Origin of the sequence: Aeromonas sp. QDB11 (genome assembly GCF_027705265.1) — a bacterium.
Taxonomy (GTDB): Bacteria; Pseudomonadota; Gammaproteobacteria; order Enterobacterales; family Aeromonadaceae; genus Aeromonas; species Aeromonas allosaccharophila.
Genome location: NZ_JAPDBM010000041.1, coordinates 1 through 44,672, shown reverse-complemented (window position 1 = coordinate 44,672; position 44,672 = coordinate 1). Strand labels below are relative to the sequence as shown.

Annotated in this window: 43 protein-coding genes; 30 read left to right on the top strand and 13 right to left on the bottom strand. The window is 57.9% G+C overall.

All coding sequences use genetic code 11. The features are described from left to right. The first annotated feature begins 198 nt into the window (after positions 1–198). A complete protein-coding gene (locus OKC40_RS14490) occupies positions 199–708 on the top strand; it encodes a VC2046/SO_2500 family protein (RefSeq protein ID WP_042657154.1) in 510 nt (169 codons plus the stop codon). 111 nt (positions 709–819) lie between these two features. Here OKC40_RS14490 and hpf read toward each other — a convergent pair whose 3' ends face one another. After that, positions 820–1,158, bottom strand: a complete 339-nt coding sequence (gene hpf / locus OKC40_RS14485) for a ribosome hibernation-promoting factor, HPF/YfiA family (protein WP_005334257.1) — start codon at positions 1,156–1,158, stop codon at positions 820–822. A 368-nt stretch (positions 1,159–1,526) separates the two neighbouring features. Between hpf and OKC40_RS14480 the strand changes: the two genes are divergently transcribed. The 3 genes from OKC40_RS14480 (at position 1,527) to OKC40_RS14470 (ending at position 7,208) form a co-directional block, all read left to right on the top strand. Further along, positions 1,527–4,031: a putative bifunctional diguanylate cyclase/phosphodiesterase gene (locus OKC40_RS14480; RefSeq protein WP_234605692.1), complete on the top strand. Its 2,505-nt coding sequence runs from the start codon at positions 1,527–1,529 to the stop codon at positions 4,029–4,031. 99 nt (positions 4,032–4,130) lie between these two features. Then, entirely contained in the window at positions 4,131–6,032 is a 1,902-nt protein-coding gene (locus OKC40_RS14475) for a transglycosylase SLT domain-containing protein (RefSeq protein WP_270795670.1), read from the top strand. Between the two features lie 177 nt (positions 6,033–6,209). Continuing rightward, on the top strand, positions 6,210–7,208 hold the full coding sequence (locus OKC40_RS14470; RefSeq protein ID WP_042057459.1) for a LacI family DNA-binding transcriptional regulator: 999 nt from the start codon (positions 6,210–6,212) through the stop codon (positions 7,206–7,208). A gap of 79 nt (positions 7,209–7,287) precedes the next feature. On the opposite strand, the gene OKC40_RS14465 is transcribed toward OKC40_RS14470, so the two are convergent. After that, the gene (locus tag OKC40_RS14465) at positions 7,288–9,240 is read right to left on the bottom strand and encodes a TonB-dependent receptor domain-containing protein (protein WP_234605695.1); all 1,953 of its coding nucleotides are present in this window, start codon (positions 9,238–9,240) and stop codon (positions 7,288–7,290) included. A gap of 270 nt (positions 9,241–9,510) precedes the next feature. Here OKC40_RS14465 and OKC40_RS14460 point away from each other — a divergent pair, with 270 nt between their 5' ends. The 6 genes from OKC40_RS14460 (at position 9,511) to OKC40_RS22955 (ending at position 14,641) form a co-directional block, all read left to right on the top strand. Next, entirely contained in the window at positions 9,511–10,395 is an 885-nt protein-coding gene (locus tag OKC40_RS14460; RefSeq protein ID WP_234605696.1) for a hypothetical protein, read from the top strand. A 268-nt stretch (positions 10,396–10,663) separates the two neighbouring features. Further along, positions 10,664–11,752: a pyruvate dehydrogenase (acetyl-transferring) E1 component subunit alpha gene (gene pdhA / locus OKC40_RS14455; RefSeq protein WP_182970754.1), complete on the top strand. Its 1,089-nt coding sequence runs from the start codon at positions 10,664–10,666 to the stop codon at positions 11,750–11,752. After that, entirely contained in the window at positions 11,745–12,731 is a 987-nt protein-coding gene (locus OKC40_RS14450; RefSeq protein WP_182970755.1) for an alpha-ketoacid dehydrogenase subunit beta, read from the top strand. The genes pdhA and OKC40_RS14450 overlap by 8 nt, the downstream gene beginning before the upstream one ends. After that, on the top strand, positions 12,728–13,828 hold the full coding sequence (locus OKC40_RS14445; protein WP_139709148.1) for a dihydrolipoamide acetyltransferase family protein: 1,101 nt from the start codon (positions 12,728–12,730) through the stop codon (positions 13,826–13,828). Before OKC40_RS14450 ends, OKC40_RS14445 begins: the two co-directional genes overlap by 4 nt. 207 nt (positions 13,829–14,035) lie before the next feature. Continuing rightward, a complete protein-coding gene (locus OKC40_RS14440) occupies positions 14,036–14,245 on the top strand; it encodes a cold-shock protein (protein WP_075112094.1) in 210 nt (69 codons plus the stop codon). Between the two features lie 90 nt (positions 14,246–14,335). Continuing rightward, positions 14,336–14,641, top strand: a complete 306-nt coding sequence (locus OKC40_RS22955) for a hypothetical protein (RefSeq protein ID WP_320657502.1) — start codon at positions 14,336–14,338, stop codon at positions 14,639–14,641. On the opposite strand, the gene OKC40_RS14435 is transcribed toward OKC40_RS22955, so the two are convergent. Continuing rightward, positions 14,628–14,876 carry a TIGR02647 family protein gene (locus OKC40_RS14435; protein ID WP_033136857.1) on the bottom strand — a complete coding sequence of 83 codons (249 nt, stop codon included), beginning with the start codon at positions 14,874–14,876 and terminating at the stop codon, positions 14,628–14,630. The genes OKC40_RS22955 and OKC40_RS14435 overlap by 14 nt on opposite strands. 245 nt (positions 14,877–15,121) lie before the next feature. Here OKC40_RS14435 and OKC40_RS14430 point away from each other — a divergent pair, with 245 nt between their 5' ends. Together OKC40_RS14430 and OKC40_RS14425 are read left to right on the top strand one after the other, a co-directional pair. Further along, positions 15,122–15,670, top strand: coding sequence for a hypothetical protein (locus OKC40_RS14430; RefSeq protein WP_182939302.1), 549 nt, complete (start codon positions 15,122–15,124; stop codon positions 15,668–15,670). A gap of 159 nt (positions 15,671–15,829) precedes the next feature. After that, positions 15,830–16,222, top strand: a complete 393-nt coding sequence (locus tag OKC40_RS14425) for a DUF2750 domain-containing protein (RefSeq protein WP_182939303.1) — start codon at positions 15,830–15,832, stop codon at positions 16,220–16,222. A 117-nt stretch (positions 16,223–16,339) separates the two neighbouring features. Here OKC40_RS14425 and OKC40_RS14420 read toward each other — a convergent pair whose 3' ends face one another. From OKC40_RS14420 to OKC40_RS14400, 5 genes are all read right to left on the bottom strand, one after another. Continuing rightward, positions 16,340–18,190: an extracellular solute-binding protein gene (locus tag OKC40_RS14420; RefSeq protein WP_182939304.1), complete on the bottom strand. Its 1,851-nt coding sequence runs from the start codon at positions 18,188–18,190 to the stop codon at positions 16,340–16,342. A gap of 129 nt (positions 18,191–18,319) precedes the next feature. Beyond that, a complete protein-coding gene (locus OKC40_RS14415; protein ID WP_182939305.1) occupies positions 18,320–19,213 on the bottom strand; it encodes an EamA family transporter in 894 nt (297 codons plus the stop codon). Positions 19,214–19,385: 172 nt separating this feature from the next. Beyond that, complete coding sequence (locus OKC40_RS14410) at positions 19,386–20,132, bottom strand: DeoR/GlpR family DNA-binding transcription regulator (protein WP_182939306.1); 747 nt, start codon at positions 20,130–20,132, stop codon at positions 19,386–19,388. A 93-nt stretch (positions 20,133–20,225) separates the two neighbouring features. Further along, entirely contained in the window at positions 20,226–22,670 is a 2,445-nt protein-coding gene (locus OKC40_RS14405; protein WP_182939307.1) for a formate C-acetyltransferase/glycerol dehydratase family glycyl radical enzyme, read from the bottom strand. A 4-nt stretch (positions 22,671–22,674) separates the two neighbouring features. Further along, entirely contained in the window at positions 22,675–23,571 is an 897-nt protein-coding gene (locus tag OKC40_RS14400; RefSeq protein WP_182939308.1) for a glycyl-radical enzyme activating protein, read from the bottom strand. Between the two features lie 128 nt (positions 23,572–23,699). On the opposite strand from OKC40_RS14400, the gene fsa reads away from it, so the two are divergent. Both fsa and OKC40_RS14390 read left to right on the top strand, forming a co-directional pair. After that, positions 23,700–24,353: a fructose-6-phosphate aldolase gene (gene fsa, locus OKC40_RS14395; protein WP_182939309.1), complete on the top strand. Its 654-nt coding sequence runs from the start codon at positions 23,700–23,702 to the stop codon at positions 24,351–24,353. A gap of 128 nt (positions 24,354–24,481) precedes the next feature. Then, positions 24,482–24,661 (top strand): hypothetical protein, encoded by a 180-nt coding sequence (locus tag OKC40_RS14390; protein ID WP_042657126.1) that lies wholly within the window; start codon positions 24,482–24,484, stop codon positions 24,659–24,661. A 17-nt stretch (positions 24,662–24,678) separates the two neighbouring features. On the opposite strand, the gene OKC40_RS14385 is transcribed toward OKC40_RS14390, so the two are convergent. Further along, positions 24,679–25,878 (bottom strand): HD-GYP domain-containing protein, encoded by a 1,200-nt coding sequence (locus tag OKC40_RS14385; RefSeq protein ID WP_182939310.1) that lies wholly within the window; start codon positions 25,876–25,878, stop codon positions 24,679–24,681. Positions 25,879–26,046: 168 nt separating this feature from the next. On the opposite strand from OKC40_RS14385, the gene rsuA reads away from it, so the two are divergent. Continuing rightward, positions 26,047–26,739: a 16S rRNA pseudouridine(516) synthase RsuA gene (gene rsuA, locus OKC40_RS14380; protein WP_270795665.1), complete on the top strand. Its 693-nt coding sequence runs from the start codon at positions 26,047–26,049 to the stop codon at positions 26,737–26,739. A 19-nt stretch (positions 26,740–26,758) separates the two neighbouring features. On the opposite strand, the gene OKC40_RS14375 is transcribed toward rsuA, so the two are convergent. Further along, on the bottom strand, positions 26,759–27,658 hold the full coding sequence (locus OKC40_RS14375) for a DMT family transporter (protein WP_182939311.1): 900 nt from the start codon (positions 27,656–27,658) through the stop codon (positions 26,759–26,761). Positions 27,659–27,814: 156 nt separating this feature from the next. On the opposite strand from OKC40_RS14375, the gene OKC40_RS14370 reads away from it, so the two are divergent. Both OKC40_RS14370 and yfcE read left to right on the top strand, forming a co-directional pair. After that, complete coding sequence (locus tag OKC40_RS14370) at positions 27,815–29,452, top strand: peptide ABC transporter substrate-binding protein (protein ID WP_270795664.1); 1,638 nt, start codon at positions 27,815–27,817, stop codon at positions 29,450–29,452. A 10-nt stretch (positions 29,453–29,462) separates the two neighbouring features. After that, a complete protein-coding gene (gene yfcE / locus OKC40_RS14365) occupies positions 29,463–30,005 on the top strand; it encodes a phosphodiesterase (RefSeq protein WP_182939313.1) in 543 nt (180 codons plus the stop codon). Positions 30,006–30,041: 36 nt separating this feature from the next. Here yfcE and OKC40_RS14360 read toward each other — a convergent pair whose 3' ends face one another. From OKC40_RS14360 to flgA, 3 genes are all read right to left on the bottom strand, one after another. Continuing rightward, positions 30,042–30,458: a flagella synthesis protein FlgN gene (locus OKC40_RS14360; protein WP_042657130.1), complete on the bottom strand. Its 417-nt coding sequence runs from the start codon at positions 30,456–30,458 to the stop codon at positions 30,042–30,044. Next, on the bottom strand, positions 30,455–30,775 hold the full coding sequence (gene flgM / locus OKC40_RS14355; protein WP_139734022.1) for a flagellar biosynthesis anti-sigma factor FlgM: 321 nt from the start codon (positions 30,773–30,775) through the stop codon (positions 30,455–30,457). Before flgM ends, OKC40_RS14360 begins: the two co-directional genes overlap by 4 nt. A 91-nt stretch (positions 30,776–30,866) precedes the next feature. Beyond that, complete coding sequence (gene flgA, locus OKC40_RS14350; RefSeq protein ID WP_139709299.1) at positions 30,867–31,550, bottom strand: flagellar basal body P-ring formation chaperone FlgA; 684 nt, start codon at positions 31,548–31,550, stop codon at positions 30,867–30,869. A gap of 144 nt (positions 31,551–31,694) precedes the next feature. On the opposite strand from flgA, the gene OKC40_RS14345 reads away from it, so the two are divergent. The 13 genes from OKC40_RS14345 to flgL all read left to right on the top strand — a co-directional run bounded on the left by OKC40_RS14345 (position 31,695) and on the right by flgL (position 44,492). Further along, a complete protein-coding gene (locus tag OKC40_RS14345; protein ID WP_058053723.1) occupies positions 31,695–32,606 on the top strand; it encodes a chemotaxis protein CheV in 912 nt (303 codons plus the stop codon). Positions 32,607–32,623: 17 nt separating this feature from the next. Further along, the gene (locus OKC40_RS14340; RefSeq protein ID WP_042657132.1) at positions 32,624–33,448 is read left to right on the top strand and encodes a CheR family methyltransferase; all 825 of its coding nucleotides are present in this window, start codon (positions 32,624–32,626) and stop codon (positions 33,446–33,448) included. Positions 33,449–33,732: 284 nt separating this feature from the next. Further along, positions 33,733–34,131, top strand: a complete 399-nt coding sequence (flgB, locus tag OKC40_RS14335) for a flagellar basal body rod protein FlgB (RefSeq protein WP_005334169.1) — start codon at positions 33,733–33,735, stop codon at positions 34,129–34,131. Beyond that, complete coding sequence (gene flgC, locus OKC40_RS14330; RefSeq protein WP_005350658.1) at positions 34,131–34,550, top strand: flagellar basal body rod protein FlgC; 420 nt, start codon at positions 34,131–34,133, stop codon at positions 34,548–34,550. Before flgB ends, flgC begins: the two co-directional genes overlap by 1 nt. A 15-nt stretch (positions 34,551–34,565) precedes the next feature. Then, positions 34,566–35,306 (top strand): flagellar hook assembly protein FlgD, encoded by a 741-nt coding sequence (locus tag OKC40_RS14325; protein ID WP_058053724.1) that lies wholly within the window; start codon positions 34,566–34,568, stop codon positions 35,304–35,306. Between the two features lie 10 nt (positions 35,307–35,316). Further along, positions 35,317–36,672, top strand: coding sequence for a flagellar hook protein FlgE (gene flgE / locus OKC40_RS14320; RefSeq protein WP_182939314.1), 1,356 nt, complete (start codon positions 35,317–35,319; stop codon positions 36,670–36,672). A 144-nt stretch (positions 36,673–36,816) separates the two neighbouring features. Continuing rightward, positions 36,817–37,563: a flagellar basal-body rod protein FlgF gene (gene flgF, locus OKC40_RS14315; RefSeq protein ID WP_042012589.1), complete on the top strand. Its 747-nt coding sequence runs from the start codon at positions 36,817–36,819 to the stop codon at positions 37,561–37,563. 14 nt (positions 37,564–37,577) lie between these two features. Further along, complete coding sequence (flgG, locus tag OKC40_RS14310; protein ID WP_042657135.1) at positions 37,578–38,366, top strand: flagellar basal-body rod protein FlgG; 789 nt, start codon at positions 37,578–37,580, stop codon at positions 38,364–38,366. Positions 38,367–38,380: 14 nt separating this feature from the next. Then, on the top strand, positions 38,381–39,052 hold the full coding sequence (gene flgH / locus OKC40_RS14305) for a flagellar basal body L-ring protein FlgH (RefSeq protein WP_042057417.1): 672 nt from the start codon (positions 38,381–38,383) through the stop codon (positions 39,050–39,052). Between the two features lie 8 nt (positions 39,053–39,060). Next, entirely contained in the window at positions 39,061–40,158 is a 1,098-nt protein-coding gene (locus OKC40_RS14300) for a flagellar basal body P-ring protein FlgI (protein ID WP_111806608.1), read from the top strand. 43 nt (positions 40,159–40,201) lie between these two features. After that, positions 40,202–41,275, top strand: a complete 1,074-nt coding sequence (gene flgJ / locus OKC40_RS14295) for a flagellar assembly peptidoglycan hydrolase FlgJ (RefSeq protein WP_182939315.1) — start codon at positions 40,202–40,204, stop codon at positions 41,273–41,275. 3 nt (positions 41,276–41,278) lie between these two features. Beyond that, positions 41,279–43,279 (top strand): FlgK family flagellar hook-associated protein, encoded by a 2,001-nt coding sequence (locus tag OKC40_RS14290; protein WP_270795660.1) that lies wholly within the window; start codon positions 41,279–41,281, stop codon positions 43,277–43,279. 4 nt (positions 43,280–43,283) lie between these two features. Further along, the gene (gene flgL, locus OKC40_RS14285) at positions 43,284–44,492 is read left to right on the top strand and encodes a flagellar hook-associated protein FlgL (protein WP_270795659.1); all 1,209 of its coding nucleotides are present in this window, start codon (positions 43,284–43,286) and stop codon (positions 44,490–44,492) included. Positions 44,493–44,672 lie beyond the last annotated feature (180 nt).

The following is a 44,672-nucleotide window of genomic DNA, read 5'->3' as shown; positions in this document are numbered from 1 at the left end:
GAAGGATTCGAACCTTCGAAGGCAGAGCCGTCAGATTTACAGTCTGATCCCTTTGGCCGCTCGGGAACCCCTCCACAAGTGCGAGGCGCATACTAACAGATCTTCTGGTTTTGTGAACCCCCAAGCAGGATTTTTCCATTAAAAGAATTGGATTTGTGGCCGATAACCAGTGAAATCGCCATTTTCGAGAGTTATCTCATGCTGCCCAGTTCAATCCGTAATCACCTGCTCGTTGATGAGGGCCAGTTGGGGCAGCGCCTCAACCGTGACCTGCAGCATGGCGATCGGGCGGATTTCCGGTTGCATCTGGCCTTGCTCACCGACGCGGTGGAAGAGCAGCCCTGGTTTGATGCCAAACCGGCGGTCAGTTCCCAGAGCCGTGACTGGCGTCCGCACTTTGACTTGAGACCGGCAGAGGTGCTGGTGGCTGAAGGGGCTGGGAGTGACTGCAGTGCCATCAATGAGCGGTTGCAACAGGGGGGAAGCATGGTGGATGTGCGGCTCTGGCTGGCGCTGCAAACGCCGCCGCTGGCGGTCAAGCAACCGCTGCTGGATGAGGCTGTCTACGACAACCTGTCGCCGCTGGCGCGGGAGCGGTTGCAAGGAAAGCTGGCCGATATGCCACGCCAGGAGGATCCGTTGGTACTGTTGCCGATCCTCGACCGTTTGCAACAGGGGGTGGATACCCGGTTGCACTGGCTCAGTTGATGGCGCCTGCTCACTGGTGTAACGCGGTGCTTATCGGGCAAATCACAGGCAACAAAAAGGCGGGTAACCCCGCCTTTATGCTCGCTGAATTTTTAGCCTTGCGGCATGCTATCAAGCGTCGGCTTCATCCGGTTGCGGCTGCTCTTTGAGTGCGGCGTTGGCGCGACGGGCAATCGGCTTCTCGGTGTGACGATTGAGTTGGCGCTCCAGCTTTTGACCCAGTTCGTTGATGGCGGCGTAGAGATCCTCATGCTCTGCCTGGGCAAACAGTTTGCCGTTGGGGATGCCAGCACTGGCTTCGACAGTGAACATCAGACGCTCTTTGGAAACAATCACATGGGGTGTGATGAGAGGCACCTGAAGACGTTCGAGCTTTTCAAAACGGGATTCGATGCGCTCGCGGATAGCCGGGGTGATGTCGATGATTTTGCTGGTAATTTCGATTTTCATATTGGCCCCCTTCGGGTCGTCTTGCTTGTGTCTTCACCTTCAGATTACTCATTGGTAAAGATTGAAATGTGATCTGTATCACATAACCTTCCCTTGGCTATTCAGCAACTTATAAATTGTGATCTTTTCCGGTTTCGTGCCAAAAACAGCTTGAGCTCCATGAAACTGGCAGGCAGTATGACGGGAATAGGATCGTTTCTGTCCCTTCTTGGCAGCACTTCGTGTCGACCTCATGTCCGGTTTCCACTGCTTGATATCGCATGTTTGTACTCTTCCCTCGCAACCTCTGATCTGATGAGTGGATGCCGGGGGCGTTGCTGTGCCCGATGGGACATCAAACGTGGTTGGTTGTTGTGTTGGGGTGGTAAATGAAGCAGCAAGCCACGCAAGTCATGTGGTTTTTCGATCGGCAACATGATCAGTGGAGTCTCTCTGATCAGGGGGCCTACCAGCAGTGGCAAGGGGAGGGCAATCATCCCTGGGCCGCTCGCCTGTTACCGGAAGATGAGGCAGGCTTTGCCGACTTTCTCGTCCGGCTTCATGAATCACATCTGCCAGAGCAGTTCATCGGTCATCTGAAAGATGATCAGGGGCAGCTCAACCATGTGCTCTGGAGCGGTCAGTTTGTGCCCACCCAGCAGATCTGCTGTGGTTGGCTGGCCCCGCTCGATACTGCCAACAGCGCGGTCTCCTCCCTCAACCTCTCTTTGCCGTTGCTGCAAACCACTCTGCTCACCCAGTTGGCGCAGGCGCTCTCTGCCCGCACCGGTCTCGACTTCTTCAATACCCTGGTCAGCCAGCTGGCTCACATCCTCAAGGTGGATGCGGTCTGGGTGGGGGAGCTGTGCGGTGCCGACCGGGTCAGGGTGCTGGCCGCCGACGGGCTGGCGCAGAAGGATTACCCGCTGACGGGCTCCCCCTGTCAGGAGCTCTACAAGCAAGGGGCCATCTGTTTCGAGGTGATCGACGCGTCGCAGGAGTATCAATCCTGGCTGGCGGTCGGGCAGACTTATTATGGTCAGCCGCTGTTTGATGCCAGAGGTCAACTTCTGGGTCATCTGGCGCTGCTCTATTCGGCCCCGGCAGATACCAGCAACCTCACGTCGGTGCTCAATACCTTCTCGGTACGGATGGTGGCCGAGCTGGAGCGGCTGCAATCCGATGCCCAGATGCGCCTATCTGCCGTTGCATTCGAGACCCACGAAGGGATCATCATCACGGATCCGGGGTTCAAGATCCTGCGGGTCAACAACGCCTTCAGCCAGATCACCGGCTTTGACAGCCAGTCGGTACTGGGCCTGCACCTGGAAGAGGATCTCTGGCCCAATCTGGGGGGGCTGGGCTACGAGCTCAACACCCTCAGCCGCTGGCAGGGGGAGACCCAGCGTCGCCACGTCGATGGTCACACCTATCCCCAGTGGGAGATAGTGACGCCGGTGCAGGATGAGAAAGGGGTGATCAGCCACTTTGTCATCTGCTTCGAGGATATCTCAGAGCGCAAGGCGGCCGAGCGGCGCATTCAGGATCTCGCCTATTACGACGAGCTGACCGGATTGCCCAATCGCCGTCAGCTGCACGAAACCCTGGTGCAGACCTTCAATGAGTCGGTCCGCGACGGCCTGATTGGTGCGCTGCTCTTTATCGATCTCGATCACTTCAAGACCATCAACGACTCCCTCGGCCACGCCACCGGTGACTGGCTGCTCAAGGAGGTCGCCGCTCGCCTCAAACGGCTGGTGCGACAGGGGGATTGTCTGGCCCGCCTCGGCGGCGACGAGTTTGTGCTGTTGCTGCCATCGCTCTCGGCCAGCCCGCCCCAGGCGGAGATGCAGGCCGATATTATTGCCGAGCGGCTCATCACCGAGATTGCCGCTCCTTATACCTATGTGGGACAGGTGCTGCACATCGGCGCCAGTGTCGGCATTACCCTGTTCCCGGATCGGGAGCAGGGGGTCGATGATCTGCTCAAGCAGGCAGATACCGCCATGTATCAGGCCAAGTCCGCTGGCCGCAAGACCCGTCGCTTCTTCGATGCCTCGATGCAGCAGCAGGCGGATCGCCGTCTGCTTATTCACAACGAACTGCGCAACGCCCTCAGCCAGCAAGAGCTGACCCTCTATTATCAGCCCCAGCATATGGTCGATGGCGGCGATATCATCGGTGTCGAGGCGCTCATTCGCTGGCAGCCGGCCGGTCGCTCGTTGGTCTCGCCGGCCGAGTTTATTCCCATCGCCGAGGAGACGGACCTGATTGTCGATATCGGCAACTGGGTGCTGCACGAGGCGTGCGCCCAGTATGTGCTGTGGGAGGAGAACGGCATCCACATTCCGCAAATCTCGGTCAACGTCAGTGCCAAGCAGTTCCATGCCACCGACTTTGTCGAGCGGATCCACGATGTGCTGGCGCAAACCGGCATGGATCCGGCCTGCCTCAATCTGGAGATCACCGAATCCGTGGTGCTGGGTCATGCCGAGGACACCATCAGCAAGATGACCGAGCTCAAGGAGCTCGGCATCAGTTTTGCCATCGACGATTTTGGCGCAGGTTACTCCTCTCTGAGCTACCTCAAGCGGCTGCCTGCCGATGAGCTCAAGATCGACCGCTCCTTCATTCAGGACATCCCGAAAGATGGCGACAACATGGCCATCGTCGAGGCGGTGATCGCCATGGCGCGACATATGGGGTTCAACGTCACGGCGGAAGGGGTGGAGTCCCGTCAGCAACTGGAGTTTCTCAAGGCGCAGGGGTGCAGTTTCTATCAGGGCTATCTCGCCTCCAAGCCGCTGCCGGTGCCCTATCTGGAGAAATATGTACAGCGGCTGACCAGACCGGAACCGCTACGCGAAATGCAGTTGAGCAGTGCAGAAAAATAGTCCCTGCTCCCCGCTGTAGCGCTGCCCGGCAACGGGTAGAATGAGAGGCAGTAGACCCACCGCCACCGGGCGGTGTATTGCCCTCAATGGAGATGTTCAGTGAAAGCTGTATGGGGAATTGTTTTGTCGGCGCTGTTCGTGCCGACCCTGATGGCGCAGACTGCCGACCAGACGCTCTACCGTCAGGCGTATGACGCCGTACGGGCCAATGATCAGGCCCGTTTCCAGCAAATTCGTGCCCGGTTGACCCATTATCCGCTGCTGCCCTATCTCGATTACTATCAGCTCGCCTTTCGTCCGGGGGCGGCCGATTACAACGATGTGACCCGCTTTATCCGCCAGCATGGGGATACCCCCCAGTCCAACCGGCTGGAGCGCAGCTATCTGACCTATCTGGCCCAGAGCCAGCAGTGGTCGCAGTTCTTGCGCTTCTATCCGGCCAAGCCGAGCTCCACTGATCTGCTCTGCATGTACTATCAGGCGCTCTATTACACCGGCAAGCCGAAAGAGGCGTTGCAGGGAGCGGGCAAGATCTGGATGAGCGGACAATCCCGCCCCGATGCCTGCTCCCCGCTGTTCCAGCTGTGGCAGGCATCCGGTCAGCGTACCCAGCAGAAGATCTGGCAGCGGATGACGCTGGCGTTTGAAGCGGAAAACCCCAATCTGATCCGCCACCTTGGCGCGACCCTGGGTAGCGGCTTGCAGAGCTATGGCGATCAGATGGTGACCCTGTTCGAGCAACCCGCCAAGGCGATGAACCCGGCCTATTTCAGCAACAACCCCTATTCACGCAAGCTGCTCTCCCTCGGTTTGACTCGCTATGCCAATCAGGAGCCGGAGTCGGTGCTGCGCCAGCTGGCGCTGTTCCGTAGCCGTTTCGGCCTGACCCAGGCCGAGGTGAAACCGGTAGAGCGTGCCATTGCCCGCCGTCTGTTGCTGGATCGCGCCATTGCCCAGCGCAGCTGGGTAGACAGCACGGTGAAAAAGCTGGCGGATCCTGATATCACCGAGCTGCGGGCACGACTGGCCATCTGGGAGCAGGATTGGCGTGGCCTCTCCGGCTGGGTGAAGATGATGCCGATGGCCCGTCAGAAAGAGGATCGCTGGCGCTACTGGATGGCGCGCTCCCTTGAGGTGCAAGGGCAGCAAAAACCGGCGCGAGATCTCTATCTGGAGACGGCCAATTTGCGCGGTTTCTACGGTTTTATGGCAGCCCAGCGCACTGGCGTGCCTTATCGCATCAAGAACCAGAGCGTCAAGCATGTGCCGGACTGGCGCACGGCCAGCCAGCGCTGGCCCTTCCTGTTACGGGTGCGCGAGCTGTTGTCGATGAACGAGATTGCGGCGGCCCGCTCGGAGTGGATCCACAACATGGATCGCAACCCGGTGGCCCAGCGTATCGAGTTTGGCCATATCGCCCTCAATCAGGGCTGGCACGAGCTGGCCATTCTCGCCAGCATTCGCGCCGAAGCATGGGATGCCCTCGATTTGCGCTTCCCGCTGCCGCTCAAACGCACCTTCTCCCAGATGGCGCAAGAGCGCACCATGAACACCAGTCTGCTCTATGCCATCTCCCGTCAGGAGAGTGCCCTCTATCCGCAGGCCCAGTCGCCGGTGGGCGCGCGCGGCCTGATGCAGCTGATGCCAGCCACCGCCAAAGAGACCGCAGGCAAGCTGGGGGTGCCTTATCGCAACGAGCAGCAACTGTTTGATCCTGCGATGAATATTCGCCTCGGTAGCGCCTATCTCAAGCGCTTGCTGGATGTCTATGATGGCAACCGGATCCTGGCGGCGGCCGCCTACAACGCCGGGCCGGGCCGGGTAAAACGCTGGCGTGATCAGAGTGACAACAAGCCGATGGATGTGTGGGTCGAGAGCATTCCGTACAAGGAGACCCGCAACTACGTACAGAATGTGTTGTCGTTCGATCTCATCTATCAGCACAAGTTGCAGCAGCCGCTGCGCTTCATGTCGGAGCGGGAGCTCAATCACGCCTATTGAGTAGAGGGCCGCCCGTCGGCCCCTGTTTTCAAATTTCCCTGCCGCCGGGTATCATCGGGTAAGGTTTTGTTACCAAAGGAAACATGCCCGGTGACCTGGCTCCGGGAATTACATCAGGCCGCAGGGTATACTCAGGCGTCGGCACCGACAGGTTCCCCCACAATAAAGGAATGGATAGTGGCAACGATTAAAGATGTTTCTCAGCTGGCAAATGTGTCTATCTCCACCGTGTCGCGCGTTATCAACAACACGGCACAGGTAGCACCGGAAAAGCGTGAGGCCGTATTGGCGGCCATGAAGGAACTGAATTTTCGACCCAACAGTTTTGCCCAGGCTCTGGTCAGCAAGCGTTCCAACTGCATTGGCGTGCTGGTCGGCGACCTCTGCGGTGGCCCCTTCTTTGCCCAGATGATGCGTGGCATCGAGACCATGGTCGATCAGGCCAACAAGTTCACCATCGTCATGTCTGGCAACCACGATATCGCTCGCGAGCGTCACGCCATTCAGGCGCTGCTGCAGCGCCAGTGCGATGCGCTGATCCTCCACAGCAAGGCGCTGCCGGACGAGGAGCTGAGCGAGCTGGCGGCAGGCTCTACCCCCATTGTCTTTATCAACCGTCAGGTACCCGGGGCCGAAGATCGCTGCGTCTGGCTGGACAATAAGGCCGGGATCACCACCGCGTGCCAGCACTTGCTGGATGCCGGCCATCGCAAAATCGCCTTTATCACCTCCGATGATGAAGAGTTTGTCGATGGCTTGCAGCGGATGGCGGGCTATACCCAGACCCTGGCCAGAGCCGGAATTCCTCTGGAACCCGCATTGATTGGCCGTGGCTTTGCCGACGAGAACGGCGGTTATGTGGCGATGTGCGAACTGATTGCGCGCGGAGTGGAGTTCACTGCCGTGCTCGGATTCAACGATGCCATGGTGGCGGGGGCTATCTCCTGCCTGCTGGAGCGTGGCTACAAGATCCCGCAGCAGGTGTCGGTGGTGGGGTTTGACGATATTCCCTACGCCCGCTACATCTATCCCAAGCTCACTACGGTACGTTACCCCATCGAAGAGATGGGCAGCCGCGCTGCCGAGCTGGCGCTGCGCCTGCTCGATCACAAACCGGTGGACGGCCTGGCGCTCAAGTTTGAAGCCCAGCTGGTGGAGCGTGAGTCAGTCGCCTGACGTGCGTCAAACAGCGAATAACAACGTGGCCCCATCGGGGCCACGTTTGTTTTTGCTTGTTGTCTGCTTGTCGGCCCGTTTAGAAGCGGGCTGAGCCGCTGACGTAGTAGCTGCGACCCGGTTCGACGTTCTGGAAGACGGTGTCTTTCTCTTGCAGGCGCACGTCGGTCAGGTTGTTGATCCCCAGTCGCAGGTCAAAGTTCTCGGTGACCTTGAAGCCGGTGCCGAGATCGAAGGTCTGATAGCTGGGCAGCTTGTGCAGTACCACGGCCTTGTTGACGGTCTGCTCGGCAAACTGGGTGCCGGTGTAGGTGGTGCCGACAAAGGCATTGACCCGCTCGGTGGCCTGCCAGGTGATCTTGGCGTTGGCCTTGTGCTCCGGCCGCTCGGGCAGAGCCTGGCCCTGATCGCCTTCAGCCTTGAGGTAGGTGTAGTTGGCGCCGAGGTTGATATCGTCGGTCAGATCGAGTTTGCCAGTCAGCTCCAGCCCCTTGGTGGTGGCCTTCTCCAGGTTGTACCAGGTGCGGTCAGTGGAGTTCGGCAGCTGTTTGAAGGTGAGCATGTCGTCGATGTCGGAGTAGAACAGAGTGGCGCTGGTTTCCCAGATCCCTTCTCCTGCGATGACTCCCAGCTCGTAGTTGGTGCTGGTTTCCGGCTCGACCTTGTCGCTGCCATAGATGCGGCAGCTGCCGCCGCAGCTCTCGATGCTGTAGCCGTTGGAGTACTGGTGCGGTGCCGGTGCCTTGAAGGCCTGGCTGACACCGCCTTTCACGGTCACCAGCTCGTTCATCTCATAGACCAGATAGCCGCGCGGGGTGAAGTGGCTGCCGTAGATCTCGTGGTGATCGTAACGGCCGCCCAGCGTGAAGGTCAGGCTGTCGGTCAGGCCAATTTCATCCTGAGCAAACAGTGCCTCTTGGGAGTGACTCTCTTTGCCGCCGATATCCTTGTAGCTCACCGCATCCACCAGCTCCCGATCCAGATATTCACCCCCCAGCGTCAGGTAGTGGTTGGCCAGCGCCAGGTTGGTATAGCCCTTGAGGGTCAAGGTGTTCTCTTCCAGCTCCCGCTGCTGCGGGGCTGAGTAGCTGGTGTTGAAGTCGTCGATCTGGGAGGTCTCGTAGTTGGCCATGACGGTGGTGTCACCCCAGCTCCAGTTCCCCTTGTGGGTCAGACCAAACAGGTTGCGATCGTTCTGCTGCTGGCGACTGTGCACCTTGTTGCCGGTTTTGCGGAAGATATCGAGAGGCCGCTCATCCTGGTTGTAGAGGTAATCCAGCTCGAAGCGTTGCTGCTCATCTACCAGCCAGCTCATGGTAGAGGCGAAGTTGCGGGTCTGCTTGGCTTCGATAAGGGGGATGCCGTCAGCGGCTTCGGTGGGCGTCCAGGCTTGACGGTCATACACCTCACCGTTCATCCGGATCAGCAGGTTGTCGGTCAGCGGGCCGGTAAAGCCCAGGTTGGTTCTGTGCTGCTCGCCGCCATCCTTGCCCTCGATGGCCTTGAAGTCGGCATCGGCCGCCCCTTGCCAGGTTTTGCCCGGCTGCTTGGTGATGATATTGATGACACCGCCGATGGCATCGGAGCCGTAAAGTGCCGACATCGGGCCACGGATCACCTCGACCCGCTGGATCATGCCAAGGGGGACCGGGGTGTTGTCGAAGTTGCCGCCGCGCCACAGGGCATTGGAGGAGGAGAGGCGTTTGCCATCCACCAGCACCAGGGTGTACTTGCCCGACATGCCACGAATGCCGATATCGCTGCGGCCATTGGTGTCAGCTTCAGCCTGAATGCCCACTTCGTGGCGCAGCAGGTCGGCAAGGTCATTGACCGGTGCGGCGGCGATCTGTTCTGCCGTGATGACAGAGATGGAGGCTGGTGCCGAGCGGGTATTGTGCGCCGTGGTGGTGACGGTGATCACCTCATCGGCTTGAGGCGCGTTGCTGGCGGCGATCGCTTGCTGGGTCAGCAGGGTGACGATGGTGGTGGCCAGCAGGCTGGGGGCAATAAAACGGGAGGCTGAGAATTTCATTATTTACATCTTCCATAATATTTAAATGATAAGCATTATCATTATCTCGGCTATCTTGTTCCGTTCGCAACACTTTTTTACTGACGAGCTGACGAGGCGGGTGCGGTGTAATGGCAACCAACACCCGTGATCGATGGCTGAGACGGGGGGGGGGGAATGGATCTGGCCGCGATAACTGATGTCATCAATAAATGCGAGAAGCTGGTTGTTATGGTGGGCAAGAGCGAGGAGATAAACCTGATGCCAGGGATAGCGCAGGAAAGTGAAAACGTGGTCAGAGTAGTCGCCATGACTCCGATAGACGCCATCCGGGAAGCCTTGCTGGCGGGTAAGCTGGTGGGGCTGGGGGAGCCGCACTGGCACCCCGCCTTTATTCGGCGTCAGCACGCCTGGCTGTGTGATCCGGCGCTCTGGGGAATAATGACCGACCTGGTGCTGGAGTGCGGCAACCGCCGCCATCAGGGCTTGCTCGATGCCTGGCTGGCGGGTGAGGAGAGCTGGCAGGGGGCGCCGCTGACGCTGGCACGGCTCTATCCGGTCTGGCTCGACTCCTGCGCTTTTCCCGCCTGGATGGCTCCCGAGTTTCCTGCTCTCTTCACCGCTCTGCGCCAGAGCAATCTGGTGCGTCCTGAACATATGCGGCTGCGGGTGCATCTCTGCGAGCCCTTATTCGAGTGGCAAGAGTTGACTCCGGAGCGGTGGCAGCAACACAACAGGGGGCGGGATCAGGCGCTGGCCGACTATCTTCTTGCACTTCCCGCCCGCGGTGTGGTGGTGCTGGCGGGGGCGCGCCATCTGCTCAAAGCCGCAGGGGATCCCCACTTTGCGCAGCCGACCCTGGGCCAGTTGCTGGAAGCGGCACGGCCGGGTTGGCTGCAGGTGCTTCACCCCAGGCCAATGGTTGATGAGATGGGAGATGAGGAGGAGAGGGTGAGCGAACTGGTCGGTATCACGACAGCCGGTCTCTATCCCCACTGGCCGGCGCATCCGCCGCTGGAGACTCTCATCGACAGGTTAGTGCGCGTGGCTGACCGGGGGCGGGAGATGCGAATTTGCCCCACCTTGCTGGCAGAGCCCTGGCGCAGCCGCTTGCTGAGTCGCGTTCACCTGCTACCAGTTGGCATGGCCCGCCAGCTGCAACAGTGGCTGGCGTAGCCGCTGACTGAAGTAACTGCTGACTGAAGTAACTCAAGGGGGAGCAAGGCTCCCCTTTTTCACATTTGGCATCCTGCATTCAGCGCCGCAAAGTTGCACAATTTACGGCATACCGTGCCTCTCATCGCCGAAAATTCAGCTCCTTCATTACTTTAAAGAAGTTTCTACTGGTCTTACCTGAGTAAATCTCTTTGCTTTTTATTTAACAAGGTATTTACATCTAGGTGTCGCCAGCATCGGTGACGCTCACAACGGCAAGGAGCCAGTTATGACCCATGTCGACATCCCTTTCCTTCGTTATCTTGATGCGGAAGGGTGCCCGGTCGCCACCTTACCGACCTGGCTGGACAAGGCGATACTGCACACCTTCTACCGCAACATGGTGATGGTGCGCAGTTATGACAAAAAAGCGATTGCGCTGCAACGAACCGGCAAGCTCGGTACTTTTCCCTCCCATCTCGGCGCAGAAGCCGTGGGGATTGGCATTGGTCTGGCCATGCAGCCGCAGGATGTCTACGTCCCCTACTATCGGGACATGCCCACCCTCTATGCGCGGGGCGTGCCGATGGAGAAGAACCTGCAATATTGGGGCGGTGACGAGCGGGGCAGTTATTTTCTCAAACCCGATGGAACACCCTCTGAAGATCTCCCCATCTGCGTTCCCATCGCCACCCAGATCACCCACGCCTGTGGCATCGCGTCAGCGTTCAAACTGCGTAATCAACCGCGCGTCGCCGTGGTCACCATCGGCGACGGTGGCACCTCCAAGGGGGATTTTCTGGAGGGGCTCAACTGCGCAGGTGTCTGGCACCTGCCGATGGTCATCATCGTCAACAACAACCAGTGGGCTATCTCGGTGCCACGCAAGCTGCAATCGAGCGCCCCAACACTGGCCCAGAAGGGGATTGGCGCCGGTGTGCGCAGCCTGCAGGTGGATGGCAACGATGTGGTGGCGGTCTACGATGCCGCCCGCAGTGCTGTCGGGCGTGCTCGCAGCGGCAAGGGGCCGACCCTGATCGAGGCGATCAGTTATCGCCTTGGCGATCACACCACGGCTGACGATGCCACTCGCTATCGCGACGGGGCCGAGGTCGAGGCCGCCTGGGCGAAAGAGCCGGTCAAGCGGCTGCGCCAGTTTATGCACAGCCAGGGGTGGTGGGATGAGGAGCAGGAGCAGAGCCTGCTGGCGGAAGCCACCCGAGAGGTGGAGCAGGCGGTCGCCCGTTATGAGGCAATTGTGCCCCAGCCGCCGGAGGCGATGCTCGATTATCACTATGCCAGCCTGCCCGCTGAACTCTTACCCCAGCGCGAGCGAGTGATAGCCAAGGGGATGAAGCAGGAGGTTGGCCATGAGTGAAATCAGTTTGCTGGAAGCGGTCAACATGGCCCTTCACTACGAGATGGAGCACGACCCGGATGTGGTGGTACTGGGCGAGGATGTGGGGGTCAACGGCGGGGTGTTTCGTGCCACGGTTGGCCTGCGCGACAAGTTCGGTTTCAAGCGGGTGATCGACACGCCGCTGGCCGAGGGATTGATCGCCGGGGTGGCGGTCGGCATGGCGACCCAGGGGCTCAAGCCGGTGGCGGAGTTCCAGTTTCAGGGCTTCATCTTCCCCGGGATGGAGCAGATCATCTGTCAGGCGGCGCGGATGCGAAACCGCACCCGAGGTCGCCTCTCCTGCCCCCTTGTCTATCGCTCTCCCTATGGCGCAGGCATCCATTCGCCTGAACATCACAGCGAGAGCGTCGAGGCACTGTTTGCCCATATTCCGGGGCTGCGGGTGGTGATCCCCTCCAGCCCGAGACGCGCTTATGGCCTGCTGCTTTCGGCCATCCGCGATCCGGATCCCGTGATGTTTTTCGAACCCGACCGCATTTATCGCTCGATGAAATCCGAGGTGGTGGATGACGGTGTCGGCTTGCCGCTGGATGTCTGTTTCACCCTGCGCCCGGGCCGGGATATCACGGTAGTGGCCTGGGGGGCCTGCATTCAGGAGGTGATGCGGGCGGCGAATCTGCTGGCCGAGCAGGATATCCAGTGCGAGGTGCTGGATCTGGCCACCATCAAGCCACTGGATATGGAGACCATCCTCACCTCGGTGCGCAAGACCGGTCGGTTGCTGGTGGTACACGAGGCGTGTGGCAGCTTCGGGGTCGGGGCCGAAATTGTGGCACGGGTGACCGAGCAGGCACTTCCCTGCCTCAAAGCGCCGCCCAGGCGGCTGACCGGCGTGGATGCCGCCGTCCCTTACTATCGCAACGAGGCGTACTACCTCATCACCGAGCAGGATATCGCCGATGCCGCTCACCAGCTGATGGAGAACCAGTGGCTATGAAATTTTTCAAATTACCGGATCTGGGTGAAGGGTTGGCCGAAGCCGAGATCGTCGAGTGGAAGGTAAGTGCCGGTGATAGCGTTGCGGTCGATCAGGTGCTGTTGTCGGTGGAAACCGCCAAGGCGCTGGTGGATGTGCCCTCTCCGGTGGCCGGGGTGATTGCCCGTCTCTGCGGCGCCGAGGGAGATATCCTCCATATCGGTGCGCCGCTGGTGGAGTTCGAGGGGGGCGAGGATGATGGCACAGTGGTGGGCAAGGTAAGCGCCCATCAGCAGCGTATCGAGGATCACTTCGTGGTGGGGACCATTGCCCCGGTTGGCATGCTGGTACAAGCCATGCCTGCCGTGCGCCTGCTGGCACAAAAACTGGGTCTGGATATCGAGCGGATCAGGGGAAATGGCAGCGGCGGTATGGTGACCGAGCTGGATGTGCAGCAGGCATTCGAGGCTCAGCTAAGCAGTGGCAACGAATTCCTCAAAGGGTCACGGCGGGCAATGGCCAAGGCGATGGAGCTCTCTCATCAGACGGTAGTGCCGGTCAGCATCACCGACGAGGTGGATTTGCGTCACTGGCGGCCTGATGAGGATGTGACGGTGCGCCTTATCAAGGCCATTGGCGTGGCGTGCCGTGCCGAGCCCTCGATGAATGCCTGGTTTGATGGCGAAACCCTGTCACGACGGCTGTTCAACGAGGTCAATGTGGCCATTGCGGTGGATTCCAAACATGGTCTCTATGTGCCGGTGATGGAGAACGTAGCCGAGCGCGAGGGGACTGATATCCGACAGGGGCTGGATCGGATGATCGCCGATGTGAAGGCGCGCGCCGTGCCTCGCGAAATGTTGCAGGGGGCGACCATTACGCTCACCAACTTCGGCGCCATCGCAGGCCGCTACGCCAGCCCCATCGTCACACCGCCGCAGGTGGCCATCATAGGGGCAGGTAAATTGTTCGAGAAAGTGGTGTTCATTCATGGTGAAGCTCGCCCCGTCAGGGCATTGCCACTGTCGATGACATTTGACCACAGGGCATGCACGGGCGGGGAGGCGGCTCGTTTTCTAAGAGCGTTGGTCGATGCGTTGGAAGCGGCCACCTTATAACGGTTTGCGCCCTGTCATTGGCAGGGCACAAATTTGTTTGCGTAATCTACAAAGCCACGTATAATCCAAATCAGCTTGAAAGGGCGATAGTTATGTCAATGAATACGATGTTCTGCATCTTGTCCTGTTGTTCATAAGTTAATCCCGTTTTTTGAGCTTTACCCGCTGAAAAGCATAAGTAATTATTTTGAATACAGGTTTAAAGATATGTCTAACATGATCACCGGTACCGTTAAGTTTTTCAACGAAACCAAAGGTTTTGGCTTCATCCAGCAAGAAAACGGCCCGGACGTTTTCGTTCACTTCAGCGCTATTCAAGGTGCCGGTTTCCGCACCCTGGCTGAAGGTCAGCGCGTACAGTTCTCTGTGACCCAAGGTCAGAAAGGCCCGCAGGCTGAGAACGTAACTGCTCTGTAATTCTTACAGAATTTAAGAAAGCCGTGGTACCTCTGGTGCCACGGCTTTTTGTTTATCTGGCTCCCGCTACTGACTCACATGTGCTGAATCATGCTGCTATCGCTTCTGCTTGTTGCCACCCTTACTCCGATCTCTGACGCGCCGGTACCGGTTCAATCCGCGATGGAAGTGCAGGCTATCTGCCAGCAATTTGTCCAGGTCAGGATGGGGGCTGCTCTACAGCCCTATGAGGTCCATGCACGACTGGTGCCTGAAAGGGAAGGGGAGTGGCTGGTGGATGGCAAAGTAAAAGGACCCGAAGGTCCTTTGCTGTTTGCCTGTCATCTTCGCCAGGGGCCACATTGGGAGCTACTTAATTTTTCACTCTGGGCTCCACAGCCCATCAAAGCGGTTTGAGTGCGACCAGCAGGTGCTGCAGGTGTTCAACCATGGTCATGCCAAACGGGGTGAGATAGCCGCCATCTTCTGCGCTGATCAGTCCCTGCTGATGCAGACGAACCGCAGCTTGGCACAATTCATCAGACATATCGCTGCGTAATTTAATCCCTAGGCTCATGTTGGCCGGATCAAAGCATGCCAGTATTTTCAAATCGTTTACAAAGTCGTTAGAAACCTGGTCGATCCCAATCATGGATTTACTCCTTACGCTAAAGATGTATGCAAACTAGCATCCCCGGATCCACTTTAGTGGGCGCTGGCTCAAATTATTGATCTTTGGCTGGATGCTGCGTTTCAAATGCTGTTTTTTTCGGCGTAATCAGATGGTTGGCTAACAGCTTCGTCAAGGGCCGAGCCGGACCAAACGTGATAGGATAGGGCACTTATTTATATCGGACGGTCTATTGGTGGCTGTTCGCCCTGTTCAAGGTATCGCTCATGGTCAAGATCACTCTGGTATCCCTGCTGCATTCACTTTGTGCCCGCTTTCCTGTTTACCCCGCAGCTTCGTTGACGTCCCTGCTGGATGCCCATCAGGGCGAGGTGTGGTTGCCTGCCCGCAAGGGGGCCGACATTGCGCTGTTGCGCAAGCATGCCAAGGGGACTCATGAGCTGGCGTCACTTGATGCGGGCTGGTGTGATTTTGCCGCCAGCGACAGTGGCGAGACGCCCGAGCTGGATGCGCTTGCCAACTACGACAGCGAGATGATGGATAATCTACTGATGTACTGGCACAGCGCCGCCAAGATCAACAGCCCGATCACCGATAACCTGTTCGAGCTGCGCCGCGAAGTGGTGGATGAGGCCCATGGGGCCAAACTCGCTGCCGCCTGGGAGCAGCAACAACAGCTGCGTTTTGAACAGCTGATGGCGATGGCGGCCAAGGGCCGGGATCTGCTCTGCTTTGTCGAAGTGGAGTCTGCCTATTGGCTGCGGCAAAAGCTCAGCGAGCAGCCTGATGTGGAGCTGATCACACCTGCGTTGTAAACAGGGCAATATGACGGCTGGCGGTCTCGCTATCGAGGAGGCTGCTCTATCCTTATGGGCGTCATTGTCTGCCCCATCCGGTGCCAAGGGGCTACAAGCTGGACAAGCTGCCGACAAGATGTGAACATGGCGCCCTTTATCGAGAGAGAGACTTGGCCAATGAGCTATGAACTGAGCGACACCGAGCGCAATGCCGCGCTGCAACTGAACGCTGATTACCGTTACGAACACTTCATCAGCAAGCTGGTCGAGCATGAAGAGCTGTTTGTGCTGACTGACGAGCATGGCGTCATGATGCTGACCACCGACGATGAAGATTGCATCCCGGTATGGCCGCACCCGGAGTACGCCAAGGCGTGGGCCGAAGGCGAGTGGGCCGATTGCAAGCCACAGTCCATCACCCTGAAGGTATGGCTGGAGCGCTGGGTTGACGGTATGGAGCAGGACGAGCTGTGTGTTGCCGTGTTCCCGACCCCGGATCAGGAAGGCATCGTACTGGAGCCGGCCGACGTGGCTGACGCCATTGCCGAGAAGCAGGCCAAGCGCAGCTAATTGCCTCGTTTGCTTGCAAGCAACCCGGTTGCAAAACAAGACCCCGCCATTGTGCGGGGTCTGTCGTTTTTGGGGCAACCATCCTGTGCTCGCTGGAGCAGAGGAGGGCGGCCAAAATTACGGTTGCCGATAAGTGGTGTCAGTCAGGAGCACGACCGGGAACGTTTTGTCGGCCTTGATGGCCGCTTTGGTCTGTGTCTTTGCCTCTTCATCAATCCACAGCAGTCCACCGTAGCTGTAACCGCTGTTGTCGCCACCGAGGGGCCAGTAGAGCTGCTCGCTCTTGGGGGTTGCGGGCACCTTGGGCAGTTTTATCCAGCGCCATGCCCCTTCCCGGGTGTAGGGCACCTGATAGGCAGGGACGAAGCTGGCCAGCTCGTAGAGCCGCTGCTGGATCTGCCGTGACAGGGCCGCCTTTTTGGCAAAGTCGAACTCCTTGTCGTACTGCTCCACCAGCGCCGTGATGGCGTCATCATCGATGTTCATGATGTTGTTGGTCTGGGGTTTGTTGGCGTTGACCTTGTGGAAGAACTCCCAATAGGCGGGGTAGCGGCCGCCGCTCCAGGCCATCCAGGCGCTCTGATGCTTTTTCTCCAGCATGGATTTGAACCCGGCCGAGGCATCCATCAGGTTGAGCTCCAGATTAAGCCCCGCCTTCTTGGCCTCTTCCCGCAGCAGCGTGAGCCGCTGGGCGTGTTCTGCGGTGGTGTAGGTGATGGCGAGGGTCAGTGACTGCCCCTTGTCGTTTTGCAAAATCCCCTGCGGCCCCACCTTGTTGAAACCGGCCTTGGCAAAGTATTCCCGTGCCAGTTTGGGATCGAACGGACGGGCCTTGATGTCGCTGTTGGTAAACTCCCCCTGACCGGCGCCATAGCTGTTGAGGCGCTGGTAATCCCCCCGCAGCAGGGTGGTGAGCATCTTGTCGAGGTTGAGGGCGTGCTGGATCCCGAGCCGCACATCGAGATTGCTCAGCAGCGGATCGGCGGTGTTGAGATAGAGCCCCATCGGCGATTGCGGGGTCTGGTTGTAGAACCAGATACGCGAGATATAACCCTTTTCGAACTCCGACGTTTTGGTCTTGTCGTGCCACCAGTTGGGCATCACCAGCGGGAAGGTGTCGAGATCGCCGCGCAGGAAGTGCTGCCAGGCGATGTTCAGATCCCTGAGCACCTTGATCTCGATCCGCGCGGGATTGAAGCGATGCTGGAAGTAACGCTCGTCATCCCCCCACCAGTTTTCAATCCGCTTGAAGGTGACCGACTTGCCCTTTTTCACCTGATCGAGCTGATAGGGGCCGGTGACCGGCAACACCTTCCAGTTGTACTCCTTGACCCAGTTGGCGGTGAGCGTGATGGCGTGGCTCGGCTCCGGGCTGATGGGCAGTGATTCGAGCAGATCCTGCCGGCTCTTTTCGGTGCCGCTGGTGATGGCCAGGGTGTGATCATCAAACTTGGTGATGTCGGCTATCTGGGTGCTGTAGTAGTTGTTGTACCAGGGGTCGTTGATCTCCTTGCTGCGCATCATCTTGAGGGTAAAGAGCCAGTCATCGGCGGTGACCGGTTGGCCATCTGACCAGCGCGCCTTGGGATTGATGCGAAAATAGAGGGTCTTGTGGTCGGCGCCGAAGGCCCACTCGTTTGCCAGCATCGGCATGGGATTGCCGGTGACGGGATGAGTACTCAGCAGTGGCAGGTTGGTTTCCCGCACGTAACCGGCAAACCCGCCGTTGGAGTCGGGGCCATATTTGCGCAGGGTCAGGGGGAAGCTGGTCATAAAGGTGCGAAAGGTGCCGCCGCGCTTGGCAGCCGGATCGGCATAGAGAGGGTCCGTGTTGTTGCTCTCCCACTTCAAGCCAGCGGGCAGCGTGGCACTCCAGCCAAACGGGCTCCAGCACAGGGTCAGGGTGATGGCGGTGGCGCGAATGATAGGAGGGAGGCTGCGCCCCCCGGCAGTGATGGTCGATGGCATGTCCTTGCTCTCCTGAAAGTCTGCTTCCTGCAGATCACGCTCTGATGACGTCAGTCCCGATGGGACTGGCTCATCATGAAAATTTTATCCTGTCAGGTCAATGAAATAGCGCAAATTGGCAGGCGCTCATCATGTCGCGCTCTGTGGTTTCAACCCGCGCAGTCGGCCACCGAGCAGATGCACCACAAAGCCGAGCAGCACCAGACCTGAGCCCAGCCACTGCATGGCGGTCGGATGTTCATCGAGCAGCAGGGCGGCCGCCACCATGCCGACACAGGGGATCAGCAGGGAGAGCGGCGCCACCTGCGCGACCGGATAGCGCATCAGCAGTCGCCCCCACAGGCCGTAACCCAGCCAGGTCGCGACATACGAGAGGTAGAGCACGCACAATAATCCCTGCCAGCTGAAGTTGAGCAGGCTGCTGACCATCAGCGCCGGCCCCTCGAACAGCCAGGAGAGGGCGAAAAACGGCAGAATAGGCACCAGACCACCCCAGGCGATCAGGCTGGGCAGCGTGGTTTGGTAGCGCAGACCAATCTGGCGGTTGATGACGTTGCCAAGGCCCCAGCAGGCGGCGGCGCACAGCGTCAGCACGAAGCCGATCAGGGTCAGGTTGCCCTCACCGTGGGTGGCGATGAGATAGAGGCCGAGCCCCGCCAAAGGCAGCGCCACCCAGTGGTGGGGTTGCCAGCGCTCCCCCAGCCAGATCATCGCAAACAGCAGGGTGAACACCACCTGAGATTGCAGCACCAAGGAGGCCATGCCCGCCGGCATGCCGAACTTCATGGCACTGAACAGAAAGGCGAATTGACCGAGGCTGATGGCGCCGCCGTAGGCCAGCAGCCAGCGCCAGGGCATGGCGGGCCTGGGCACCAGCAAGATGGCGGGAAAGACCACGCCGATAAAGCGCAGTGCCCCCAGCAGTAGCGGTGGTATCCCCTCCAGTCCCCACTTGATGGCGATGAAGTTGAGCCCCCAGCAGAGGATGACCAGAGCGGCCAGACACTTGTCCTTGGTTTGCATGGTTGAAATCCCTGTCATCAGCAGTGCGGCGCGCGGGTTTACACTGCCCGGCGCGGTCGGCAAGGGTGGGAGCATACCCTTGAGCCGGTGGTGAGTGTCAAGGACAAAGGCCCGTTTGGATATTTCTGGTTGAGAGGCCCGTAGCTGCTTTTTGTTGCAAGGTCAGGGCAGATCAGGCCGTGACGCAGTGCAGCGCAATACCACGGTCGGTGATAGCCGCACGCATGGGGGCGGGCAGGGCATCGTCGGTGACCAGCACGCTGATCTGGCCCGGTGCGCCAAGCTGGCTCGGGTGAATGGCGCCAAATTTGCTGCTGTCGGTGATCACCACATTGGTCATCCCTTTGGCCAGCACGCTGTTGACCACATCGGCCCGCATCATGTCGCGACCGGTAAAGCCCACCTCGGGGTGAAAACCGTCGACCCCGATAAAGGCCTTGGAGAAGTGCACCTGCTCGATACAGAGGCGCGTCAGCGGCCCCACCACGCTTTCGCTCTGATGCTGGAACAGCCCGCCGAGCAGCACTACCTGAGCCGGGGTGTCTTTGAGCAGATGGGCGATATAGCTGCTGATGGTGATGATGGTGACCCGTTTGTGCAGGGCCAGATGGCGCGCCAGCATGGCGTTGGCGCTGCCCCCTTCGATAAAGACCGTCTCGCCATCTTCCACCAGCTGGGCGGCCCGCTCGGCGAGGCGCTCCTTGAGCAGGTAGTTGATGTTCATCCGGGCATCCGGGTCATCGGTCTCCAGCGCCATGGCCGAGCCGTGTACCCGTCTGAGCAGCCCCTGTTTCTCCAGCGCGGTGAGGTCGTTGCGCACCGTCACCTCCGACACGCCGGTGTGTTGGGCGAGCTCACTCACGCTCATCTTGCGAGCCTGATGGACCAGAGTGAGGATCAGTTGGTGGCGTGGATTCATGGTGCGCTCGCATGCAAGGTGGTGGATAGCGGCAAGCCACCCGAGGGTGGCTTGCCAATCATATGACGTCACAGGCGCCATGGGCGCGCCCCGTCAGAGACTGTGCTCGGTGCGGGCGATGATATCATCTTGCGCATCCGGGGATAAGGCGGTGAAGAAGGCCGAATAGCCCGCCACCCGTACCACCAGATCCCGGTACTGATCCGGATTGGCCTTGGCCGCCAGCAAGGTCTCCCGCGAGACGATGTTGTACTGCACGTGCCACCCCTTGTGCACCTCGAAGAAGGTGCGCAGCAGGCTCATCAGCTTGGTCTTGTCCCGCTCGTTCTCAAGGCTCGCCGGGCTCAGCTTCTGGTTGAGCAGTACCCCGCCGAGGATCGCCGCCGTGGGCAGCTTGCCGATGGAGTTGAACACCGCCGTCGGGCCGAGACGATCCGACCCCGAAGAGGGGCTGGCTCCTTCCGCCAGCGGGGTGCGGGCGTGACGGCCATCCGGGGTGGCCATAGTGGCCGCACCAAACGGCACGTTGGCGGAGATGGAGGAGGTGCCGGCATAGTAGGTGCCGCCAATGGGGCCACGGCCGAAGCGGGTGTTGTGCAGCCCCTTGAGCTCGTCGATGTAGCTCTGGTAAGCCTGCACCAGCAGCAGATCGACCTCGTCCAGATCGTTGCCATATTTGGGGGCGGCGTTGGTGAGGCGCTGACGCAACTGCTCCCCTGCCAGCCCGGCAAAGTCTTGCTCCAGCGCGGCAGCCAGCTCGTGCTGATCCACCACCCCCTGCTCGAACACCAGTTTCTTCAGGGCCGCCAGACTGTTGCCGAGGTTGGCGATCCCCACCTGCAGACCAGAGACCCAGTCATAGACGGCCCCCCCCTCCTTGATGGTCTTGCCGCGCTCGATGCAGTCATCCACCAGGGTGCTGCAGAGGATGTCGTGCGCTTGCGCCTCCAGCACGCTGTCGACCACGCAGTCGATCTCGATGGATTTGCGGGTGAAGTAGCGCACCTGCTCATCCCAGCGGGCCATTACCTCGTCAAAATTGCCAAAGGTTCCTTCCCGCAGTGACTGGGGCTGGGGCAGGAATACCTTGCCGGTGGTGGCATCGCGACCGCCATCGAGGGAGGCCAGCAGGATGCGGGCGAAGTTGATAAAGCTCATGCCGGTGCAGCGGTAGCCCCACTTGCCGGGCACCGCGGTCTCGATGCAGCCGATGGCGGCGTAGTGGTGGGCATCTTCCACGCTCACCCCGAGCTTGATGAACTCGGGGATCACCACCTCGTCGTTGTTGAAGGCGGGCATGCCAAAGCCGCAGCGGATCACCTGAATGCAGGCGTCGAGGAAATCCTCGCTCATCCCGGCGTGGTAGCGCACCGACAGGTTCGGCTGGGTGGATCTCAGCTGGCCGCAGGACTCCAGAATCGCGTAGGAGAGGCCGTTGACCGCGTCATGGGCCGCGCCATCCCGCCAGTTCTGGCCACCGATGGTGACGTTTTGATAGAGCGGGCTGCCGGCGGAGGCCTTGGAGTGGGTGCCGGAGCGGATCTTGTTCACCTCCAGCAATTTCAGCCAGCACCCTTGCAGCAGTTCGATGGCGCGGGAGCGTGACAGGGATTCTGACAGTTCCACCTCGCGGCGATACCAGGGGTAGAGATATTGGTCCATCCGGCCAAACGACACCGAGTGGCCGTTGGATTCGATCTGCAAAATGAGCTGGATAAAGTAGCAGAGCTGCAGCGCCTGCCAGAAGGTCTCGGGGGGCTGGTGGGCGATGTGGGCGCAGTTGAGCGAAATGGTCTCAAGTTCGCTTCGGCGTTCGGGGCACGACTCCTGCGCGGCCATGTCACGGGCCATATTGCTGGCGAGAGTGGCGTAGCGCCCGATATGATCGCTGACCGCCTCCAGGGTGATGGCGACGGCGTGCAGGAACTGCTCGCGCTGCAGATCGGCCCAATCCGCCAGATCCAGCCGACTGCGCCGCTCGGCCACCTTGGCCTTGAAGCCATCGAGACCCAGCGTGAGCAGCTCCTCATAGTTGACCGCGAGGTGAGCATCCCCCGAGGTCATGTTGCCCTCGGCCTTGATGATGCCGCTCTCCAGCAGCGCTTTCTGTTCGTCGGTAAAGAGGCCGAAGCAGCGATCCTGCACCGTCTGGCCGCGCCAGAAGGGGGTGAGGGCGTGGATGATCGCCTTGTCGGTTTCGCTGACTGCAAAACCGGCACCGGGTCTGTCCGCCAGCTCGTCGATCTCCTTCTCAATCCAGCTCACCGTGTATTCGGGAAACAGCGGCGCCGCCCGCACCTGACTGGCCTGATTGCCGACGATCAGCTCGTCGTGCTTGATCCAGATGGTGCGCTGCTTGAGGTGATGAGCCAGTGCCAGCGCGCGGCGCACCGGCAGCGGCCGGGCGAGGTGAGCCTGATAGGCCTCGGTGTAGTGGCGGGCCCGCTCGGTGCAGACCGGTGGCTGAACGATGTGGATCAGGCTCTCTTTGTGGGCGCGGATCCGCGGGCTGAGGGTATTGAGGTCGAGCTGGGTCATGATCTTATCCTCTGGTCACAGGGGTCAGCCCCTGACGTTGGGCGTATGCGTGGGCAAAGCGGAGTAAATCGGGATCGTCGAGCGGCGTGTCCGGTGCCTGATAGGGCAGATCCAGCAGGGCATATTTGCCCATCCCCAGCGTGTGGTAGGGGAGGAAGTGGATCTCCTGCACCGTGCCGAGGCTGGCGGCGGTGTCGGTGATGGCTTCGATCGATGCGCGGTCGGCATTGAAGCCGGGAATGAGCGGCACCCGGATCTGCATCGGCACGCCGTGTTCGGCGAGGCGTTTGAGGTTCGCGATGGGCAGCTCCACCTTGCCGCGGGTCCAGTGGAAGAAACGTTCTTTATCCACGTGTTTGAGATCCGCCAGCACCAGATCCAGTGAGGGGAGGCTTGGCTCAATCTGGTGCCAGGGCACATGCAGGCAGCTCTCGACCGCTGTGTGCAGCCCTTCTGCCTTGCAGCGGGCCAGCAGGGCAGCGGCAAAGCTGGGCTGCATAAAAGGCTCGCCACCGGAGAGGGTGACGCCACCGCCGCTGCGCTCGAAGAAGGGGCGATCCCGCAGTATGGTGTCTATCAGGGTGTCCAGGGTGTCATCCCGACCGCACACCTGCAGCGCTTCGCTGGGGCAGAGGCCGCGCAGCCGTTCCATATCGTCGGCCTTGAGGGCAGAACGGCTGAGCTGGATCCCCTCGCTGTCACGCAAGATTGCCGGACAAGCCTGGCTGCAGAGCTGGCATCCCTCGATGCACTGGCGCCGGTCGAGTAGTATGTCCGGCTTGGGAGAGCGGCTCTCCGGGTTTTGACACCACAGGCAAGCCAGCGAGCACCCCTTGAGAAACACCAGGGTGCGAATGCCGGGGCCATCGTGAGTTGAATATCGTTGCAGGTCGAAAATCATACCGCCTCCTTTTGTTTTTTCATTCTATTTGCTTTCATTCGAAAGTTGATTTGATTTCGATCAAGCAATTTGCAGATGTTTTATCGCTAGAATGGCGACATATTGAACATCCCGTTAAGGAGTTAGAGATGGAGCTGTATCTCGATACCGCCGATGTGGCGGCAGTGCGTCGCTGGTCACGGATCCTGCCGTTGGCCGGTGTCACCACCAATCCTTCCATTACTGCCGCCGGGGGCATGCCGCTCTCCGAGCTGCTGCCCGCCCTGCGCGACGTACTGGGGCCCAAGGCGCGCCTGTTTGCTCAGGTGATGGCTAAAACCGACACCGAGATGGTGCGCGAGGCGTTCGCCCTGCGTGAGCTGGACCCGGATCTGGTGATCAAGATCCCGGTATGCGCGGAGGGGCTGGCTGCCATCAAGAGCCTGACCGCTAACGGGGTGCCGACCTTGGGCACGGCGGTCTATACCCCGCTGCAAGGCTGGTTGGCGGCGGTGGCGGGAGCGGAATATGTCGCTCCCTACGTTAACCGGCTGGATGCTCAGGGGGGCGATGGCATCGCCACCGTGCAGGAGCTGCAACAGCTGCTTGAGCTGCACGCCCCGAACAGCAAGGTGCTGGCGGCGTCATTCCGCACTCCCCGTCAGGCGCTCGACTGCCTGCTGGCCGGTTGCCAGTCCATCACCTTGCCGCTCGATGTGGCGGAGCAGCTGCTAAACGTGCCTGCGGTGGATGCGGCGCTGGTGAAGTTTGATCAGGATTGGCAGTGCGCCTTCGGTCGCTGATTGCAGTGACAAGCGGATTGCTGTGATAAAGGGGGGAGGGTGAAGCGCAGGTTGTGGGGATTGACCGACTAGACTTGAAAGAGGGGGCCACGTTCGCTGGCCGCCCTGCAGTTTACCGGAGGTATCCCATGAGCGACCATTTGCTACTCCCCCATGGTGAAGATTTGCGTCGTGCGGTGCTTTGGCTCAGCGAGCATCACTTGCACGATATCTCTGCCATTGAAGAGGCCAGCCTGCGTTTTGATCTCTCGCCACTGGATGAGGAGTTTCTGATCCAGCACTGGCTCGACAGCCAGCGCCAATCATGAATATCTGAGGTGAGGGATTAGAAGAAGTTGGCGAGTTTGATGCCAAACTCTTTGGGATCGACCGTATTTTCAATGCTCTCCTGCACACCCGATTTGGCCAGATCCAGCCACTGCACCTCGAGGTAGTGACGCTGGGTGGCGTGATAGATCACCTTGACCACCGGCTTGAGCGGTTGCTGCTCGTTGCGCTGCATCACGATGGCCAAGCGCTGGTTCGAGAGTTGCACCAGCGTTCCCACCGGATAGACCCCCATGCACTTGATGAACTTGGTCACCAGTTCGGCATCGAAGTGCTGATTGATCCCCTTGAGCAGGATGCGAAACGCCTGGGTCGGCTGCATGCCCGCTTTGTAGACCCGATCCGCGGTGATGGCATCATAGACATCGACGATGCCGCTCATCCGGGTATAGAGCGAGAGCTGATCGCCTTTGAGCCGTTGCGGGTAGCCGGTGCCATCGAGTCGCTCGTGGTGGTTGGCGGCCACTTCCAGCATGGTGGGGGTGATGCCCGGGGTATTGCTGAGGATCTCGTAACTGTGCACCACATGCTGGCGCATGATGGCGAACTCCTCGTCGGTCAGCTTGCCCGGTTTGTTGAGCACCTCGTCCGGAGTCATGATCTTGCCTACGTCGTGCAGCAGGCCACCCAGGGTCAGCTCCTTTAACACGCTGCGTTCCAGTCCCAGATAGCGACCGAAGTTGGCGAGCAGAATGGCCACGTTCATGGAGTGCTCCATCAGGTAGGCATCCTTGGCACGAATACGGGCCAGACAGAGCATCGCATCGCCGTGGCTGAACATGGTGTCTACCATCTCTTCGGCGACTTCGGCCAGCGGGGTGATGTCGATGGGTTCACCCGCCTTGAGCTGGCGAATGAACTTGCCTTGCAGCTCGCGGGCCTCTTGGTAAAGGCGGCGGATCTTCAGCTCCCGCCCTTCACCGTTGGCACTGGCCCGGCGTCCCGCCTGGGCGCTGTTGGCATTGAGGTCGGGGGAGATAACGGCGTCACTCTCGGCGCTGCCCAGCTTGCTGCGGGCCAGATCGATGCGCACCGTGAGCACCCCCTGGCGTACCAGATTGGCAATTTGTGCCACGCTGGTCACCATGCCCATCTGGGCGATCTCCATCCCACCTGTCTGGCTGGCGATAGCAATCACATACATGCCGGGTTTCAGCTGGTTGACGGGAATGACGGGATAGGATGCTTGAGACTTCATGAGGGCTTCCTGACTTTTATTATTATGAGTATCGTTCGGATGGGTCACACCGGAGAAGTGTAACATTGGATGACCACTTCGTCATAATTGGCAACCCCTTAACAGTGGCGTTGTCGCCCTCGCCCGATATAATGACGCCCCTTTACTTGTTGGACTCCGAGGTTGTGAATGCGGCTTGATAAATTTCTGTGCGATTGTTCCGATTTGACCCGCTCGCTGGCAGGCAAACTGATCCGTCAGGGTGAGGTCATGGTGGATGGCATTGTGGTCAAGCAGCCCGCCTTTCATATCAATGAGCAGAGCCAGATCGAGTTTGACGGCGTGGTGCTGACGCTGGAGCAGCGCAACCGCTATTTCATGCTGCACAAGCCGGAAGGGTATGTCTGCTCCAACGAGGATCCGGATCACCCGACCGTCTTCTTCCTGATGGATGAGCCGGCGATGGGCAAGCTGCACGTGGTGGGTCGCCTCGACCTCGATACCACGGGTCTGGTGCTGGTGACCGACGACGGCCAATGGTCCCACCGCATCACCTCACCGCGCCACGAATGTGCCAAGACCTATCACGTCTGGCTGGCCGATCCGGTGAGCCCGGATGCGATCGAGTTGTTCGCCGAAGGGGTCTACCTGCGTAACGAGACCGATAAAACCCGTACTGCCCAGCTGGAGATCCTCGGTGAGTGCGAGGCCCGCCTGACCATCCATGAAGGCAAGTACCACCAGGTCAAGCGGATGTTTGCCTCCATCGGCAACAAGGTCGTTGGCTTGCATCGCGAGCGGGTGGGCGGCCTGACGCTGGATGAAGAGCTGGCCCCCGGTGAATACCGCGAGCTGACCGCTGAGGAAATCGCTCTGTTCTGATCAGGGATGGTGCCGGGTGTCAGTGAGTGCTGAAACCCAGCACCAGCGCCGTGCCCAAGGTGGCAATCAGTGCCCCAGCCCAGGCGGCAACGGATGGCCGCTCCCCCGAGTGCCACCACAACAGCGGCAGCAGCAATACCGGCGTGGTGGAGGAGAGAATCGCTACCATGCCCACCTCACCCTGCCGCAGTGCCATCAGGATCAGCGTCATGCCCAGCCCCATCGCCAGAAAACCGTTGGTGGCAATCATGGCGAGGATCTGGCGATTGACCGGTTTGAGCGGCATCGCCAGTGGCAAGCGTCCCAGCCGCAGGACGCAGTGGGCCAGCAGGGCACTGCCCATCCGGATACCCGATGCACTCACCGCATCCACCTCACCACTCATCATCACCGGCTTGGCGATGATGGCACCCACGCTCTGACACAGTGCCGCCGTCAGGCCAAGGCCAATCCCCAGCGCCAGATTGCCACGGATCTGCTCCCACTCGTTGCTGCTACTGCGTCTGCCAAACAGGATCGCCAGCATCACGCCGGCAAAGACCAGCATGGCCCCCAGCAGTCGCCAGCCCGTCAGCTGTTCATTAAAGAGCCAGAGCCCAAGCAGGGCGGAAAACAGCGCATGGCAGGAGAAGAGCAGGGCACTGCGTCTTGGCCCCAGCCGGTTCATGCAGGCAAACAGCGCCGTGTCGCCGATGAAGATGCCGACCAGCCCCGAGATGGCGAGCAGGGGCAGGGCGCTTGCGGTGAGGGTTTGCCAGCCGCCAGTGAGCAGACTCATGGTGCCGAGCATCAGGCTGACCAGAAACATGCGCCAGCGACTGTAGGCAAATGCGCCGAGATGACGGGCCGGTTTGACCGAAATTAGCGCTGCAACTGCCCATAAACTGGCCGATGCGAGGGCCAGCCACTCATAACCCATAAAAACTCCTGAAAAAATTAACCCGAAAGACTCCATCTCCCGGGCAAGCCCGATACAATACGGGGCGTTTTCGGGGATAACAAGAGCGGCATCAGGCATTCATCAGGCGCGCCGTCGGCCTTCCCCTCCTGCAGTGGTTTTATTCGAGGTTTTGTCATGAGGTATGGTTTCTTCCCCAAGCTGGCGCAACGCTGGCTCTCCCCGCTATTGCTTGCCGTGCTGACAGGGCCCCTGGCCCATGCCACCACCGTTGAGCAGCAGCCTCTGCTGGCCGATCGGCAAACCCTGGTCAAGGGCAACGGTGCCGAGCCGGAGTCGCTGGATCCGGCGCTAGTGCGATCCGGTTTTCCGGGGGAGGCGGTACTGGTCGATCTGTTTGAAGGGCTGGTCAGCGATGACGGGCAGGGGCATATCGTACCTGCTCAGGCACTGCGCTGGGAGGTGAGTGACGATGGGCTGGAGTGGCGATTTTTCCTGCGCCCCCAACTGAAGTGGTCCAATGGCGAGCCGCTGGTGGCCGCTGATTTCGTCTATGCCTGGCGCCGTCTGCTCGATCCGGCCATCAATTCCCCTTCTGCCGGGTTGCTGCTGGCGACGGGGATCAACAATGCGCAATCCATCTATGCCGGTGCGCTGGAGCTCGACAATCTGGGCATTGAGGCGCAAAGCGACCAGATCCTAAAAATCACTCTGGAGCGGCCCGCCCCCTATTTTTTGCAGCTCATCAGTCAGCGCCCCTTTGTGCCAGTCAATCAGAAGGCGATAGCCCAGTTTGGCAAGCAGTGGACCGAGCCCGGCAAGCTGGTCAGCAATGGTGCTTATCGGTTGGCAAGCTGGACGCCGAACGAGCGGATCGAAGCCGAGCGCAATATCCACTACAGGGACGACCTGCACACCCGTATCGGGCGGGTCACCTACCTGCCGATCACCTCGCAACATGCGGAGCGGCTGCGTTATGAGGCCGGTGAAATCCAGCTCACCAACAAGGTCTCCCTCGGCTATTACCAGAAGATGAAGCGTGAATCCCCGCAGCGGCTGTGGGGCTTGCCGCTGTTTGGCACCTATCTCTACGCCTTCAATTTGAAGCGCCCGGAACTTCAGGATGTGCGGGTGCGTCAGGCGCTCTCCATGGCGGTTGATCGACAGCAGCTTATTGGGGCAGTGAGCGGGCAGGATGAGCAGGCGGCATGGTCGCTGTTGCCGGAGATGCCGGGTTATCCCCGGGTGGTATTGCCTGTGGCGCTCGAAGATATGCCGACTCGGCAGGCCAAAGCGGCAGCCCTGCTATCTGCGGCCGGGTATAACAGTGCGAATCCACTCAAGCTGAGCATTACCTACAACACTGCCGACACCCACAAGCAGATGGCGATGGCCATTGCCGCCATGTGGCAGAAGCTGGGGGTGCAGGTCACCCTCAACAGTCTGGAGTGGGGCGCCTATCAGGTGGCCAAGGATAGCGGTGATTTTCAGGTGGCAAGAAGCTTCCTGTTTGGCGATTACGTCGAGCCGTCAGCCATGCTGGGCAGCTTCCGTTGTCAGGATCTGCGCAACGAGAGCGGCTACTGCAATCCCGATTTTGATTTGCTGCTGGAGCAGGCGGCCAACACGCTGGACAGTGCGAGCCGGGGTGAACTGTACCGCCATGCCGAACAGTTGCTGCTCGAAGAGGCGCCGATCATCCCCGTATATCATTACAATCAGATGAGACTGGTCGATCCCGCGCTGCGAGGGCTGCCCAGCCAGAATTTGAAAGGGACGATTGCCACCAAGGATCTCTATTTCAGCCCGCAGTGAGGAGCATTTCATGAAACTTGCCATCATTTCCGACATCCACGGCAGCATCATTGCGCTGGAGCGGGTGCTGACCCAACTTGAGCCCTGGCAGCCGGATCACTATCTGCTGCTCGGCGATCTGCTCAACCATGGCCCGCGCAATCCTCTACCGGAGGGGTATAACCCGGCTGCGGTGGCCGATCGGCTCAACGAGCTGGCACCGCAGATCATCGCGGTGCGAGGCAATTGTGATTCCGAAGTGGATCAGATGCTGTTGCGCTTTCCCATTACCGCCCCCTACAACCAGCTGCTGGTCGATGAGCGGCGCTGGTTTGTCAGCCACGGTCATCTTTACCGTCCGGACGAGGTACAGCTTCCGGCGGGCAGTCTGTTCCTGAGTGGCCACACTCATGTGCCGGTGCTGGAGTGGCAGGGGGATCGGGTATTGATGAACCCGGGATCGATCTGTTTCCCGCGCGGCGAGCTGCCTGCCAGTTACGGGTGCTATGAAGACGGGGTGCTACGCGTAAATGCGTGTGAGGATGGGCGAGAGTTGCTGCGACTGGTGTTTTAAAACGGACAGCAAAAATGCAAGGCCTGATAAGAGATGTCAGGCCTTGATACCGTAGGAGCGGGTGCCAGAGCGAGTGTTGCCCTTGGCGTCATAGGTCAGGCTGTTGCGATCTCGCAACTGACTCAGAAAGGTTGCCAGACGACGGTTGGAAACCATGCTCAATTCAAGCAATCGACCGTTGATATCATTTTGTGCCTGGCAGGCATCCAGTTTTGCACGAAGCTGCGCTATCTCGTCGGGATAGGCTGCCAGCTGCAGTGCCAGTTCCGGCATCTCTGCCAGCGTCTTGTCCAGGGTTTCTATCGCAGCAAGCAACTGCTGTTTGCGCTCGGTCAGTGCAGGCAGGGCCAGTGCCTGATGCTGCTCGAGCAAGCTGAACTCCTCTTCCAGAATGCCTTGCATCTGGCTGAGGTAATCATCTTGGGTGTGCAGTAACGAAGGTAAGTCCATCATCCCAGAACTTTGTCCAGATTGGCCTCGAAACTGAACATCTTCTTGGCAACAGCGTTGCTGTTGACCTGATATTCGCCACTCGCGACGGCTTTTTTCAGCCGTTCGACCTTGCTCTCATTGCCGGTCGAGGCGGTATTGAGGTTTTGTTGCATTTTTTGCAATTGTTGCGCCTCACTGGTCAAGGAGACGGAGTCCAGCTTGACAGTAGCCGCTTTGTTTTCGGGCGATGAGGTGACTGACTTGCTGCCTGTTCCCTGGCTATTAGCGGTATTTTGCAACCGATTGTTCGCCAAGTTGTTGATATTGTTGATGGCCATTTTAGTTACCTTCGTCTGCTTTAAGGTTTGCTTACCTGTTTATCGGTGCTGCAGGTCAAAACTTTAGAAAAAAGTTGTCAAGGATCCGAATTTAAAACGTGACCGATACGGCACCCACAGCACTGACTTTACCCTCAACGGTTTTGCCGGAGCGAATATTGACGAGTTTGATGATCTCTCCGAAGCTGCCATCTTGCAAGGCTCGGGCCATGGTTTTGATCTGGAAGTTGCTGTTTTCTGCCGTCAAAGTGACCTGATCCCCTTTACACACTACACAAACCTGGCTCAAACGGATGGGCTGCCCCGGTTTTAGCTCCCGCTTGCTGCGCACCCCGATAAGAGGAGCCGTGTCAGTCAGGTAGTCGCCGCGGATCAGGGTTTGATCCTGATAGGCCAGGACCAGCTGGCTTTCACTCAGCAGATCCCCCTTGGCAATGGGGTTGGCCACCGTGACATAGGGTTTTTGAATGCTGACCCGCACCGGGAGATAGACGTCCCAGGGTTTGTCTTCCTCACATTTAAGGTAAACTGTTGTATTGCGGCGAATTTCCATTTTTGCTGGTAAGCTGATAGTGAGCAGATCTTCGCAGCGGGTCAGTGGGAGCCGTTCATCCAGCGTGGCAGGGGTAACCTCGGCTCTGGCATCCAACGGAACATCCAGCTGGCTGTAAACGAACTCTTGTGCCCTTTCTTGCAGATAAGTAGTGACGTCCGAGGCGTAGCTGGAAGATATGCTGCCAAAAAAGAGGCTGATGAGTAAAAGTCGGTTAATCATTTTCGCTCGTTGGTCGATAAGTTGTTCACGCATATCACCATATTTAACTATGATTGCTTCAGAATCTGTTCGTTGTCACATCGATAGTCTGACGCAATCCATCACGCATGCATGATTAATGCCAAGCGTTTTTAGGGAGTGTTTATGGCCAGTATTCTGGACTCGGTCAACCAGCGTACCCAGCTCGTGGGACAAAACCGGCTGGAGTTGTTGTTGTTTCGTCTCAACGGACGTCAAAGATTTGGCATCAACGTATTCAAAGTGCGTGAAGTGTTGCAGTGCCCCCCCTTGACCGTGATGCCCAAACTGAACTCCTGCATTCGCGGGGTCGCCCACATTCGTGGCCAGACGATTTCGGTCATCGATCTCAGCATGGCGGTTGGCAAGCGTCCGATTGAAGATTTGAGCAAGTGCTTCATTATTATCTCCGAGTACAACCGCTCCATTCAGGGTTTTCTGGTGCATTCGGTCGAGCGCATCATCAATATGAACTGGGAGTCGATCCTGCCGCCGCCCAAAGGGGCGGGGCGCATCAACTATATGACGGCGGTCACCGAGGTGGACGGCGAGTTGGTAGAGATCCTCGATGTTGAACGTATTCTCAACGAGATCTCCCCGGTCTCTACCGAAGTGAGCAAAGAGCTGGTGGAGTCTAGTGTCGACCACCCGACCCTAGGACGTCCTGTGCTGGTTGCCGATGACTCATCTGTTGCGCGCAAACAGGTGCAGCGTGCGCTCGAAGCCATCGGGGTCGAGTGCGTGCTGGCAAAAGATGGTCGTGAAGCACTGAATATGCTGCTGGAAATGGCCAAAAATGGCCCCATCAAGGATCAGATTGCGCTGGTGATTTCGGATATCGAAATGCCGGAAATGGATGGTTACACCTTCACTGCAGAAATCCGGAATAATCCCAATCTCAAGGATTTGCATGTTATTCTGCATACCTCCCTCAGTGGGGTATTCAACCAGGCCATGGTGCAGAAAGTGGGGGCCAACAATTTCATCGCCAAGTTCCAACCGGATGAATTGGCCAAGGCCGTACAAAACGCACTCTAATAAAGAAGAACAGCTGCATGAAGACACTTTCGGACGACTTATACAAACAGTTCAGCAACTTTCTGGCGGTTCAGAGCGGGATCGTGCTGGGTGATAACAAACAGTATCTGGTGAAGAGCCGTCTTTCACCGTTGATGGCTCAGTTTGGCATCGAGAGTCTGTCTGATCTGGTTACCCGTGCAATGAGTGTGCGAGAGCGTGACCTGAAAATGGCCGTGGTGGATGCCATGACAACCAACGAGACCCTCTGGTTTCGTGATACCTATCCGTTTCAACTGCTTACCGACAAGATTTTCCCGGAATTGGGGAAAAGCGGCCGCCCCATCAAGATCTGGTCTGCGGCATCGTCGTCAGGTCAGGAGCCCTACTCCATCGCCATGACGGCGCTGGAGCAACAGATGAAAAAGCCGGGCACCTTGCCCGGTGGCGTCCAGATTGTCGGAACGGATATTTCGACGACTATGCTAAACCAGTGCAAGGAAGGCATTTATGACAGTCTTGCACTGGCTCGCGGGTTGTCACCCGAGCGCAAGAAGATGTTTTTTGAGCCTTACGGCGACAACAAGATGCGGGTAGTGGAGCGAGTCAGAAAATTGACCACCTTCCGGCCGATCAATTTGCTGGAAAGTTACAGCCTGCTCGGCAAGTTTGACATCATTTTTTGCCGTAACGTGCTCATCTATTTTGCGCCGGAAGTGAAATCGAAGATCCTCAACCAGTTTGCTGCCAGCCTCAATCCTGGTGGATATTTGATGTTGGGGGCGTCGGAATCACTGGCCGGATTGACCGACCGGTTCGAGATGATCCGCTGTAATCCGGGGATAGTCTACAAGGTCAAATAGGCCTGATAGCCTTGATATTCTGGGTTCTTGCCAGTTCATGTAAAGAGGGAAGCGATTAGCTTCCCTCTTTCTTTCTCTACAGCTCAATGTCTCTATTTGCCAGCCATTTCCAACCACTGCCAAGATGGTTAACAACCTGAGGTAGCCAGACGTTAGCTGGCTGCGGGAACGAGATACTCCCGTGGTTTCTGGTCTGCAATGTACTCATCCCCAGATCATCGAGTTGAGTGATTCGCTTATGGCACACCTCTTGCAAACAAAATATACCAAGCAGGAGGTGTGCTATGGCTCTTTCATTTGACAAGGCATTCGGTGTTCATCAACACACGATAAGCGTTCGCGCCAAGCGTGCTGAAGTGCTGTCCAGCAATATTGCCAACGCGGATACCCCGGGTTTCAAAGCCAGAGATATCAACTTCGCGCAGGCGTTGCAGGAGGCCCAGTCGCATCAGGGTTTTGGTCTGGCAACGACCAGCGAAAAGCATTTTGCCTTGAATATGGACGCTCCGGGTACCGTGCAATATCGCAACCCGCTGCAACCGGATACCGGTGACGGCAATACGGTCGATGTGCAGCAGGAGCGCAGCGAGTTTCTGCGCAATAGCCTCGAGTATCAAACCTCCCTTGAATTTATGAATAGCAAGATCAGTGGCCTGCTGAAGGCCCTGAAAGGAGAGCAGTGATGAGTTTGTTCAAGGTCTTCGACATAGCAGGCTCGGCTATGAGCGCACAGTCGGTGCGGCTCAACACGGTTGCCAGCAATATGGCCAACGCGGACAGCGTCAGCTCCAGTGTGGAAAATACTTACCACGCCAGGCGGCCAGTCTTTGCCGCCCAGCTCGATCAGGCGATGTCTGACAAGCAGGGCTCGGTCGGGGTTGAGGTGAAGGGGATTGTCGAGAGCAAGGCGCCACTGCTTAAAGAGTACAACCCCAACCACCCGATGGCGGACAAAGACGGCTTCATCTTCAAGCCGAACGTCAACATGGTTGAAGAGATGGCCGACATGATCAACGCCTCGCGCAGTTACCAGACCAATGTCCAAGTTGCAGATTCGGCCAAGAAGATGCTGCAGCAGACGCTCCAGCTTGGCAAGTCCTGATAGGAGGGATGCAGCATGGTCGATACAACCAATAATGTGAACGGTATCAGCCGTACCACGACCCAGACGACAGGCACCACAACGGCGCCGAAGAAAGAGCTGGATCAGGCTTCATTTATGAAACTGCTGACCATGCAGCTGTCATATCAGGATCCCTTCAAGCCGGTCGACAATGCCCAGATGCTTTCCCAGATGGCCTCCATGTCTACGTCGGAGGGGATCAGTAGTCTGTCTACCCAGATGGGCAAGCTTAATGACCAGATGATATCCAGCCAGGCTCTGCAAGCATCCTCCTTGGTTGGTCAAAATGTATTGCTGAACAGCAATATGAGTTATTTAGACAAGGAGGGGGGATTTTCCGGTGTAGTAGCTGTTGGCACTACCAATAAATACGCGAATATCAAAGTTACCATCGAAGATGAAAAGGGCCAAGTTATCAAAGAGTTTCCTCTGGAAGGAGACCAAAAAGGTAACGTTGAAGTGGCTTGGGATGGTACAGACAAGGCTGGTAAACGGGTTGCCGCAGGAAAATATGTCATCAAAGCCAGCGGCACTCTCGATGGCAAGTCTGAAAGTATTGGTGCATATGCCTATGCCAAGGTGGACAGTGTTGCCTTGGGTAATGCTGCTAATCCTACTCGCCTCAATTTGAGAGGCCTTGGTAGCGCGTTTTTGCAAGATATTCTGCAGATTTCAGGAAGCAATTCAAATCCGACGGTTACACCGTCAAAAACCACGTCGACAGCATCGATCTAAGGAGCTGGATATGTCATTTAACAATGCCTTGAGCGGTGTCAACGCGGCACAAAAAGACTTGAACGTCACCGCCAACAACATTGCCAACGTTAACACCATGGGCTTTAAAGAGTCCCGTGCCGAGTTTGCGGATGTCTACGCCAACTCCATCTTTGTCAATGCCAAGACCCAGGTCGGTAACGGTGTGGCAACCGGCGCGGTTGCCCAGCAGTTCCATCAGGGGGCGCTGCAATTCACCAATAACGCACTGGACCTGGCGATTCAGGGTAATGGCTTCTTTGTGACCTCTGACGGTCTGACCAACCTGGATCGCACCTACACCCGTGCCGGTGCCTTCAAGCTCAATGAAAACAGCTATATGGTCAACAATCAGGGGCATTATCTGCAAGGTTATGAAATTAATACTGATGGTAGCCCGAAAGCAGTTAGTATCAATGCAACCAAGCCGATCCAGATTCCGGATCGTGCAGGTGAACCGGTGAAGACGACTAAAATAGAAGCAAGTTTCAACTTACCTTCAACTTCAACAACCAAACCGCAATCATTCAATCCTTCAACATTTGATCCAAAAGATTCAAAAACGTATTCGTCATCCACCTCTGTGGTTATTTATGATTCTTTGGGAGAACCTCATACTATTACTCAATATTTTGTCAGGGATGCGGATACCGTTGATCCGACCAAACCAGCAGACCCACCTGCTTGGCGCATGTATCTTTATCAGGGTGACAAGCCTATTGATATCGACAATGGAACCGCCCCGACGATGGCTGCTGGCCTGAACCCAGCACCCAAAGCAGCCCAAATTACCTTTGGGTCTGATGGTAAAATGACGGGAATGATCCCTACTACGCTCAAAACTGAACCACTTGGGACTGTCGGTGCAACTGGTGCGGGCATTATTACTAATGGTGCCGACCCGACTCAGCAGATTGATATCAGTCTTGATTCGGTGACTCAATATGCTTCACCTTTTGAGGTCAGCAAATTGACACAGGATGGTTCTACTGTCGGCCGTTTGACCAAGGTGGAGATCACCCCGGATGGCATTGTGTCTGCAACTTACAGTAACGCTACCACCATCAAGGTGGCGATGGTTGCCATGGCCAAGTTTGCCAACTCGCAAGGGCTGACTCAGGTTGGCGATACCTCCTGGCGACAATCTCTGCTCTCTGGCGATGCTTTGCCGGGGACACCCAACTCGGGCACGTTTGGCACCATCAAGTCATCGGCGCTAGAGCAGTCCAACGTGGATTTGACTTCCGAACTGGTTGATCTGATCACTGCCCAGCGTAACTTCCAGGCCAACTCCCGTTCGCTGGAGGTCAACAGTTCGCTGCAGCAGACCATCCTGCAGATCCGTTAATCGCGCAATCCATGATCATGAGAGGGGGCTTTGCCCCTCTCTGTTTCTGTCGTATTCCCATCCTCCTTATCCCCCCCATATTTCTGCTGTTGGCACTCTAATTGCATTTCTCCTGTCAGAGTCATCTGTTTGACGGAGAATTCCATGGATCACCTGCTTTACATCGCCATGTCCGGGGCCAAAGAGACCATGAACAGCCTGGCTGTTCGGGGCAACAACCTCGCCAATGCCAATACCACCGGCTTCAAGTCCGATTTCGAGCAGGCCAGGAGCATGCAGGCGTTCGGTGAAGGCTTGCCAAGCCGGGTGTTTGCCATGGCAGAGCGTCCGGGTCAGAACCTGCAGCATGGCATGCTGATGACCACCGGACGGGATCTGGACGTGGCGGTGGATGGTCCGGGCTGGATTGCCGTGCAGGATCCCAAGGGCGGTGAAGCCTATACCCGCATGGGGAATTTGCAGGTCAATGCGACTGGCAACTTGCAAACCTCGACCGGCCTGAATGTGGTGGACGACGGGGGTCAGCCTATCGTGCTGCCGATGCCGATGGAGAAACTCGAGATCAATCGGGATGGCACCATCAGTGGTCGACCGGAAGGGGCTGCCGCCAACTTGCCGGAAGATTTCCAGCGGATCAAGCTGGTCAACCCGGCCGCCGATGCGGTGGAGAAGGGGCAAGATGGTCTGTTTCGCCGCAAGGATGGCCAGAATGAAGCCGCCTCGGCCAATGTCGGCCTGATTGCCGGCTCCCTTGAGGGGAGCAACGTCAATGTGGTGGATGAGATGACCAACCTGATCCGGCTGCAACGTCAGTTCGAAACCCAGGTCAAAATAATGAAGACGGCCGAAGAAAATGATGAAGCTCAAACCCAACTGCTGCGAATCAGCTAATCAAGGAGTTACCTATGAATCCCGCACTCTGGATCAGCAAGACCGGGTTGGATGCACAGCAGACCAATATTTCGGTCACCTCGAACAACTTGGCGAACGCCAGCACCGTGGGCTTCAAAAAGTCACGGGCCATCTTTGAAGATCTGCTTTATCAAAACATCAACCAGCCCGGTGGCCGCTCCTCTGCCGATACCGAGCTCCCCTCCGGCTTGATGCTGGGTGCGGGTGCCAAGGTGGTCGCGACCCAGAAAAACCACAGCCAGGGCAACGTGCAAACCACCGACAACTCGCTGGATTTGATGATCAGTGGCCGTGGTTACTTTGAAATTCAGCTGCCGGATGGCAGTGCAGCCTATACCCGTAACGGTCAGTTCACCCTCAACGATGAAGGGACCATAGTGACGCCGGGCAACGGTTACACCCTGCAACCGGAAATCCAGATCCCGGAAAACGCCCAGAGCGTCACGGTGGGCGAAGATGGCCAGGTCTCGGTGCAGCTCAAGGGCGATGGCGCATCTCAGGTGGTCGGGCAGATCACCTTGTCAGACTTTGTCAACGCCAGCGGCTTGCAGCCGATGGGAGAGAACATGTTCGTCGAGACCCAGTCCAGCGGTGCCGCCATTCAGGGCAACGCCGGTGCCGATGGTCTGGGGGTGGTCAAGCAGGGGATGCTGGAGACCTCCAACGTTAACGTGACCGAAGAGTTGGTGAACCTCATTCAGGCTCAACGGGTCTACGAGATGAATTCCAAGGTGCTCTCCGCTGTGGACGGCATGATGTCCTTCCTGATCCAGCGTACCTAATTAGGAGGCGCATGATGAAAGCCGTATGGATGCTGGGATTGCTGGTGCTGGGAGGGTGTAGCAGTACTCCCAATACACCCAAGCCTGATGATCCCGAGTTTTCCCCCGTTTATGGGGAGTCGGAGCCGGTCTCGGTGCGGCCGACAGGGGCGATTTTCCAACCGGATCAGGTCAATGGCATCTATTCGGATATCAAGGCGCACAAGGTGGGTGACATCATCACCATCGAGTTGGCGGAATCGACCTCGGCCTCGAAAAAAGCCAATACCCAGAGTGGCAAGGATAACAAGTTCAATCTGGACCCGGTCAAGTTGGGTGGCGTGCCCGTGACCGCCAGCCCCTATGATCTCTCGGCTTCCATTGCTCAAGACAGCGCGTTCAAGGGCCAGGCTAAGGCGGATCAGAGCAACAGCCTGCAGGGCAATATTTCGGTCAGCGTGGCCAAGGTGCTGCCCAACGGCAATCTGGTGGTGCGCGGCGAGAAGTGGATCATGCTCAACAATGGCAATGAATATATCCGGATCACCGGCCTTATTCGCCCGGAGGATGTGACGTCTGACAACAGCGTCTCGTCCCAGAAGGTGGCCAATGCCCGCATTTACTACGGTGGTACCGGCGATCTGGCCAATAGCCAGGAGCAAGGGTGGCTGACCAGCTTTTTCAATGGCCCCTGGTGGCCGCTCTAGGAGATGTTATGAAGTCACTCCGTCTTGTCACTCTGCTTTGCTGTTTGCTCCCTCTGGGCATGGCTAACGCTGCCCGGATCAAGGACATCAGCTCGGTTGAAGGGGTGCGCAACAACCAGCTGATTGGTTACGGCCTGGTGGTGGGGCTGCCCGGTACTGGCGAGAAGAACAACGCCTTCACCGAGCAGACTTTCCGCACCATGCTCAACAACTTTGGCATCAAGGTGCCGGATAACATCAAGCCCAAGATAAAGGATGTGGCGCCGGTGGCGATCCATGCCGACTTGCCACCCTTCTCCAAACCGGGCCAGACCATTGATGTCACGGTTTCTGCCATCGGCGAGGCCAAGAGCCTGCGCGGCGGTACCCTGCTGCAAAGCTTCCTGAAAGGGTTGGATGGTCGGGTTTATGCAGTCGCGCAGGGCAGTCTGGTGGTCGGTGGTCTGGGGGCCGAGGGGGCTGATGGCTCCAAGGTGGTGGTCAATACCCCGACCGTCGGGCGGATTGCCAACGGTGCCACCGTGGAGCGGGAGGTGCCCAACTCCTTCAGTCAGGGGGACACCATCACTTTCAACCTTAACCGGCCCGACTTTACCACTGCGCGCCGGCTGGCCGATGTGGTCAACGATCTGGTGGGGCCCAATACCGCTCAGGCGCTCGATGCTACATCGGTCAAGGTCTATGCCCCGCGGGATCCGGGTCAGCGCGTCTCCTATCTCGCCACCATCGAGAATCTGGAGGTGGATCCGGCCAATGAGGCGGCCAAAATTATCGTCAACTCCCGTACCGGCACCATCGTTATCGGCAGTCAGGTCAAGCTCAAACCGGCGGCCATCAGCCACGGCGGGCTGACGGTGACCATCGCCGAGAATAAGCAGGTCTCCCAGCCCAACCCGCTATCGGGGGGAGAGACGGTGGTGACCAACAACTCGACCATCAATGTCCAGCAAGAACCGGGGCGGATGTTCAAGTTTGATACCGGTGCGACCCTGGACGATCTGGTCCGCGCGGTCAATCAGGTCGGGGTCGCCCCCGGTGATTTGATGGCCATCCTCGAGGCGCTGCAGCAGGCAGGCGCCATCGAGGGGCAACTGGTCATATTGTAACAAGCGGCAAGTGGTTGCCACGGGTGGCAATGAGGTAAGCAAAATGGCGGAGTTTGACACCAACAGCGGCATGAATCTTGGGATGGTACAGGACATCAAGAACCTGGACCGTCTGCGCCAGATGAGCCAAAGCAAAGAAGGGCAGGCCGAAGCGCTCAAGAGTGCATCGCGCCAGTTCGAGTCAATCTTTACCCAGATGCTGTTTCAGAGCATGCGTCAGGCCAACGGGGTGTTGACTCAGGACAACCCGATGAACAGCAGCTATACCCAGTTCTATGAAGGGATGCTGGATGAGCAGCGGGTTGCCGACATGTCGAGCAAGGGGGGGCTGGGACTGGCTGACATGGTGGTCAAGCAGCTCTCTCCCGAGACCTTTACCCATCAGGATGGGCGGGTGCTCAAGATGCCGCAGCGTACCGAACGGACCTACAAACCCTATCAGCCACCCACGGCGGCGGCCGACGATTTGATCGCTGTATCAAAAGTTGGCAAAGATTTTGCTGAGAAAGAGATGGCGGAGGGGGCCAAGGAGAGCCACGGGCTCACGATGCCCCATCGACCACACCGCAGCATACCGCCCATGGGGCAGGTTGTCAGCGAAGAGGGCAGTGCCAGCGGGAGTGGGGGCAAGGAGTTCGATACGCCGGAAGAGTTCGTCAATCGCCTGATGCCGCTGGCCAAAAAAGCGGCCGACAAGCTGGGGCTAAGCCCGGCGGTACTGGTCGCTCAGGCGGCACTGGAGAGCGGTTGGGGCAAGCGGGTGATCAAGGATGGCGAGGGGCAGGTGACCCATAACCTGTTTGGCATCAAGGCAGATCCGCGCTGGGAAGGGCCCAAGGCGGTGGTCAGCACGCTGGAGTATGAGCAAGGCGTTGCCTCCCGTCAGAAAGCGGCATTTCGCTCCTATGAGTCGTTTGAAGAGAGCTTCAATGACTACGTGGACTTCCTCACCTCCGGCTCTCGCTACAAGGGGGCCCTGGCGAAGGTGGATAGCCCGGACCGCTACTTCGAGGCGCTGCAACAGGCGGGTTATGCCACCGACCCGCACTACGCCAGAAAACTGAAACAGGTATTGCGCAGTGATGCCATTGCCCAATACAACGAGATGGAGCTGTAACATATGGCAAGCGACCTGCTTGGGATTGGTTCATCGGGCGTGCTGGCGCAGCAACGCCTGCTGCAGACCACCAGTAACAACATAGTGAACGTCAATAGCCAGGGCTATGTGCGTGAGCGTACGCTGGTGTTTACCAATTCCATCGGGCTTGGTACCGGTGATATCAAGACCCAGCGGGTGATCAACGACTATATGCAGGGGGAGGTGCGCCGGGATACCTCCGCCTATCACGCCTCTGTGACCCATTACGAACAACTTGCGGGTGTTGACAGCTTGCTGGGGGATACCAGCAACAGTGTGGGGGCGGCCATTACCTCCTATTTCAAATCATTTCACTCTGCCAATGAATCGCCCGCCGAGATCGGTGGTCGCAAGGTGGCGATGACGGAGTTGAGCGGTATGGTCAACCGCTTCCATACCCTCTCGGCGCAGCTCGACAAGCAGAGCGATACTCTCAACACACGCATCGAAGATGAAACCAAGCAGGTCAACAGCCTGCTCACCAGCATCAATGATCTCAACCAGGCCATTATCCGCACCCAGGGCTCACCCGAAGAGAACCTGATGCTGTTTGATCAGCGGGATGAGGCGATCCGCCAACTGTCTGAGAAGATGGACATTCGCACCGTTGCCCAATCCAACGGCAGCATGCTGGTCAATATGAGCACTGGCCATTCGTTGATCCTCGATGGGGGCGTCGCCCAGTTCAAGCTGATTGCCGGGGATCCTGACTCCCGGGATCAGGAGCTGCAACTGACTCTGGGGGATAATCAGGCAACCATCGATCACGATACATTTGGTGGGGCCATGGGCGGGCTGTTCAAGGCTCGTACCGACCTCGAGCCCACCAAGCGCGAGCTGGGGCAGTTGGCCGTGGCGATGACTGATGCCTTGAACCAGCAGAACCGCCTAGGGATGGATCTGGATAACGAGATTGGCGGCGATATCTTCACCCTGCCGACCAGCAAGGGATTGCCATACGGCAGTAATACCGGGACGGTCGGGGCAAATGTCAGCTTCGTGCCGGGCAAGGGGACGTCAGTCACGCCATTTGATTACGAAGTGCGCTTTAGCAGCGCAACCGGTTATGAGGTGTTCTCGCTGGACAAGTCGGGCAATCGCACCTCTGTAGCGACTGGCACCACCCCTCCTGTAACGTTTGAACTCACCGGTCACGGTATTTCAATCGACCTCACCGGTACTCCGGCTGCGGGTGACAAATTGTTGTTGCAACCTACCAAGAGTGCTGCGGCGGGCCTTGGCCAGCTGATCACCCGGCCGGAAGATCTTGCTCTGGCTTCTCCGCTGAAAGCCGAGAAGACGACCAATAACATCGGCAGTGCTGATATCAAGCTGGGGGGGGTGTTCAATACAGGGGCGGGATCTGGCTTTGGCACCAATACGCTTGATCCCGCGGCACCTCAGGTGGTCAAAATAAACAACAGCGGCGACTACGAGGTCTATGACCAAGTGGGTACGTTGATGGGAGTAGCACCAGCAGCCAGCAAGGGCCAAAATTTGATGGCCGCCTTGCAACACCCTCCACCTGCCATTGGGCCTGTCTACTCTAATCCCCAAAAGATCCCTGGCTACGAGTTCAGTATCACCGGAACGGTGAATGCTAACGATAGCTTCAAGCTCAGTTACAACAGCAATGGCTTTGCCGATAACAGCAATGGTCTGGCATTGGCCGAATTGCAAAACAAGGATCTGGTGCGCAAGAGCACCAATGGTGGGACTACCAACGACAAGATGACCTTTAATCAGGCCTATTCCGGGTTGGTGATGGAAGTCGGTAACAATACCAGTCAGGCAAAAACCTTGCTCAAGGCCAATGAGTCCAAGCTTATCCAGAGTACCGGTATCTTTGAAAGCGTGTCAGGGGTCAATCTGGAGGAGGAGGCAGCCAATCTGATCCGCTTTCAGCAATCCTATGCTGCTTCTGCTCAGGTGGTCAGCACGGCCAAAACCATTTTTGATACTCTGCTCTCGTCCGTGAGGTAACGTCATGCGCATCACCACCAACATGATCTATGACCGGAATATCTATTCCCTCAACAGTGCCAATGAGCGGTTAGACAAGGCGTATCAGCAGCTGCAAACCGGTAATAAATTTCAGACTGCCGGCGAAGATCCTGCGGGGATGAGCCAGAAGATGGCGTTGACCAAGGAGATCGACCTGTTCAAGCAGTATGGGGTCAATGGCAGCTTGCTGGAAAACAGCCTGGGACATGAAGAGACGGTATTGGATTCTCTCAATACGGCGATGCTCAGTGCCCAGACCCTGATTCAGAAATCCAATAATGGCGCGGTCAGTGACGATGATCGCAAGGCTATTGCCAGCGAATTGGAAGGGTTGCAGCAGCAGATGTTCGACCTGATGAATAGCAAGAATTCCTCGGGTGAATTCATCTTTGGCGGCAATCAGAGCAAGACCCAGCCTTATATCAAAGACGCCAACGGAAAATATATTTATCAGGGCGATCCTGGCCAGCGAAATATTCAGGTATCACCCACAGTGCAAATTGCTGCCAATGATTCGGGACAGGATCTGTTTGAAATTGTGGCGACCCGAAGAACCGCCAGTGCCACCACCGCGAATATCAAGGTCGGGATCGGCGATCAGGGTAATTTTGATAATTTTTTCAAATCCAATTACAACTCGGCACTGCCCAGCAACACCTATACCGTATCAACGACAATCGGTCCACCGGATACCTATGATATCAAGGATAGCGGTGGCAATACCCTGCAAACGGGTAACTATACTGCCGGTACCAAGATCCCTTTCAATGGTCTGGAGTTGACCCTTGATCTGCCAGCCGGTGGCGCGGCTCAGCAGTTTGACCTCAATCCACCGAAAAATGACAATATATTGAACGGTATGTCGGATTTTATTACGGCTCTGCGCGATCCCACTATCTCTGCCGAGACGTTCGAGCAGAAAATAGCCGATGCCACCGTCCATATGAAAAATGCCCGCCTGAATATCGATCATGGATTGGGTGAGCTGGGTGGCCGGATGAACAGTCTGGAGCAGGTTATGGGCTCCAATGAAGGGCTCAGCACCCTCAACTCAGAGGCGAGAGCCAAGGTGTCGGAAGCGGATCTCTATGAGGTTATTTCGACGCTCTCCAAAGAGGATGCGGCATTGAGTGCTTCGCAACTCTCTTTCAGCAAGATAAGTCGTCTGACGCTATTTGACTATATCCGCTAATGAAGGGGCCCTTTGGGGCCTTTTCTGTTATCGCTGCTCTGCAAACCGGTTTCGCGTTATTTCCTGCCAATTGTAACAAGCTGTTGCCATCCCCCATTTAATGGCAGGGCGGGAGCACACTTTGTTGATATTTTAACCAAAGAATAACTGAGCCCGATAGTCGTCATTCCAGCCGGCTCT

Bases quoted from the DNA above. Each gene is read 5' to 3' on its own strand.
- flgG (WP_042657135.1), top strand. From the start codon at position 37,578: ATGAATCCCGCACTCTGGATCAGCAAGACCGGGTTGGATGCACAGCAG.
- OKC40_RS14340 (WP_042657132.1), top strand. From the start codon at position 32,624: ATGAAGACACTTTCGGACGACTTATACAAACAGTTCAGCAACTTTCTG.
- flgC (WP_005350658.1), top strand. From the start codon at position 34,131: ATGAGTTTGTTCAAGGTCTTCGACATAGCAGGCTCGGCTATGAGCGCA.
- OKC40_RS14400 (WP_182939308.1), bottom strand. From the start codon at position 23,571: ATGATTTTCGACCTGCAACGATATTCAACTCACGATGGCCCCGGCATT.
- OKC40_RS14480 (WP_234605692.1), top strand. From the start codon at position 1,527: ATGAAGCAGCAAGCCACGCAAGTCATGTGGTTTTTCGATCGGCAACAT.
- OKC40_RS14385 (WP_182939310.1), bottom strand. From the start codon at position 25,878: ATGAAGTCTCAAGCATCCTATCCCGTCATTCCCGTCAACCAGCTGAAA.
- OKC40_RS14420 (WP_182939304.1), bottom strand. From the start codon at position 18,190: ATGCCATCGACCATCACTGCCGGGGGGCGCAGCCTCCCTCCTATCATT.
- flgF (WP_042012589.1), top strand. From the start codon at position 36,817: ATGGATCACCTGCTTTACATCGCCATGTCCGGGGCCAAAGAGACCATG.
- OKC40_RS14430 (WP_182939302.1), top strand. From the start codon at position 15,122: ATGGTCAAGATCACTCTGGTATCCCTGCTGCATTCACTTTGTGCCCGC.
- OKC40_RS14490 (WP_042657154.1), top strand. From the start codon at position 199: ATGCTGCCCAGTTCAATCCGTAATCACCTGCTCGTTGATGAGGGCCAG.
- flgH (WP_042057417.1), top strand. From the start codon at position 38,381: ATGAAAGCCGTATGGATGCTGGGATTGCTGGTGCTGGGAGGGTGTAGC.
- OKC40_RS14290 (WP_270795660.1), top strand. From the start codon at position 41,279: ATGGCAAGCGACCTGCTTGGGATTGGTTCATCGGGCGTGCTGGCGCAG.
- OKC40_RS14450 (WP_182970755.1), top strand. From the start codon at position 11,745: ATGAGTGAAATCAGTTTGCTGGAAGCGGTCAACATGGCCCTTCACTAC.
- flgM (WP_139734022.1), bottom strand. From the start codon at position 30,775: ATGGCCATCAACAATATCAACAACTTGGCGAACAATCGGTTGCAAAAT.
- OKC40_RS14445 (WP_139709148.1), top strand. From the start codon at position 12,728: ATGAAATTTTTCAAATTACCGGATCTGGGTGAAGGGTTGGCCGAAGCC.
- OKC40_RS22955 (WP_320657502.1), top strand. From the start codon at position 14,336: ATGCTGCTATCGCTTCTGCTTGTTGCCACCCTTACTCCGATCTCTGAC.
- OKC40_RS14390 (WP_042657126.1), top strand. From the start codon at position 24,482: ATGAGCGACCATTTGCTACTCCCCCATGGTGAAGATTTGCGTCGTGCG.
- fsa (WP_182939309.1), top strand. From the start codon at position 23,700: ATGGAGCTGTATCTCGATACCGCCGATGTGGCGGCAGTGCGTCGCTGG.
- OKC40_RS14405 (WP_182939307.1), bottom strand. From the start codon at position 22,670: ATGACCCAGCTCGACCTCAATACCCTCAGCCCGCGGATCCGCGCCCAC.
- OKC40_RS14345 (WP_058053723.1), top strand. From the start codon at position 31,695: ATGGCCAGTATTCTGGACTCGGTCAACCAGCGTACCCAGCTCGTGGGA.
- OKC40_RS14370 (WP_270795664.1), top strand. From the start codon at position 27,815: ATGAGGTATGGTTTCTTCCCCAAGCTGGCGCAACGCTGGCTCTCCCCG.
- flgB (WP_005334169.1), top strand. From the start codon at position 33,733: ATGGCTCTTTCATTTGACAAGGCATTCGGTGTTCATCAACACACGATA.
- flgA (WP_139709299.1), bottom strand. From the start codon at position 31,550: ATGATTAACCGACTTTTACTCATCAGCCTCTTTTTTGGCAGCATATCT.
- pdhA (WP_182970754.1), top strand. From the start codon at position 10,664: ATGACCCATGTCGACATCCCTTTCCTTCGTTATCTTGATGCGGAAGGG.
- OKC40_RS14425 (WP_182939303.1), top strand. From the start codon at position 15,830: ATGAGCTATGAACTGAGCGACACCGAGCGCAATGCCGCGCTGCAACTG.
- OKC40_RS14440 (WP_075112094.1), top strand. From the start codon at position 14,036: ATGTCTAACATGATCACCGGTACCGTTAAGTTTTTCAACGAAACCAAA.
- flgE (WP_182939314.1), top strand. From the start codon at position 35,317: ATGTCATTTAACAATGCCTTGAGCGGTGTCAACGCGGCACAAAAAGAC.
- yfcE (WP_182939313.1), top strand. From the start codon at position 29,463: ATGAAACTTGCCATCATTTCCGACATCCACGGCAGCATCATTGCGCTG.
- OKC40_RS14300 (WP_111806608.1), top strand. From the start codon at position 39,061: ATGAAGTCACTCCGTCTTGTCACTCTGCTTTGCTGTTTGCTCCCTCTG.
- OKC40_RS14360 (WP_042657130.1), bottom strand. From the start codon at position 30,458: ATGATGGACTTACCTTCGTTACTGCACACCCAAGATGATTACCTCAGC.
- hpf (WP_005334257.1), bottom strand. From the start codon at position 1,158: ATGAAAATCGAAATTACCAGCAAAATCATCGACATCACCCCGGCTATC.
- OKC40_RS14465 (WP_234605695.1), bottom strand. From the start codon at position 9,240: ATGAAATTCTCAGCCTCCCGTTTTATTGCCCCCAGCCTGCTGGCCACC.
- flgJ (WP_182939315.1), top strand. From the start codon at position 40,202: ATGGCGGAGTTTGACACCAACAGCGGCATGAATCTTGGGATGGTACAG.
- OKC40_RS14325 (WP_058053724.1), top strand. From the start codon at position 34,566: ATGGTCGATACAACCAATAATGTGAACGGTATCAGCCGTACCACGACC.
- OKC40_RS14375 (WP_182939311.1), bottom strand. From the start codon at position 27,658: ATGGGTTATGAGTGGCTGGCCCTCGCATCGGCCAGTTTATGGGCAGTT.
- flgL (WP_270795659.1), top strand. From the start codon at position 43,284: ATGCGCATCACCACCAACATGATCTATGACCGGAATATCTATTCCCTC.
- OKC40_RS14410 (WP_182939306.1), bottom strand. From the start codon at position 20,132: ATGAATCCACGCCACCAACTGATCCTCACTCTGGTCCATCAGGCTCGC.
- rsuA (WP_270795665.1), top strand. From the start codon at position 26,047: ATGCGGCTTGATAAATTTCTGTGCGATTGTTCCGATTTGACCCGCTCG.
- OKC40_RS14415 (WP_182939305.1), bottom strand. From the start codon at position 19,213: ATGCAAACCAAGGACAAGTGTCTGGCCGCTCTGGTCATCCTCTGCTGG.
- OKC40_RS14435 (WP_033136857.1), bottom strand. From the start codon at position 14,876: ATGATTGGGATCGACCAGGTTTCTAACGACTTTGTAAACGATTTGAAA.